Source organism: Pueribacillus sp. YX66 (genome assembly GCF_041725775.1).
In the GTDB taxonomy this organism is placed as follows: Bacteria; Bacillota; Bacilli; order Bacillales; family UBA6769; genus Pueribacillus.
In genome coordinates, this window is record NZ_JBEUEL010000014.1 from 1 (window position 1) to 57312 (window position 57312).

Consider the following 57312-nt stretch of genomic DNA (forward strand, 5'->3'; position numbering starts at 1 on the left):
ATGGAATCCGACAATTCCGAGGATACCCTACCTATTTTTTATTGAAAAGACCTTTACACAAAATATTTTACGTCATCTCGTAGAACGGAATCATTAGTTTCTCGCTCTTATTTACACGCTATTCAATATTTACCTTCTTTATATAGTTGGGTATACAAAAAAAATGTTTTTGATAACAAGGAAAAAGATCGTTTTCTATTTTATGAAATGTTGTTTGAACGTGCGATGATCAAATTAATTGACGAAAAGAATCCGAATTGGCTCATTTGTACACAAGCACTTCCATCGTATATTATTAATCGTTTAAAGCAGAAACAGAAAATTGATCTACCCGTTGTAAACGTTTATACTGATTATTTTATTAACTGTCTTTGGGGAACAGAAATGATCGACTACCATTTAGTTCCAGATCAAATGTTTAAAGATCAACTCATTCAAAAAGGTGTACAAGGTGAGAAAATTTACGTCACAGGTATACCGATTCATCCTTCAATTCAACGTATTGAATCTGTTTATAAACCTTCCAACTCTAAGTATAATATACTTATTACAGGGGGAAGTCTTGGTGTTGGAAATATGATTACGATCGTACGACAGTTAAGGCCTTCTTCGTCAATCGATTACTACGTATTGTGTGGTAAAAATAAGCGATTGTATGATACACTAAAAGAAAAAAATTCCTACGTAACGCCTCTACCATATATTGAATCTCCGGATGAAATGAATAAGTTGTATAATGATATGGATGGAATCGTTACGAAGCCCGGAGGTGTTACGATTACTGAGTCTTTAAATAAACGTTTACCAATTTTTATTTACCACACGTTACCCGGACAAGAAGAAATGAATTTAAACTATTTGTTAACGAATGAACTAGTCTTTGACTTAAGAGATATTATTGGAAACGGAAACGTAAGCGACGTTATTTATTCAGTTTTATTATCAGAAGAAGGAATGTATCGTTATCGAAAAAAAGTTGATTTTTTCCATAAAAGGGTTTCAACAACAAAGTTAAAAAAATTTATTCAACATATTGGTTAGGGAGAATCATGATGATTTTAAAGGGGTTATTGTATTATTTTTGGGGTCTTATTGATACCTTTTATTACTATTTTACTCGACTTACTGCATTAGAAAAACAGTATGCCAACAAGCAAAATATTCTTAGGGTAAGAACTACGACATACAAAGGATACGAAGTAGAACTTTCAGATGGAACAAAGATTAAATATAATGATAAACTAATTAAAATTCATTTGCACAATGTTCGCATAATGAAAGAAACGCGAAAATTTAAAAGTGAACTAAAGAAAGGCAAGTGGATCTATCGAGCTGTTGAACGTTCTTTACCCGAAGTTGTGTTATTTATAAATGAACATAAAAAAAGCGACGAAATCAAGGGAATTATCGGAATAACAATGCTCGATCGCGTTTCACAGCGTCTCGGATTTGAAACGAAAGAAATTTCCAACACATATTACAGATGGTTTAAGTGGGCATTACAGTTCCCAATTTTGTTTTTATCTACTTCTGATCGTTCAATTAAAACGATCACGAATGTAAAACCGAATTATTTGTTTATGTCGAAAGAAATGCTATTTGAAAAGTACAATAAATTAATTAGGTAAAAAATACCACTACCCATACTTATTCTTTCTTCCTATACTTATTTATAGGGAGAGGAAAGGATTAGTATGGTTTTTTTAATTTTTGTATATATCATTACAGTTTTGCTTATTATTCTTGCAAAAGCATATAAAAATACGAAAGAAGTTATTATTAATCAAGTTGAAATTCCTATAAAAGCCGAAGAAGTTGAAGAACGAGCAACGACTTTTCAAATTTTGCACATTTCAGATTTACATTTAGAAAATTTGTCAATTAGTCCAGATGAGATGTATGATCATTTAAAAGGGCGGTCCGTTGATCTAATTGCACTAACGGGCGATTTTCTTGATCGGAAACGCTCGATCCCAAAACTTGTTCCATATTTGGAAGTATTTCGTTCTTTACAACCTACACACGGGATGTATGGTGTTTTTGGCAATCATGATTATGTACTGAAAGGTCATCATTTCCAAATGTTAGAAGATACGTTGCGAAAACACGACTGTCACATTTTAAAAAATGAGCATGCGTCGATTCGTGTGAACGGTCAAATTGTCAACATCGTTGGAGTCGATGATTATAGCACGAATCGCAGCGATATTGACGCGTCATTTTCAGGTGTCGAAAACAATGGGGTAAATGTTGTTCTCACTCATGATCCGAACGTCGTACTTGAAATGCAGCATGTTGAATATGCGTATTTGCTTTCTGGTCATTTTCATGGAGGACAAATTCATTGGCCAAAACCGTATCATCTTGTAAAGATGGGGAAGCTTGCACAAATGAATATGATAAAGGGATTGCACAAACATGAGGGCAAACCATTTTACATTAGTGAAGGACTTGGTCAGACAGGTGTAAATATTAGACTTGGTAGCCGACCAGAAATTACGTTTCATCAACTTTTCATTTAATTCGATTAGTTTTGTGGTTTATTGACAAACTAAAGTGTAAAGAACGCTAACGATGAATTTTAATGAAAGGACTTGTTAGAATGCATACGGTTTGGAAAGGCTCTATAAGCTTTGGACTTGTCAATATACCCGTGAAAATGTTTACTGCAACTGAAAATAAAGATATTCGCTTTCGTCAAATTCATCAAGAATGTGGAACACCAATTCGTTATAAGAAGGTTTGTCCGAATTGTGACCGTGAAGTTGTTGAAGATGAGATCGTAAAAGGATATGAATATGAGTCAGGGAAGTACGTTATCGTTAGTAAGGAAGATTTGGCATCCATTGCATCTGAAACTCGAAAAACGATAGAAATTATCGATTTTGTTAACTTAGAACAGATAGACCCGATTTATTTCAACAAAACATACTTTTTGTCCCCTCATGAAACAGGGGATAAACCATATCAATTGTTGCGTAATGCGATGAGAAAGACTGGAAAAATTGCAATTGCAAAAGTAATGATACGCTCTAAGGAAAGTCTCGCAGCCGTTCGTATTTATGAGAACTGTATTGTGATGGAAACGATTTTTAGCCCTGATGAAGTTCGCTCTGTAGAGCTTGTGCCAGGCATTCAAAATGAATTAAGTGTAAGTGATTCGGAAATGAGTATGGCAGTACAATTAATCGAAAACTTAGCGACTGATTTTGAACCAGAAAAATATACAGACGAGTATCGAATCCGTTTACAAGAATTAATTCAAGCAAAAGTTAAAGGCGAGGACGTTGTAACAGCGCCAGATTTACCAGAGATGGCAAATGTTGTTGATTTAATGGAAGCCCTTCAAGCCAGTGTTGAAGCAACGAAAAAATCGAAATCGGCTTCTAAAAGAACACGGACAAGAAAAGAGAAATCAGCAAATGAGTAACGGGTGCTTCTAGCACCCGTTTTAGTTTGTTTCAAACCTGCATTCGGATGGGGGAACTTGTACAAATGCTTGAACCGTAGGGTGACGTAATCGTTTTGTCGGTAACCATTCTAAAAATGTAACTTTTACAGTTAGTATTGGTTTCAGCCAAATGCTATCTTTCATTCGTTCAGGTTTGTTTATAAACGGGCTGCGATTGACGATGAGCGGCTGGATAAGTGTCGTCAGTTGTATCCGCTCTTTCTGCTTTAGTTTTCCAGTTCCGCCGTGACCGATGTAGATAAGATTGTCTTGTTCGTCATATAGCCCAAGCAATAAAGAATTTACGATTCCTGAACGTAACGTCACACCCGCGACGACCGCATGAATATGTTGAATGTTTTTTTTCTTTTGCCATCTATCATTTTTTCCATTTATAAAGTAAGGACTGTTTAAATTTTTAATAACAATCCCTTCCATTCCTTGTGCTTTTATTACTTCAAATAATTCGTTACTATTAGTAAAACTAGGAACGACTTGAATGAAAGGAGAGGGAACAATAATTTCTTTAAGTCGTCGCATTCTGTCAGTAAGTTTTTGTTCATTCATCCAAATTCCGTTGTAGTAAATAACATCGAAAACCATGTAAGTTATCGGTACGTGTTTTCGAACATCATTTACTTTTTCGAAGCGTCGAATTCCATCACGTCGCATGACAGTTGGAAAGGAGGGTTTTCCATCGTCTCCTAAGGCAATTACTTCACCATCAAGAATGACTGAATTGGCAGTGCAGTAAGTGGTGATGTTAAGTAGTTCTGGATAATGGTACGTTCGTTCGTTTAATTTGCGATTAAATAATCTCACTGTGTCGCCATCATAATACGTTAACAATCTTACTCCATCCCACTTTACTTGTGAAATCCATTCATCGCCAACTGGGATGATGTCTGTTTTTACTGGTTCAAAAGGAATGATTGGCTTCAGTTTCATATTAACCTCTTAATAAAACAGGTTTCCAAATGGAATCTTAATGGATTTGCTCATTGAACTGTTCAATACATTGTTGAACGAGTGTAACCCCTTGACTCATCGCAACGCCTCCGCCTATGGCAGTAGAAACTCCAATTACTTCAAATATTTCTTCCTTCGAACAGCCTTGTTCGAGGCACCCTTTTGTGTGATAAATGATACAATACTCATCTTGAGCATACGTACTAATTCCAAGTGCAATGAGTTGTTTTTGTTTTTGGCTTAATTGTCCTTTTGCAAAACAGCTTTCTGTAAATTTGTTATAGTGTTCAACAAGTTCTGGCATGGACTTCTCAAGTTTTCCTAGTCCTTCTTTATAGTGAAACAAATCATGCTGTCGGTCCATTTATTTCCCTCATTTCTATTCGTTTGTCCATCTTTTTCACTAGCTTACGTAAAATATTCAATGTTTGCTTGTGGAAAAAACGTCTGAATATAGTTTCCTAACGTATCTTTAATTTCTTCTTGCTCAGGATCCGTATATACATATTTGTAGATCCCATACCGTCCCCATTTTTGTTTTCGTTTTGATTCATCAAGCTCAAGCTTTGTCATCGGATAATTTTTTTGAATGACTCGTTTTGCGGGTTTTGTAAATCGGTGCTGAATCATTTCAAAGGTTAGGTTTTCATGGGTTTTTTTCGGAAGGTGTTCCACTAATTTTTCTAACATCTTTTTATAGCCGTCTTTCCAACCTTCGTGTAAATAAATGGGCGCTATAATGAAACCAAGCGGATAGCCTGCATTTGCCACTTTGACAGCAGCTTGAATTCGTTCATGAAGTCGTGACGTACCTGGTTCAAAATACTTAATAACATATTCATCATTTATACTGAAACGAAATCGAGTTTTATTGTTATGTTTTGCATCGAGCAAATGATCGACATGAGAAAATTTTGTCACAAATCGTAGCTGACCGTATTCCGATTCCCCAAAAAACTCGATTGCTTTTTTCAACGTATGTGTTAAATGATCGATCCCTACGATATCTGATGTACATGATGCTTCAAATCTTGTCGTCTCTGGAGCACGTTCTTTCATATATTGTTCTGCTACTTCAAAAATGTCATCGAGATTGACATATGTCCGAATATACGGTTTGCTGCCCATTGTTGTTTGCAAATAACAATAATGACAATGCCCCATACAGCCAGTTGCAAATGGAATGGCATATTCTGCTGATGGCTTGGACGTATCAAATTTTAACGTTTTACGGAGACCGACTACAAGTGTTGATTTCGCAATACGATATTTTTGAAAATCATTTTCTCCCGGGAGGTTACGGATATGGTTATGAGATGTTGTTTGCCTAATTTCAATTCCCATGTTTTCAAATTTAGCAATGAGTTCTTTTCCTAACGGATAGTCGAGAGCCTTTGGTTCGACATAGACAAGTTGCGGAACAAATGGTCTAACCATAATATTGATCGCCCATTTCTACTACTCCGAAAGCTTCTTGGTAGGCTTGCTCAGCTTCTTGTTCAGTCTTATAAACCGCGATTTCATCGGTTAATGGATAGTATGTGTCGTATAAAAAGAGAGCAAGTTCACCTGGGGATTCGGGATGAGACACAACAGCAGCTTCCTGTACATTTGCAACATCTTGCGCGTGCGGATTTCGTATGATGACATACACTACTTCGCCAAGATTAAAATTCGCTGACATCGTAATCACCAACTTTTGTTTTATTACCGTTAATGTTGCCAGCCGTATACATTCTATTCATCAAAGCGAAACTAAGAAAGAGAGGAGGTGTCTAATGTCACAGTGGTTTGATGTTAAGATTAATAATCACATTCTTCGAATTACGAATCCAAATAAACTCATTTGGTCGGAACTTAATGTGACGAAACTCGATTACATTCAATACTTGATAGATATGTCACCTTATCTTTTGCCTTATGTAAAAAATCGAATATTAACTACGATTCGGTATCCAGATGGCCTTGATGGAAAGTCGTTTTATCAAAAAAACATTCCAAACTATGCACCAGCCTGGATCGCAACACACGAGTGGAATGGGACAACGTATATCTTACTCAATAATTTACCTACACTTGTTTGGTTAGGGAATCAAGCTTGCCTAGAATTCCATGTCCCTTTTAACTACTATTATGAAAGTAATACTCCTTCTGAAATTGTTTTTGATTTAGATCCTTCTGATCCGAATGATTTTAGTCTTGTGTTAGAAGTTGCACTATTAATGAAAGAAGTGCTTGACTCACTTGGACTCGTAAGTTATCCAAAAACATCAGGAGCTACAGGCTTACAAATTTATATTCCGATTGAGCGGCGCTATACGTATGAACAAACATACGAATTTAATAAATTTATTGCATACTATATTGTCGAAAAATATCCGCAGCTTGTAACATTAGAACGACTTGTAAAAAATCGTGGAAAAAAGCTTTACTTTGATTATATTCAGCATGGGGAAGGGAAGACATTGTCCGCTCCTTATTTTACCCGTGCGAGAAAAGAAGGCACTGTTTCTGCGCCTGTTTCTTGGAAGGAGGTGCAGTCTGGCTTCCATCCACATGATTTTACAATGCTAAATATGAGAAAGCGAGTGAAAGATAGAGGAGACTTATTTTCGAATGTAAATTTGGAAAAAGAGCAACAATCTCTAGACGACTTATTAAACACGATTCAGTCTTTTAATAAAGAATAGGGGCGTAGGTGTATTTATCAATGCCGCTTAACAAATTTCTTCATAATTATATAAATAGAAAGGTCGTGACAAAATGAAGAAATTTGTATTTTCATGTCAATCATCGATAAGTTTGGAAAGAATTCGGGGGACTTCAGTATGCGGAAAAATATTATATTTTACGTTCGTATGTCGTGTAAATAAAAAGATAGAAAGAAGGTGTTAGCGATAAGCAAATTTAAACATATCCCACATAATCGGCTTTCCTTAGGAAGTGAAGAAAAGTGTGCTGCTGAAAGAGTGTTAACGTCGGGGTGGATCGCCCAAGGCGTTGAGGTGGAAAATTTTGAAGATGAATTTTGTGATTTCTTAGGAATTCCAAGAGGGTTAGCGGTAGCGGTTTCGAGTGGGACAGCTGCGTTGTATTTAGCGTTGTTGTCACTGGAAGCAAATGATAAAACTGTTGCTATGCCTGCGTATACATGTACCGCTTTACGAAATGCGACTGCTATGGCCGGAGGATATGAGCAGTTCATCGATAGTAGTTTTGATACACCAAATATGAGGTTATCTCAGATTCATTCATCATCCTCAGAGATTACGATTATCCCTCATATGTATGGAATTCCACAAGCGATATTAGCAACATCTTCATTCGTTATTGAAGATTGTGCTCAATCACTCGGGGCGACCGTTAATGATGAACCCGTTGGCTTACAAGGTGACATCGGGATATTTTCTTTCTATGCAACAAAGCTAATTACCTCTGGGGGTCAAGGTGGAATGATCGTAACGACTAGTCCTTCAATTATTGAATTTTTAAAAGATTATCGTACTTTTGATCAAAAGTACGATGGAAAACGACGGTTTAATTTTCAAATGACAGACATTCAAGCCGCGATTGGAAGGGTTCAACTTCGAAAGTTACCCGCCTTTTTAAAACGGCGTGCTGAGATTTATGACCGATATAAAGAAGCTCAGCTTCCTTTGCTTGATTCAAAAGCAGAAGGCATTGTCCCGGTTCGTTATCGTGCGATGTTACGGACAACTAAACAAAAGGAAATTTTATTAGCTTTGGATAAAGTGAATGTTAAAGCAACGATCCCGCTTCAAAGCCATGAATTGCTCGGAGCAATTGAGCAATTTCCAGTTGCTTTTCAATGGACACAAAACATAGTCTCTTTGCCGATTTATCCAACGTTATCTGATGAAGATGTAGAACGTATAACTGCAGCTGTTTTAAGTTGTTTGTGACCATCGTTGTTTTATTGTTTCAAGTGCTGTTCACCATTCGATTCACTTATAATGTCCACCAATTTTTGCTGCCCGCTCAAATGCTTGACCTGCATTTGTAAGAGAAGAAGCACGTACAATTGAGGTCGGACCATATTTGTTAAACAGATGATCGAGTGTTTGATTTAAGCGTTCTTGTTTTAAGGCGGTTTCCAGATCAAATAAGCTTAGTTGCAAAGAAAAATCTGATTGAAGTTGTGAAAGTGTTACACCGATGCTTCGAATCGGAAACTTATTCCAATGAGCTTGAAACAGCTTACATGCGGCCTTAAAAATTGTTAATCCATCATTCGTTGGCGAGGACAGTTTCATTTGTCGGTTGAAACCGGCTGGAAACTCAAAGCTTGCTCCCCGTACAGCAACTGAGACTGTCGAGCCTCTGTAATGTTTCGTTCGTGCTCTTCGTGCTACTTCTTCACTCAGTTCAAGCAAAACGACTTTAATGTCATTTAATCGTTTATAATCACGAGGCAATGTCATATGATGCCCGACCGCTTTTTGCTCATCATGCGTATGCAGTGTTACCGGAGAATGGTCAATTCCGTTTGCTGTAAGCCAGAGTAAATGTCCGTTAATTCCCCACCGTTTTTTTAATTTTTCTAAAGGAAAAGTCGCTAAATGACCAATTTGGCGAATACCCATGTTTAATAAATGTTTTTCCATGCGATGACCGACTCCGAACATTTTCCCGATAGGAAGTGGCCATAGTTCTTTTTTTAAGTTCGTGTGTGCTAAATGAAAAATGCCATTCGGACTTTTTTTCGCGAAGTGATCACATGCCATTTTTGCAAGTACTTTGTTTGGACCGATGCCAACCCGTGCAACTACACCAGTTTTATTTAAAATTTCGGATTTAATGCTTTGTGATATGGTGAAGGAATTACCAAATAATTTTTGGGTTACGGTAACGTCAAGAAATTGTTCATCAACTGAATAAGGTTCTACGAGATCGGTAAAGGTCTCCAATATTTCTGTAATTTGGCAAGAAACTTCAAGATATCGTTGCATTCTTGGTCGGATAATTACAGCTTCGGGGCATTTTTGTTGAGCTTCCCATAGTCTTTCTGCATTTTTAACTCCGTATTGCTTTGCAAGTGGGCAAGCGGCAAGGACAACGCCACTTCGCTTTTTAGGATCTCCAGATACGATTACCGGTTTTTCTCGTAAGTGTGGATTATCTGCTTTTTCAATCGAAGCGTAAAACGATTGCATATCAACGAGAAGGATTTGCTTATTCATAGTTAGAAAACACTCCCCTGAAAAGGAACATATGTTCACAATCTCATTATACACAAACGCTAGTTCGATTATCAATGGTAATTTTTGAAAAAATAAACCCGCAAACATTAGGCTGCGGGTAAAAGTTACGCTTCAAAATGGTTAAAAAAGTTGCGAACATCGTCAGGTGTTTTTGCATAGGCACTATGTAAGTGTGCTTTCTTTTCGCCGTTTTGAAAAATTAACAAGCTTGGAATTCCTAATACTTCATATTTTTCACCGATCTGAGGAAATTCATCACGGTCAATGACATACCACTTATACTCATAGTCTTTCACAATATCATCGATAAACATGTCGAGACGTTTGCAATCAGGACACCATGTCGTTTCGAATTTCAAGACGACAGGCTTTGGACTATTTATCGTTTTATGAAACGCTTCTTCAGTCGTAATTTTTTCCATCAGTATCACAATTCCTTTCAGTGAAGTAAATGATTCATTACTAAGGATACCAAACGAAGCTCTGCATGGAAATAAAAACACTGTTTGTTAAAATGTTCCAGTAGAAATGAAACGTACGTTCGTATATAATGAATGCGAAATGTAAGGAGGAGCGTTTTATGAGTATTTTTTATGAGTACGGGACGATTGTTGAACTCATTTATATCGATCGCCATGAAAGACTGAGTCAGCGAAAAGTGTTTATTTTATCTGAGCGAAATGACAGTCTACTCGCTTACTGCTATACAAAAAGAAGGATTCGTTCCTTTTTACTGAACAATATTTTAGGGGTGAGAAAGGTGAATACTTTATGACATTCAAACCATCAAAGATTACACCAGGATTTAATTTAACATGGGAAAGCAGCCGCATGATGCTGCCGGAGCACGTTGCCATGTTACAACAGCGAAAACAACTTCAGCGCAAAAGAAGCAAGCCGGAGCTAGATATGCAGGCGATTGAAGAACTTGAATGTAAAATACAAAGCTTAGTTGAGCAGAAGAAAGAGGCTGTTATTACAGTATTTGAGGAATTCGGTAACTGCGTATATTTAGGCAAAATTGCGAAAATAGATCCAGTAATGCGGAGAATAAAACTTGTCAGAGATGGCGAAGACATCTGGATAAAATTTGATGAGATTATTGAGATTGAAGAAAAGTAAAAGCTAGTCCAAACTAGCTTTATTTAAACAATCGTCTCAACGCTTTTCCAGTTGTTTTTCCAGTAACTCTCCTAGCTACTCTTTTTCCGACTGTTCCCTTTTTTATAGCATTGACATCACCAAGTATTTTCGAAAGTGTATAAAGAAAGCCGCGAGTTTTTTGAATGGACATGGCGTCACCTTCCTAATAACATAAGAATAATCTCTCAAACATTCATTTACTCCCAAAACTTCGGAAAAAGCCTTTCTCAAAGTTTCAGGCAAAGACATCGGTAAGCAAGCTAGCCGGTCTGCAATTTACATAAGTAACATGACCATTAAAACAAGACCGACAATTAGCAAAACGAGAATTCCAATACCAATTGCCATTAAACCGCGAGGATTGGGAGAATCATTTGATGTCTTTTTCTTTTCTTGATTTTCACTCATGCTAACCCTCCGTATTTAAAACGATATTTTCATTTTACCGTATCTAACTATTAAAATCATCCTTCTTTTTTAAAATTTGGAAACTGAACATTTTTTGTAGATTGCAACATTGTGAAACGGAAGATAAGAGGTTAGGGTAGAACGTTCGGCTTGTGAGCTCATCCTTATAAACACGAGCATTATATTATGTAGACGGTATTACTATAAATCTAATGGTGCAAATCGAAAAAAACGTTCTAGGTCTAAAAAATTCCTGTATGTATATATATGTAAATAAATATTAAGCGCAAGGGTGGGGTCATGACGTGGATGATAAGTCATCAAAAAACGAAAAGCGTTTAGTCAATGATGCTAAACAAGAGCAATTAGATCGGTATCGGGTACAAAACAAAGGAAAACCGATGACTACGAAAGAAGGATTAAAAGTCTCAAATGACGAGGAAATTTTAAAAGCTGGTGTACGTGGTCCAGGTTTAATTGAAGACTTCTATTTTTTGGAAAAATTTGGTCACTTTAATCGAGAAGAAATCCCAGAAAGGGTCGTTCATGCAAGAGGTTACAGTGCCCATGGGGAATTTGAATGTTATCAATCGATGAAGCATGTGACAAAAGCTGGTTTTTTACAGGAAGCTGGTAAAAAGACGCCATTGACTGTTCGTTTTTCTACCGTACAAGGCCCTAAAGGTTCCTATGACACAGCGAGAGATTTACGGTGTAAAGGTGTTAAATTTTATACAGAAGAAGGAAATTACGATTTGACTACGATTGCCATGCCTGTTCTCATTGTTCAAGATCCTTTGAAGTTTCCGGATATGATTCACGCATATCAATCGAAGCAAGATGATGATATCCCAACGGCTACTGGGGCCCATGACCGTTTTTGGGATTATGTCGCGAATAATCCAGAATCGCTACATATGGTGACATGGATTATGTCTGATCGCGGTCTCGTAAGAAGTTACCGTATGATGGAGTCCTGGTCAATTAATACGTATTTATTTATTAATGAACAAGGGGTTGCAACCTTTGTTCGATTCGTTTGGAAGCCGGTACTTGGTGTTCATTCCCTACTGCAAGATGAGGCGATTAAAATCGGTGGCCTCGATCCCGACTTTCATAGAAAAGATTTAAGAGAAGCGATTGCAAAGGGGGCTTATCCAGAATATGAATTAGGCGTGCAGCTTATTCCAATGGAGGATGAATTTAAATACGACTTTGATATTCTCGATCCAGCAAAATTTTGGCCTGAAGAGCTTATTCCAGTACAAATCATTGGAAAAATGACGTTAAATCGAAACATTGATAATTACTTTACAGAGTCAGAACAAGTCGCATTTAACCCAGCCAATGTCGTTCCAGGAATCGGTTTTTCTAACGACCCTGTTTTACAAGGAAGGTTATTTGCTTATCGAGATACGCAACACCATCGTCTAGGCAGTGCAAATTATGATGAATTACCAATTAATCGTCCCCTCTGTCCGTTTCATAACAATACACGAAGAGGTGTGATGAGGCAGCGAATTGATGTCGATCAAGTCAACTATCATCGAAATTCATTAGCGAATAATACACCGTATACGACACCTCCAGAAGAAGGGGGATATGCTCATTATCCGAAAAGAGTGGAAGGGCATGTTATCCGAGGTCGAAGTAAGTCGTTTAACGATTTCTTTTCGCAGACGAGAATCTTTTGGAATAGTTTAACACCAGTTGAAAAACAACACACGATAGAAGCATTTAGCTATCAGCTCGGAAAAGTAAGAAGTGAATCTGTACGGCAGCAAAACGTTAACTTATTAGTTAATGTAGACAAAAATTTAGCAAATATTGTTGCTGATAATATTGGTGTTAATCGGCCGACTGGAACACACGTACCCGTATCGACAAAATATCCATCCCTTAGCCAGACTAGCACACCAAAATACGCTTACACACAAAAAGTTGGTGTATTAATAGATGATGGTTTTAACGGTAGAGAAGTTACAAATGTGCTTAACTTTTTACGACAAAGTGGAGTTTTTGTTGTCATCATTAGTTCTACGCTAGGTTCGGTCACAGGTAATGATGGGACAAAATTGAAAGTGGATGAAACGTTCATAACAACAAGTCCTTATCTCGTTGACTCCCTTTATGTCGTCGGAGGACGTTCCAAAAATCAAAACAAATTTAATTCTGATGTTACGTATTATGTACATGTAGCATATAAACATTATAAGCCTATTGGAGTGGCTTCAAGCGGAAAAACTTTTGTTCGCGCATCGGAAAAGAACAATTTAGCTGGCGTTGTTTTCGCGGAAAATAATCAAAACTTCGGAAAAGACTTTATCTCTGCTATTCAACAGCAACGTTTTTGGAATAGGAAATAATGCTGATAAAGAAGGAGCGTCAAAGAAAAGTAAACACTCTTTCAAGTTTATTTTTGTATTGAGTTCTTCATTCCGCACCAATTTAAATTCAGCTCTTTATTGTTCATGTGATTCTCAAAATTTCAATGTCACTTCATATTTTCAAAAAAGATAGCTAAGCGCAACATGTGCGTCAATTAACTTCACTATCATTTACTAAACTGAAGTAAGCTTAAAGTATCTATGTCCCTTCGAGAGCTGGAGGAAAGTTAAAGATAGATTTCTACATTTCTCAAATTTTTTTAAAAGATAAATAAAATAACCACTTCATTTTTATGAAGTGGTTGATTTATGACCCGTACTGGGCTCGAACCAGTGACCTCTACCCTGTCAAGGTAGCGCTCTCCCAACTGAGCTAACGGGTCATTTTGCTGACAGATATAAATATATTAAATTAATGAGGACTTGTCAATGGATTATTTTTACATTTTAACAATTTTGTATGTTATTATTAAAAAGCTTTCGCGATACCGAATCACTATCATGTTTTCATTAAGAGTTTAAAAATTACGCTCATAGGAAATAGTGAAGACGATACGAAAAAGGTAACGTCAAAAGATTTATGAAAACTCTCCGAAAATTGAAGGCTTGACATTGAGCCTCCACGAGCATGACTCTTTACGTAAAGACGCAGCAATCCTGTTGCGTAAGGCTTTATAGCCTATCATTCTCGTCACTCAATGTAAAGCCTCAGCGGGAAAATGATGTTAAGCTCCTCTCATAAAGGAGGGAGAACACTTTTTGCCCTTAAGTTCATTAATACCAAGGGCTTTACAGTTTTTCATTAAAAAACTTTTGACAATACAACGAAAAAAGAGGGAGTGTAAGAATGAATAAATTTTTCAGTATCGTTTTCATGCTTGGATTTGCCCTTGTCGCATGTGCACAGGACAATACAGCGCCAGACAACCCGACGATTAATGAAGAGCCTAGGATAGACAACACGAATGATTCAAATGAAGAGAACAATGAGATAACCGAAAAAATCGATGAGCTTCCTTTTAACAAGTTTGAGCTTGATGTTGACTATGATGACAAATTTGATGTTGAAGTGGAACTTGAACGAAATCCTAGCGGAAACATTGATGTTGAATACCGTGATGAACGTAAAGGTGTTGATGAAAGAGGAGGAGAAGCGTTTCATTTACTATATGAGAAGTTAAAAAATCTAGACATCGATCAAAACTTAACTGATGACGAAGTGATTGCTAACGTCCTACAAACGTTTGAGTTAAATAGAGATTATACAGAACTTGACTTAGTCATCGTTTTTAATGATGGAACAAGAAGAGAGTATATTGACGAAAAAAAATAAACAATGACGTAAATTTCACATTTATAAAGACCTTTTGTGCGGAAAATATAGTAAAATGCCATATAAAGAAAACAATATAATAAAGAGTGAGGAGTTCATATGGCAAAACGTATATTTCTTGCACTATTACTAATGTTTATTTTTCCGATACAACAAATCGAAGCGAAATATGAATTAAAAGTAGCTGAAAACGAATCCATAAATGTTAACACGACTATGGTGGTAGTTGCAGATGATATTGAAGGGAAAGTTCCTGCAAAAGAAGCCCACGAAAATTCAGAGAAGTGGGTAAACATCTTTTTAATCGTTATTTTTATACTTGCTGCAGTTGGCTTAACAGCAATCGGAATTGTTATCTTTAAAAGCAAAAAATAAAACCTGATTCTTAGCGAAGAATCAGGTTTTATTATACTTATGAGCCTGTTTTAGTATATTTAGCACGTCTAGCGTACTTTTCATCAAGTCTTTTTTCAATCGCTTCCATTTCTTTATCATTTCTCATTAGTTCTTTTTTATTTTCGTTTACAAGATCTTTAAATGTTAACATTTTTACTCTTCTCATGTTAACTCTCACACTCCTAAGCTTATTTTGTAGAGCGACTTATTATCTATCTTTATTATATCCCGAATCGTGGATATTTAATCACATAATTATTAAAATTGTTTGAACTTTATAATGTTTTCGATATTGGTTGCATGTTTTTTCATATGAACATATACTCATATAGAGGAGATGAATTTTACATGAAAGATGAGATTGATAATCGACAAAATGAGCTAGATGAAGAAACGTTATATTTAGTTTCGCAAACATTTAAGGCACTATCTGATCCGACAAGAATACGTATTCTTGTTTTACTTTCACAAAAAGAATGCTCGGTTAATGAAATTGCACATACACTTTCACTTTCTCAATCATCAGTTTCACATCAACTTCGTCTATTAAAAAACTTACGTCTTGTTAAATTTAGAAGAGAGGGGACATCCTTATACTATTCCCCTGATGATGAACACGTAATGTCTATTTTGAAACAGACGATTCATCACGTTTTACATGATTAAAGGGAGAGGGAATGACATGAAGGAATATAAAGTAAAAGGCCTATCGTGTCCAAACTGTACGCTAGAAATGGAATCAAAAATAAAAGAGCTCGATCATGCCGGTAATTCTCAATTGAGTTATACGAAAGGAAAGCTTATTATTCATGAGAATGTAAATTTAACAAAAGTCCAAGACATTTTGTCAACTGAAAATGCAGTAATTATTGCTGATGATGAGGAGCATACACATATAGGTATGAATCGTGAAAAATGGCTTTTAATAGGTTCAGCAACTCTGTTTTTTGTAGCGCTAACACTGGATTTCACGCTTTACAATTCTTTTTTTGTAATTCCAATCTATTTAACAGCAATGGTGATAAGTGGCTATAAAACATTTATTAAAGGTCTACGTAATCTTGTTAAGTTTACATTTACGATCGATACATTAATGACGGTTGCGTTAATCGGAGCGGTTGCGATCGGTGAGTGGAAAGAAGGAACACTTGTCGCTATTTTGTTTGGCTTAAATGAATATTTAGAAGGTTTAGGTATGGAAAAGGCACGTAACTCAGTAGAAAAGCTTCTCGATCTAGCTCCCAAAACAGCAACGATGATTAAAAATGGAATGGAGAAGCTTGTACCCGTTGAATCGTTGCAAGTTGGGGACGTCGTCTTAATTAAAGCTGGTGAAACAATCCCATCTGATGGTGTCGTCATTGAAGGGAAAAGTTCAGTTAATGAAGCGGCGATTACAGGTGAGTCTTTACCTGTAGAAAAAGAATCTGGTGAAAGCCTGTTTGGAGGAAGTATTAATAACGAAGGTATATTGAAAGTAAAAGTTACGAAAGCATTTGAAGATTCATCACTTGCGAAAATTTTGCATTTAGTCGAAAATGCACAAGAAACAAAAACGCCTACAGAACTTTTTATCAATCGATTTGCTAAATATTACACGCCATTTATTATGATTTTTGCGGCTTTAGTTACGATTGTCCCTCCACTTCTTTTTGAGTTATCATGGGAGAAATCACTTTATCAAGGATTGGCGGTCCTCATCGTTGGCTGTCCATGTGCGTTAATACTTTCGTCACCAATTGCTAACATTTCAGGAATAACGAGGAATGCAAGAAATGGTATTCTAGTTAAAGGATCGGTATTTTTAGAATTACTTGGTAAACTAAATATGCTCGTTTTTGATAAAACAGGTACACTAACGAAAGGTGAGCCTCACGTTGAAAAAACAATTGTTTATGACGATTCATTATTTTACCCCGTCGTGGCTGCCATTGAAAAAAAGTCGACACACCCTTTAGCGAAAGCGATTATGCAAAAAGTAGAACCACTTGTTCCACATTTAGAAGATGCGACCAATGTCAGAGCAATTGCCGGACAAGGTTTAAAAGCAGTTGTAAATGGCGAGTCTTATTGGGTTGGTAATGAAAAAAACTTGCAACATTTGGAGATGTTAGAGGAAGTTAAGAGCGACATTCAAAAGCTTAAAAAAGAAGGATTAACACTCGTTATTGTAGCGAGCGAAAGACACATTTTAGGAATATTTGGAATTTCAGATGAAGTTCGTCCAGAAAGTAGATGGGTAATTCAAGCGCTTGATAAAGTTGGTATTCATAAAACGGTTATGTTAACAGGAGACCACGAACAAACGGCAAATAAAGTTGCAAAGCAAGTCGGAATGGCATCCGTCTATAGTAACTTATTACCTGAACAAAAAGCGGAAAAAATTAAAAAAATGATCAATGACGGTAACATAGTCGGGATGGTCGGAGACGGGATAAATGATGCTCCTGCATTGGCGACTGCCAACGTCGGCATTGCGATGGGAAAAGGAACAGATAGTGCGATCGACACAGCAGACGTCGTTCTTATGCAGGACCACTTAGGTAAATTGCCGAGTGCGATTCGTATCGCTAGAAGGGTGAACCGTTTAATAAAAATTAATATCTCTATTGCATTAAGTCTTAAAGCAATCGCCCTTTTGTTAACAATTCCGGGTTTGCTAACACTTTGGATAGCAATATTATCGGATATGGGAGCAACAATCATCGTAACGATTTTAAGTTTAACCGTGATGATTGAACGAAAACATAAAACATAAGCATGAGTAAAGGTAGGGACATCATTCAATGAATAAAAAAAGACAAAATATAACGATATTAATTGTATTACTCGTACTGTCCTCAATTGGTGGTTTAGCCTACTGGCTATGGGTTAAATCAATCGCTTTACCAATGCTTGGCGAGATTGATAAATATGAGGCAGAAACTGTTTCAGATGAATCGTATACAATTGAGGATGGAAAAATAAAACTGATTACGATAGCTGAAAGTGGTTGTCCATCTGATTGTCAAGACATGTTTGCGAGACTAGACCCTTTACAACAAGATTTAATTGATGAAAAAGCATTTGTCGCTAGAGCCGTTATGTTAACAATCGTTGAAGATGAAGCAGATAAACCAATGTTTAAAAGTTATTTAGAGAAATATAATGTCGATGAAAATGGATGGAAAATCTTAATTTTGCCTGAACAACAGCGTACGGAGATCATCAATAGTATTAAAAAATCGAAAGAAGACGAAAGAAAATTAACGTTAGTCGATGCAAATGGCAAAATTCGTCAGCATTATAACATTGAAGTAGAAGAAGAAAAAGAACAACTTTTAAAAGACGTGTCTCAACTCATTCGTATTCAACAACAGTCCATTGAAGAACGCAGATAATAGAAAAAGAAAGAATCGCCGTTAAAATAACGCGCGATTCTTTTTTTTACTTTTTCGTCCTTCGATAACCGTAAAATTATGCTTCTCATTTTTTTTCGTTAATGAAGGTTTTTGTTTTTTTAATTTATGGGGGTTTGACCCAACTACCCGCAAGTGAGGAGCTTTAATACGAGATTTATGCTTTTGTTTTAGACGTTTTTTCGACTGTTTTACAGCTTGTTCATATTTTCGATCTGAGCCGTTCGTTTTATTTCTGAAGAATATTCGATATACCGCAAAAAATATGCCAAAGATTAACCCGTATATGAGTAACATTTGCAACAGTCGTGTCGGCTCTTTAAATAGATAAGCAGTAAAGCCGATGACAGCGAGGACGATTAAACTTGGGACGACGATTCGCGATACACGGATAGGCAACGATCACACCTCCTTAGACGTACAAGCGATTAAACGATAGACTCTTGTTTACGTAATTCATATTGTTCGTCTCTTTTTAGCATTTCCTGAAAAGATGAAATTGAAACCTCAACCTGTTTATTTGTCGGCTCCTTTGTTGTTAGAAGCTGTAACCATAGTCCAGGATATCCGAGCGCTTTAAGAACTGGAATGTTACGAAGTTTATTTGTAAATTGCAACACTTCAAACGAAATGCCGAGCACGACTGGAATTAATAAAATCCGATATACAAGTCTTTGCCATAACGGATCATAGGGAACAAACATATAAACGAGAATACCGACAAAAACGGTAAATAATATGAAACTGCTTCCACACCTGTAATGAAGTCGAGATTGCTTCTGAACATTTTCAACCGTTAGAGGTAAACCATTTTCGTACGCATTAATTACTTTATGCTCGGCCCCGTGGTATTGAAACACTTTCTTAATAAGAGGTGTCATCGATATAAAATAAATGTATCCGAGCAACAAAATTAATTTTATAAGACCTTCAATTAAATTTTGTTCAATCCGACCAGGAAAAATCGGCAACATAAAATTTGCGGTTATGGCTGGAATGAGGGTGAATATAAATTTACCAAACAAAAAGGAAAGAACACCGATTACAGCTGCTCCTAAAATTAAACTTAACTTCGATGTTTCTTTTTCTCGATTAACTAGTTCAATCTCATCGTCTTTCGGATCGACATCATATCGATCAGATGAAAAATTTAAATGTTTCGTCCCATTTGCACTCGCTTCAACAAGCGCGACACAACCACGAACAAATGGGATTTTCTTCAATTTGTTTATAAACGGACGTTCCTTTTTCTGTACTTCAAAATATTCAATTGAATCGTCTTTTCGTCTAATTGCTGTTACGTATGTATTTTTACCACCGAACATGACACCTTCGATGACCGCTTGCCCACCGTAAGCAGGCTTTCTATTATTCGCCACTCTCCATCACCAACCTTACTAGAGACTCGTTACTTCACTTCTATATTACAGGATAATGATAAAAACCTCTACATTCAATATATTCGTGTTCAATCTCCTCTATAATTATTTCATTTTGTGACCATATTACAAAAGAGGTGATTAAAGCGATGCCAAAGAATGATCAAAAACAACAAAACACTGGACAAATTGAAACAACAGATTTTACAGCACTTGTCGCATTAATTGGATTTTTTGGTGGCTTAATTTGGGGAGTCGTTTATTTTATTGCTTATTATTTAAATTTAACAGATGTCGGTCCAGCTTTAATATTAAATCCGTGGGCATTAGGTGAGTGGAAAAATAAAATACTTGGTCAACTGATCGGTATCATTGCAATAAGTATGATTTCAATCGGAATTGCTTTTTTATACCGAGCGTTATTTGCGAAGTTTAAAAGCATTACGTTAAGTTTATTATTTGGTGTCAGTTTATGGGGATTCGTCTTTTATTTATTAAAGCCTATGTTCCCCGATTTAAAGCCCCTTTCAGAAATTGGTTGGAATACAATTGTTACAACCGTTTGTATTTTTTTATTGTATGGATTATTTATCGGATATTCGATTTCTTTTCATTATGAAGAAAGACAAACTGCCTATTCAAAAAAATAATGCTGTGCTAAAATGGTTTTGATATCAACCAATTTATAGTAAGTAATAATGAGAAGAAGGCGATCATTTGAAAAAGATTTATGTCATTAATGGACCTAATTTAAATCGATTAGGCAAACGAGAACCAGAAGTGTACGGTAAACACACTATAGAGGATCTTGAAAAAATGTTATTTCCATTAGGTGATGATTTTGGGTGTACGTTTATTTTTAAACAATCGAATCATGAAGGAAATATTATCGATTGGATTCATGAAGCAGAAGATGAACAAGCGATTGGGGTTGTTTTAAACCCTGGAGCTTTTACGCATTACAGTTACGCGATTCGCGATGCAGTAGCGAGCATTCGTGTTCCTGTTATTGAAGTACATATTTCGAATGTCCATTCGCGCGAAGCATTTCGGCACACTTCTGTTATTTCACCTGTAACAGAAGGACAGATCGTCGGTTTCGGCTTTTACGGTTACAAGATGGCGGCATTAGCATTTCTTGAACGATAATATAGCTGGTGGTGAAAGGTTATGAACCGTCTCGAAAAATTAAGAATTCATATGCGTTCGGAAAACATTGACGGCTTACTCATTACGAGTTCAAGCAATTTGAGGTATATGACGCATTTTACTGGTACGGCAGGAATGGCTCTAGTTACTAATACAGACGCTGTTTTTATTACTGATTTCCGCTATACTGAACAAGCGCGCGAGCAAGCGAAACATTACGAAGTAGTCGAACATAAAGGGAGTATTTTAGACGAATTAGCGAAACAAGTCGAACGATTACGTGTGGAGCGATTAGGATTTGAACAAGAACATGTGACGTTTTATACATACGAACAGTATCGGAAAAAATTAACGAGTGAATTAGTTCCAACGTCAAATTTGATTGAAAAACTAAGACTCGTTAAAGATGAGTCAGAAATTAAACGATTAAAAGATGCTGCCAAAATTGCGGATGATGCTTTTGAGTATATTCTATCTATGATTAAACCAGGCATTAGTGAACGAGCTGTTGCAAATGAGCTTGAATTTTTTATGCGAAAACATGGTGCAACATCGTCTTCTTTTGATATTATTGTCGCTTCGGGAACGAGATCCGCTCTTCCACATGGGGTTGCCAGTGATAAAGTAATCGAACGCGGAGAGTTAGTTACCCTTGATTTCGGGGCTTATTATAAGGGGTACTGCTCTGATCTTACGAGAACTATTGCTGTTGGTGAACCAGATCATAAGTTAAAAGAAATTTACGACATCGTGCTTAAAGCGCAAAAATTAGCTGTTGCGCAAATAAAACCAGGTATGTCTGGTAAAGAAGCTGACGCAATTGCGCGTAATTATATAAGCGACAATGGATATGGCGATTATTTCGGCCATTCGACAGGACACGGAATTGGACTTGATATCCATGAAGGACCTACACTTTCAATGAAAAGTACACATTTGCTTGAAAAAGGGATGGTAGTTACAATAGAACCTGGTATTTATTTATCAGGAGTTGGCGGTGTAAGAATTGAAGATGATATTGTGTTAACGGAACATGGAAATGAACGTATAACTTACTCACCAAAAGATCTGATTATTTTATGACCGAATTGAGGAGGAACGATACGAATGATTTCAGTAAATGATTTTAAAACAGGGATGACGATAAAAGTAGATGGCGGTATTTGGCAAGTGATGGAATTTCAACATGTGAAACCTGGAAAAGGTGCAGCCTTTGTTCGTTCGAAGCTACGTAATTTACGGAATGGTTCAATTCAAGAAAAAACGTTTCGTGCGGGGGAAAAAGTAGAAAGAGCTCATATAGAAAATCGGAGAATGCAATATTTATATGCGAGTGGTGATACGCATGCGTTTATGGATACTGAAACATACGAGCAAACAGAATTACCAGCTTCTCAACTTGAATACGAATTAAACTTTCTTAAAGAAAATATGGAAGTCCATATTCGTACATATGAAGGAGAAACACTTGGAGTGGAACTTCCAAATACAGTTGAGTTGGAAGTAGTTAAAACAGAACCCGGTATTAAAGGTGATACAGCGAGTGGAGGCTCAAAACCTGCTGAACTAGAAACAGGTTACGTTGTACAAGTTCCACTTTTCGTTAATGAAGGCGATCGCCTTATTATTGATACAACAAAAGGGGAGTATATTTCAAGGGCATAATATTATAAGAATGATGATTGAGGAGACTTTCTGCAAATGCAGGAAGTCTTTTTTTATGTGTCTTTTCATAGGCTCTAATACAAGCTTGCCAAATGGAATGAAGATGAAAGGAAGAAGATGATGAAGGTCTTTCGTAACTTTCAAACTCAACTTGAACCTGGTTTATTTGGAATGGTTCTCCTCCGAGTCATTTCATCAATGATAGAACTTACTGCAGCGATTGCTATGTTTTATTTCAATGATATAAGAAAAGCATTAGTGATTAATTCCTTTTTAGCCGTTGTCGGACCATTAGTATTTATATCAGCGACATCAATCGGGCTTATTAGCGTAGCTAATACCGTTTCCTTTGGGAAACTATCCCTCATCATTATTGGAGTGATCTTTATCCTTATCGGAATTTTAAAATAATGGAAAGGTATAATTTGTCCACTTAATCATAAAGTTTACTATACAGAATGCCGAATGAATACGAGCAGATTGAGGGATAAAGATGGACGAAATATTGCAAATTTTACCTAAAGCTATCCATTCTTTACTCATAAAAACATCGCCAACATTTTTTAGAAAAATTGAAGAGATTCGCGTTCGTGTCGATCGTCCGTTGGAAATTATAGTTGAAGGAAAACCATACTATCCTAAACTACATAACGAGCAGTATATCGTAACAATGGAAGATAGTGTTCATCTCATAAATAAGCTTAGTAATTTTTCATTATACGCTTTTGAAGAAGAATTAAAGAGGGGTTATATTACGATTAAAGGCGGACATCGGATCGGATTGGCTGGCAAAGTAACGATTGAACAAGGAAAAGTGAAAGCAATTAAAGAGATTAGCTCGTACAACATTCGTATCGCAAGGGAAAAAGTCGGAATCGCAGAAACGTATATACCGTATTTATATGAACGTAGATGGTTAAACACGTTAATTATCGGAGCACCCCAAACAGGAAAAACAACGTTGCTTAGAGATATTGCGAGAGTGATTAGCTGTGGTCATCAGCGGTATAACGTCCCATCAAAAAAGGTAGGAATCGTTGATGAACGAAGTGAAATTGCGGGTTCAATTAAGGGGGTTCCGCAACACCAGTTAGGCCATCGTGTTGACATTCTTGATGCATGCCCAAAAGCTGAAGGAATTATGATGATGATCCGTTCGATGAGTCCGGACGTCATTATCGTTGACGAGATTGGGAGAAAAGAAGATTGCGATGCGATTATCGAGGCATTGAATGCAGGAGTGCAAATGATTATGACGATTCATGCGAATCGTTTAGAAGATATTCATTTACGTCCGATGCTGAAACCAATAATGGAAAGTCATATATTTGACCGGTTCGTTGAATTAGCTCGAAGTGAAACACCAGGTATTGTGAAAGCGATTCGTGATCAAAACGGAAAACATTTATTTCCACAAAAAAAGGAACGATCAAGATGAAATGGATCGGAGCGATATTCATCATTATGGCAACATCATGGGCTGGAGTTACCGCAGCGAAACAATATCGTGAGCGAACGAGACAAGTCCGTCAATTAAAAGTGGCATTACAGACACTTGAAGCAGAGATTGTTTACGGTTTAACACCGTTAAATGAAGCATCAAAAAAAATTGCAACGATGATCACCTATCCGTTATCAGAGTTTTTCTTACGGTTTGCTGAAAAGCTTTCCGAAGGAAATCGAATCGTTCCAGAAGCATGGAGCGACGCATTAAATGAAACGATTCCGATGATGAGTTTAGGTAAAAGTGAACTTGAAATTTTAAAACAATTCGGTTCAACACTCGGTCAGCATGATCGTGAGCATCAACAAAAGCAAATTCGTCTTACGCTCCTTCATTTAGAGAAAGAGGAAGCAGAAGCGAAAGATGAGCAAGTTCGCTATGAAAAAATGATGAAAAGTTTAGGTTTACTAGGAGGTTTACTTATTGTCATTTTATTAATTTGAATAAGTAGTAGCGATGGAGGGGAAAGAATGCCAAGTGACGTCAATATCATTTTTCAAATCGCTGGAATAGGGATTGTTGTCGCCATGTTGCATACCGTCCTAAAACAGATGGGGAAAGAGGAATACGCTCATTGGGTGACATTAATTGGTTTTATCGTCGTTTTATTTATCGTCATTACAATTTTGGATGATTTGTTTCATAAAATTAGGGGCGTTTTTCTTTTTCGAAGTTAGGAGGTGGAAGCGATTGAAGTCATGCAAATTACAGGAATCGGCTTAATCGCGACATTCCTCATTTTAATTTTAAAAGAACAAAAACCTGTTTTTGCCTTTGCGGTTACTGTCATTGTCGGTGCGATTATTTTTGTTTTTCTTATCGATCAAATTCAAGAAATCTTTCAGTTACTCAATAAGTTAGCCGTTGACGCAAACATTAACATCGTGTATGTCGAAACGATTTTAAAAATTATAGGAATTGCTTATATCGCCGAATTCGGTGCTCAAATTACGAAAGATGCTGGACAAGGTGCAATTGCTTCTAAAATCGAATTGGCGGGAAAAGTTATTATTATCGGCCTAGCGATTCCAATTTTAAAAGTCATCATCGAAACAGTCCTTAGCTTATTACCTACTTAACGCACGGGGGTTTCACGATGGAAATTGAACAAAAATCGATAAGAAAAATGCTCATATTTATTTATCTTTTTTTACTGTTATTTCCTTTTATCAGCCAAGTTAATGCGAATGAATTGACTAATAATGAAGACGAAGCAGAAGCAGAAGACATTGATTCTATCGTACACGAGCAAATTGATTCACTTGAATTAGAAGATATAAAAAATTTTTGGGATAGCATCGTCACTGATTATGGGGGCTTTTTACCTGAAAGCCAAAAAGGGTCATTTATGGATTTTGTAAAAGGGGACAAGTCATTTTCTTTTCAACAATGGATAATCGGAGGAATAAAATTTTTATTTTATGAACTGATTGCAAATGGTAAATTACTCGGTTCATTAATTTTATTAGCGGTGTTTGCTGCTGTTTTACAAACGATACAAAATGCTTTTGAATTCCGCACAGTGAGCAAGGTTGCATATTCGATCACTTATATGGTGCTCGTTATAATCGCTTTAAATAGCTTTCATATTGCAGTTAATTATGCTGAAGACGCAATTCAAAATATGATGAGTTTTATGGTTGCACTTATTCCGTTGCTTCTCGCTCTACTCGCATCACTCGGGAACTTAATATCCGTCGGTTTTTTTCATCCGCTCATCGTTTTTCTTATTAATACGAGTAGTTTAATAGTGATGAAAATTGTACTTCCGTTACTTTTTTTATCGGCACTACTTCTCGTTGTTAGCTCGTTAACAGAACATTATAAAGTGACAAAACTTGCAAATTTATTGCGAAATATCGGTTTAGGTGTTTTAGGTGTTTTCTTTGCATTATTTTTAGGTGTTATTTCGATTCAAGGGGCATCAAGTGCAGTTGCTGACGGTATTACTATTCGGACGGCAAAATTTTTTGCAGGAAATTTTATTCCCGTCGTTGGAAGAATGTTTACGGATGCAACCGATACGATTATGAGTGCATCGCTCCTATTAAAAAATATGATTGGACTAGCTGGTGTCGTCATTTTATTACTTCTAGCATTTTTTCCGGCAATAAAAGTGTTAGCAATCTCGTTAATTTTTCACGTAGCTGGCGCAATTTTACAACCTTTAGGTGGTGGACCGATAGTTGAAAGTTTAGACGTCATTGGTAAAAGTATTTTGTATATTTTCGTTGCTCTAGCGGTCGTTTCCTTAATGTTTTTTCTAACAATTACCATTATGATTGGAATCGGAAATGCTGCATATATGATGCGATAGTGGAGGAGAGACGTAGTATGCAATTGTTAAATGAATGGATTGGAAACATTGTCATATTCATATTAGTTGCAGTTATTATGGAATTGCTTGTACCAAACACACAGCTACAGAAGTATGTAAAAATGGTCGTCGGTTTATTACTCATTCTTTTGTTGCTCTCTCCGCTATTAAATGTATTTTCGACCGATCCCGATAAAATATTTGATTCGATAAAAATAGAGGAAACCATTTCTGAAGATTTTTTTGAAAAAAACATGAATAAACAGAAAAAAGAAATACAAGCTACTCAATCTGCATATATTGAAGAACAGATGGCTGTCCAAATGAAACGACAAGTAGAAGAGGAGTTGATGGAACGCTATGAGTTGAGTATTGAACAGTTAACAATTCAATTGAATACAGACCTCCAACAAAATTATGAAAATATTAAAATGGTTCATGCAGTGATGAAAAAACTAGATGATAACAACGTAAAAAAAGTGGCGCGTGTAGAAAAAGTGTACATTGGAAGTAAACCTTCGGTAAAAACAAATGAAAATCGAATCGAACAAGAAATAAAGGACTTTTTAGCAAACGAATGGGACATTGAACAAGAGAAACTCATAATTGACATAGATGGAAGGGAACGTTCGTGAAAAAGGAAGAAGTAAAAAACAAATTTAAAAAGTTATTTAATCACCCAGATAACAAACAAAGCAATAAAAAATTGAACTCTTATTTCTACTTACTTATTGGCTCAGGTATTATCATCATGATTTTGAGTAATGTCACTTCAGTTTTTCAACCAAATGACAACGAACGTGCTGTTGATTTAGGTTCTAGAGCAGCAGAGGATGAAGAGGTTTCTGCAAATCAGTCTTCCAGTCCTTCCTCTATCATGGAATATGAGAAATATTACGAATCACAATTAAAAGAAATTTTGTCTGATGTTATCGGGGTTTCAAATGTATCAGTAAAAGTGAATGTCGCATCAACAGAAAAGAAAGTACATGAGAAAAATAGACGAAACGAAAAACAAGTAACGGAAGAAAACGATCAAGAAGGTGGAACAAGAACGATAGAAAACCACTCAATTGATGAGGAAGTTGTTATCGTGCAAGACGGAGATAATGACAAGCCCATAACAGTTGCAAGTGAAAAACCAAAAGTAACCGGGGTTATCGTCGTTGCACAAGGGGCTGAACGTCTACAAGTGAAACAACAAATTATTGAAGCTGTTACGAGATTTCTTCACGTCCCAAGTCATCAAGTTTCGGTTTTGCCGAAAAAAATAAAGGAGGAATGACAATGGTTTTAAAAAAACAAACGGCGTGGTTATTAACGATGTTAAGTTTAATCATCGTTTTGTCAGTGTATTATATTTTTTCCCCAGGTGAGTCGCCTACAAATGTTGCATATATGGAGAAAGAAGAAGTGAATCAGTCTGATGATGATGCAGTAGAAACGGCAGAAGAAAATCTGGACGGTTTAGAAGAAGTAAACAGTGAAACGAACGTCGCAAGTGATGAAACATTTGCGGCACTACGAATAAAAATAAACGAAGCTCGTGATAAACAACTGGCGCAATATCAAGAAGTTGTCGCTTCTGGGGAAGTTTCAGCAGAGATGAAAAGTGAAGCCTATGCAAAAATGGAACAATTGAATGATCAGTCAACACAAATTAACGTATTAGAAAGCTTACTAACAAACCAATTCGGTTTTGAAGATGTCATTGTAAATCCGATTGATTCTCGAAACTTTAATGTTATCGTAAAAGCCGATACCCTTTCGAATAAAGAGGCGAATGAAATCATGCGTAAAACAGTTGAACATTTAGGTGATGGAATTGTTACAGTTGAATATACGCCTTAAGCCAAGGAAATGACCTTGGCTTTCATTTATTTTACAAGTGAACTATAAAATGTAAAGCGCTTATGCTATAATGATCCAAGAATTTTACTCAAACATCTGGCAATAAATTTGTATTTTAGAACGAAATAATTGAAGGGGTGATAGATATGTTTAAAATACAAGAAATTCGAGAAATCATTCGTTTAATTGATCAATCATCAATTAATGAATTTACTTATGAGAATGAAGGAACAACAATTACACTAAAAAAGAATAATGGTGTAGTTGCACCAGAATCTATTCAACAAGTTGCAGAGAATGAGTCTGTTCAATCACAATCATTACAATCCGTTGTTAAGACCGTTGAAACACAAGAGAAAAAAGAAAATATTGAAACAGTAAAAACGGAAGACCGTTTACAGGAAACGAATTTATTAAAGATTGAATCTCCGATGGTTGGAACGTTTTACGCAGCACCATCGCCAGAAGAACCGCCTTACGTTCAAATTGGTGATAAAGTTAAAGAAGATTCAATCGTCTGTATCGTCGAAGCGATGAAGCTCTTTAACGAAATCGAAGCCGAAATGAAAGGTGAGATTGTTGAAATTCTTGTGGAGAATGGTCAACTTGTTGAATATGGACAGCCGTTATTTCTCGTTAAACCGGAATGAGGGGATACGAAAGTATGAAAATAAAAAAAGTATTAATTGCAAATCGTGGTGAAATAGCTGTTCGAATTATTCGTGCGTGCAAAGAGCTAGATATTGAAACGGTCGCTGTTTATTCGCAAGCGGATAAAGATGCATTACACGTTCGGTTAGCTGATGAAGCATACTGTATTGGTCCGACAGCATCAAAAGATAGTTACTTAAATTATACGAACATTATGAGCATCGCAACGTTAACTGGTGTCGATGCCATTCATCCAGGATATGGCTTTTTAGCAGAGAATGCAGATTTTGCAGAGATTTGCAGAGAATGTAATGTGACATTCATCGGTCCTAGTCCTGAGGCCATTACAAAAATGGGTACGAAAGATGTCGCGCGCTCTACGATGAAAGAAGCGGGAGTTCCAATTGTACCAGGCTCCGAAGGAGTCATTGAAAATCTGGATGAAGCGATAGCGATAGCGAAAGACATTGGATATCCTGTTATTATTAAAGCAACAGCTGGTGGCGGAGGTAAAGGTATTCGGGTTGCAAAAAACGAAAAAGAACTTATAAAAGGAATAACAATTACGCAACAAGAAGCCGAGACAGCATTCGGGAATCCTGGTGTTTATCTAGAAAAATACATAGAGGATTTTCGTCACGTGGAAATCCAAGTACTTGCTGATCATTACGGAAATACAATTCACCTCGGAGAACGGGATTGTTCCATCCAACGTCGTTTACAAAAGCTTGTTGAAGAAACACCTTCTCCAGCTTTAAACGAAGAAAAACGTAAAGAAATGGGAGAGGCTGCAGTTAGAGCTGCTAAAGCGGTTCACTATTCAGGCGCAGGAACGATCGAGTTTATTTATGATAAAGATGGGAATTTTTATTTTATGGAGATGAATACGCGCATTCAAGTTGAACATCCTGTAACTGAGATGGTCACTGGAGTTGACCTCATTAAACAACAAATCCTCATCGCTGCAGGTGAAGAACTTACAATAAAACAGGAAGACGTCACATTAAATGGTTGGTCAATCGAATGCCGTATTAATGCGGAAGATCCAAATAAAAAGTTTATGCCTTCACCTGGAAAAGTAGAGATGTACTTACCGCCAGGAGGATTTGGTGTTCGAGTTGATTCTGCCGTATATCCCAGCTATGAAATATCACCTTTTTATGATTCAATGGTTGCAAAATTAATTACACACGGTGCAACACGTGAAGAAGCGATGGCAAGAATGAAACGAGCACTTGAAGAATTTGTCATTGATGGTGTTAAGACGACAATTCCTTTTCATATTAGATTGTTTAACCACGAAAAGTTTATTGAAGGTGATTTCAATACAAAATTTCTGGATATGTATGATTTAACAGATAAAGCGGATGAAGAGGTGGCAAAACGAGATGGTTCATGAAAATTATGAAACGGATGCGCTTGGAAAAGTAGAAATTTCCCCAGAAGTAATTGAAGTGATTGCAGCGATTGCAGCTTCAGACGTTGAAGGCGTTGCAGCCATGCGTGGAAACTTTGCAACAGGCGTTGCCGAAAGGTTTGGACGTAAATCACACCGAAAAGGGGTTAAAGTAGATCTTACAGAACACGGAATCATCCTTGACGTGTATGTTGTCGTAGAGTATGGATATTCAATCCCAACTGTCGGTCAAGAAATTCAATCAAACATTAGACAAGAATTACAAAATATGACTGCACTCGATGTAAATGAGATAAACATTCATGTTGTTGGTATTCAATTTGAACAAAAAGATAATTTTATGAGTGAAGATTATTAAAAAAATCAAAGGACATTCTTCCTTTGATTTTTTATAATTAAAATAGATGTTTTCAAGTCACTCAATTACGTTCAACTAACGCATCTGATGTTAACTTTAAAGACGCGTTAAACGATGAAAAGGAGAAAGAACATTGAATAGAAGAACTGCACGTGAGAAAACGATCCAAGTCTTATTTCAATATGATGTAAGTAATATTGATGTTCAAGAAGCGAAAGAATACGTCTTGGATGACGGGCGAACTGATCCTTTTTTTGAACGCTTAGTGAGTGGTACGATGACGCAGCTTAATAAAATCGACGAACTCATTAAAAAACATTTAGAAAAATGGAGTTTTGAGCGGATCGCGAATGTCGATCGAGCGATTTTGCGTTTAGCTGTTTACGAGTTACTATACGAAGAGGAAATACCGGTAAGTGTGACCGTTAATGAAGCAGTTGAACTTGCAAAAACATTTGGCGGTGAAGATTCGAACCGTTTCATCAACGGAGTATTGTCGAAAATTATGGAGGAAGAAAAATGACAGCACAAATAATTAATGGAAAAGAACTTTCACAGAAAAAACGCGAAGAAATGAAAATCGAAGTTGAAACATTAAGGAAACAAGGAATCACACCTGGGTTAGCTGTAATTATCGTTGGAACCGATCCAGCTTCACAAACGTATGTAAGAGGGAAACAACGAGCTTGTGAAGAAATTGGGATACAATCACTTTTAATTGAGATGAAAGAAAGTACGACAGAAGCGCAACTAATAGCAAAAATAGATGAATTAAATAAAGAAGACTCAATTGACGGTATTTTAGTCCAGCTACCACTACCATCACAAATAAACGAACAAGCAATTATCGAAAAAATCTCACCGAATAAGGACGTTGATGGATTTCACCCGATTAACATCGGAAGAATGATGACGGGACAAGATTGTTTTTTACCATGCACTCCTCATGGGATTATTGAAATGGTAAAATCAAAACAAATTGACATCGAAGGTAAACATGTCGTTGTTGTAGGTCGTAGTAACATTGTCGGAAAGCCTGTTGGACAACTATTCCTAAACGAACATGCAACAGTTACTTACTGTCATTCGAGAACAAATGACTTGAAAGCTTATACTTCTCAGGCGGATATTTTAATTGCAGCAGCAGGAAAACAACATTTGATTCAAGGTGAGTATGTCAAACGAGGAGCAACAGTCATTGACGTTGGGATTCATCGTCTAGAAAATGGGAAATTAACTGGAGATGTAAACTTTGATGAAGTGAAAGAAAAAGCGGCGTATATTACGCCAGTCCCGGGCGGAGTCGGTCCAATGACGATTACAATGCTTTTACACAATACAATTCAATCTGCAAAGCGATTCCGAGCATAATAATAATAGTGAGTATTCAAAAGACGTACAACGAGACACAAGTGTCACCTTATACAAGAACGACCTACCCCATCCATCCGAAAGTATTGCTCGCTGAACGAATTGTGTTATATAAAGGAGCTAATTTTGCTAAGGTAGCAATACAAAAGCAAATTAGCAAAGTGATGAACTGTGTCTTTGAATAACCTTTTTAAGGATAGTGATCCGAGATGGAGCAAGAACAATATTTAACAATTACAGCGTTAACACGATACATTAAACGACAATTTGATCGGGATACACTTTTAAATAACGTATGGGTTCGCGGTGAAATTTCGAATTTCAAACTACATTCACGAGGACATATGTACTTTACTCTTAAAGATGAAAATGCACGTATCCAAAGCGTCATGTTTGCAGGTAATAACCGTTCATTGCAATTTAGACCTGAGGACGGAATGAAAGTACTTGTTCGAGGGGACGTAACAGTTTATGAGCCGTACGGTCAATATCAACTTTATGCTAGAGAAATGCAACCTGATGGCATCGGTGCCCTTTTTTTAGCCTTTGAAAAATTGAAGCAAAAACTTGAAGAGGAAGGGTTATTTGCAACAGAAGTAAAGAAACCATTACCGCGGTACCCTAGAGAAATAGGTGTTATCACATCTCGAACAGGAGCAGCAGTACGCGATATTTTTACCACTATCAAACGGCGTTATCCGATTGCCAAAATCACATTATTTCCAGTCGATGTTCAAGGTGAATTTGCTGCACCATCGATTGCCAAAGCGATCCAAATGGCGAACATGCTGAACAAACATGACGTATTAATCGTTGGACGCGGTGGTGGATCTATCGAAGATTTATGGCCATTTAACGAAGAAGCTGTTGCCCGTAGTATTTTTTCTTCAACGATCCCGATTATATCTGCAGTCGGTCATGAAACTGATTTTACAATTGCTGATTTTGTAGCAGATGTCCGAGCGGCAACACCGACAGCAGCTGCGGAACTTGCGGTTCCACAACTCACTGAGATTCACGAAAAAGTTTTTGAACGGCAAGGTAGGCTAATACGTGCAGTAATGAACAGGTTACAATTTGAAAAAAAGCGGTTAACCCATTTACAACATTCGTATGCTTTTCGATATCCACTACAACTAATCAGACAAAAAAATCAAGATTTGGATCGGTTACTTGAACGGTTAAGACGTGAGATGAACGTTCAAGTTGAAAGAAAGGTTGAAAAGTGGAAAAATATTGATCAACAAATTCGTCATAAACATCCGAAACGTTTACTTATCGAAGCAAAAGAACAAAGAATGCAGATTACGAAACGATTAATCCGCGAAATGAAACAGCGTCATAAAGAAAGTATGATGGATTTTCAACAAAACATCTCAAAACTTTCAGCTCTGAGTCCATTGAACGTTATGGAGAGGGGCTATAGTTTCATAACAAAAGAAGGACAAGTCGTAAATTCAATAAAAAATGTACAATTAAGTGATATGATTAAAGTTAATTTAAAAGACGGCCAATTGGATTGTCATGTATGGGGAATGGAGGAGTCAAAAAATGAGTGATAACCGAAACTCACCTAAAACATTTGAACAAGAAATGGAAGAATTAGAAACGATTGTTGAACGTCTAGAGGATGGCGAAGTAGCGCTTGAAGAAGCCATTTCACTCTTTAAAACAGGAATGGAATTATCAAAAAGTTGTCATGATAAGTTACAATCAATTGAAAAACAATTAGATCAAATGATCGATGAAGATGGAGAAATTATTCCCTTTCAAATTCAGGAGGAAGAATGACTTTACAGCATAAAGAAAACGACATCACCCTTTATTTAAATAATGTTAGAAAGCAAATTAATCAACATCTTGCAAAATTAATTTCTAAATTAGAAGGTCCAAAAACGTTAATAGATGCGATGACATATTCGCTTTCAGCTGGTGGCAAGCGAATTCGACCTATTTTACTACTTGCAACGATTGACGCGTTTGGAGAGCGAACTGAGAAAGGACTAACCGTCGCATGCGCAATTGAAATGTTGCATACATACTCATTAATTCACGATGATTTACCAGCAATGGATGATGATGATTTAAGAAGAGGTAAGCCGACGAATCACAAAGTTTTCGGTGAGGCGTTTGCTATACTAGCTGGAGATGCACTATTAACACATAGCTTTGAACTCATTTCTTCATTAAATGAAGCAGATATTTCGAGTGACATGCAAGTGGAGTTAGTCAGACGTTTAGCACTAGCAACAGGTCCAGAAGGCATGGTAGGTGGACAAGCAGAAGATTTAATTGCTGAAAATAACCCTCATTTAACTGTAGAAGAATTAGAAAATATCCATTTCAATAAAACAGGCCAACTCATAATATATTCTGTCATAGCTGGTGCAATTTTATCAGGAGCGAGTATGGCGCAAATGCAGGAATTAGAACAGTTTGCCTATCATTTAGGTATTGCTTTCCAAATACAAGATGACATTTTAGATGTTGAAGGCGACATCCAAAAAACTGGCAAGCCGATCGGCAGTGATTACCAAAATGAAAAAGGGACATATCCAAAATTATTAACGATAGATGGTGCGAAAAGAAGGTTAACAGAGCATATAGAAAGTGGTTTGCAATTTTTGCGTAATACAAATATAAATCATGATAAACTAGAGCAAATCGCAATGTATATAATAAATAGGGATAATTGAGTTCCACCTTATCGCATGATATAATAAAAGTATAAATCGGAGTGGTGCAGTATTCTAGTCAACCCTCCATTTCTGAAGGCGGGGCTAAAAATCCGCTAAAGGGCACATCGATGAAGTTCCTTGTGACGGCTTGAGGCGCCCAGCCTTGGGTCGATGCTGGGAGTTAAGGTTGTAGGGCGATCCACAAGGGCATGTGGGCGTTGACCCTGCTTCCGCGGAGGCCCATACTTGTGATGACCCGTACTCGAGACGGTCATGATGGGATGGGGTATGAACCTGTTTTGCAGGGAAACCTGCTAACAGCGTAGCCTGCCTTGCGTGGCGTAGTGGGGATAGTGAGTTACCGTTTATTCGAAATTTGACCGGTCATTCCGAATCGACGCTGTCACTTGAAACCTATGCTGCAAAAGAGGCTAGGAAATGGTAAAAGGTTGTTGAGGAAAACTCCTAGACTGTTCGACGTGACATTTAAAAGGGATTATAGTACGGACTAAGTGGTAATCCAGTCCGGCGTATGGCGACAACGTCGATATCGCTTTAAAGGGAAACCGCCAAGGTGGTAACGCCTCGGTAGTGATATGGGAAAACCTACTGGACCTAAGCCGTAGTTTTTACCTTTTAAATGACCACTCCATACATAAATTGATCGTTTACGTTGTAAATGTTCTTTAAAAACAGAAGATATTAAGAGGAATATCGTCGGATTGGATGTAGAACGATAATGAGTAGCATATACTTAGCAATCATACCTCTTTAAGGAGAATATATGAAACTGCCTTTTGATAAATCAATCAACTGGAGTATAGGAATAGCCGTTATCACATTCGTGTTAGCGGCTCTTTTTTCAATCATATCTACTGCAATGTTAAGCGGGGTAACGTGGGCTGCAGGTATGGTTGTTGTTTTTTGTATTGTACTTATAGGCATATTTTTTGATATTATTGGTGTAGCTGCAACGGCTGCCCAAGAAAAGCCTTTTCACGCAATGGCTGCAGAAAAAGTTCCTGGTGCAAAGCAAGCGATAGTGATCTGTAGAAATGCTGATCGTGTTGCAAGCTTTTGTAATGATGTGATTGGTGACATATCAGGTATTGTCAGTGGAACAGCTTCTGCTATCGTTGTTATTCAATTGTCTTTTCAATTTGGACATGGAGATGGATCACTTTTTCAAACAATCGTCTCTATATTGTTCACAAGTGTCGTTGCTGCCACTACCGTCGGGGGAAAAGCATTTGGAAAAACGTACGCGATTCGCTATTCGAAAAATGTTATCTTTCAAGTAGGTCGATTGTTCTATATACTAGAAGACAAGCTAAAAATTAAAATAACCCCACGGCTTTTCAATACAAAAAGGCAGAAAACGAAATGAAAGTGAGGACAAACTGATGGATTTAAGAATGATTAAAGATCCCTCATTTTTGAAACATTACACGAATAAAGAATTAACGGCACTTGCCGACAAGATACGTTCATTTTTAATTGAAAAATTATCGGTCACTGGAGGTCATTTAGGACCGAACTTAGGAGTAGTTGAGCTTACGATTGCACTCCATAAAATGTTTGACAGCCCGAAAGACAAATTGATTTGGGATGTTGGTCATCAATCTTACGTTCATAAAATATTAACAGGTCGAGCAGATAAATTTGAGACGTTAAGAAAATATAAAGGCCTGTCAGGATTTCCTAAACGAAATGAAAGTGAACATGATTGTTGGGAAACAGGACATAGTTCAACTTCATTATCAGCATCGATGGGAATGGTCGTTGCAAGAGATTTACGTGGAACGAATGAACATGTTGTAGCCATTATAGGAGATGGAGCGCTCACAGGTGGAATGGCATTAGAAGCACTGAATCATATCGGCGATGAAAAGAAAAATTTAATCGTTGTGCTGAATGACAATGAAATGTCGATCGCACCTAACGTTGGAGCTTTACACAATATGCTTAGCCGCATGCGAACAGCAGGAAAGTATAATAAAGCAAAAGATGACATTGAATATTTAATGAAGAAAATTCCTGCCTTTGGAGGCAAAATTGCATCAGCAGCAGAAAGAGTAAAAGACAGTTTTAAATATTTACTCGTTCCCGGAATGTTTTTTGAAGAGCTTGGTTTTAAATATTTAGGGCCTGTCGATGGGCATAATTTTGATGATCTCATCGAAAATATGAGCTATGCAAAAAAAACTGCTGGCCCCGTTCTCATTCATGCAATTACGAAGAAAGGGAAAGGTTACTCACCAGCCGAAAATGACAAAATTGGAACATGGCATGGATTAGGTCCATACAAAATTGAAAGTGGAGAAGTCATTAAACAAGCGAGTAAAGGTCCTAGCTATAGTAACGTAGTTAGTGAAACATTACGCAAAATTGCAAGAAAAGATGAGAAAATTGTTGTTATTACTCCTGCAATGACAATTGGATCAAAGTTGGAAGGATTTGAAGAAGAATTTCCAGATCGACTTTTTGATGTCGGAATCGCTGAACAACATGCTGTCACCATGGCTGCAGGTTTAGCAATAGAAAATATGAAACCTGTTTTATCAATCTATTCGACTTTTTTACAGCGTGGATATGACCAGCTCGTTCATGATGTCTGCAGACAAAATCTGAATGTCGTTTTTGCAGTAGATCGGGCAGGCTTTGTTGGAGCTGACGGTGAAACACATCACGGTGTCTTTGACATTAACTTCATGAGACATATTCCTAATTTAACGATTTTGATGGCAAAGGACGAAAATGAACTTCAACATATGGTTTATACAGCTGTACAGCATGACGGGCCAATCGCTGTACGTTTTCCGCGCGGAAATGGATTAGGGATTAAAATGGATGAACAACTGAAAACGATACCGATAGGGAAGTGGGAAATATTACGTAATGGTTCAGACGTTGCATTGCTCTCCTTTGGTCCGATGTTACAAGAAGTTTTAAGTGCTGCTGAAGAATTGAAGAAGTACGGAATTTACGCTCGTGTCATTAATGCAAGAAGTATTAAACCATTAGATGAAGATATGCTAATTGAACTTGGCAATGAAGGTATTCCTATTGTTTCAATTGAAGAAGCCGTGTTACACGGTGGATTTGGCAGTGCAGTACTTGAATTTATGAGTAATCAAAAGTTCTCCTCAAATATCGAAAGGATTGGAATACCTGATGAATATATCGAACATGGCAGTGTTTCGGACTTATTAGCTGAAGTTGGCTTAACGAAACAACAGATCGTTGAGCGGGTAAAAACGATGGTTCAAAAACATTTGAGGGCTTTAAAAAATGGCTAAAAAAGAAAGAGTTGACATCCTACTCGTGAAAAAAGGCTTGTTTGAGTCTCGAGAACAAGCAAAGAGAGCTGTTATGGCAGGTACAGTTTTTATTGATGATCATCGGGTGGACAAACCCGGATTTAAAGCGAATCCTAAAGATGTCATTGTTGTCAAAGGTGAAAAACAAAAATACGTTGGTCGTGGTGGATTTAAGCTAGAAAAAGCAATTCAAAAGTTTAATTTAAATTTACATCATGTCGTAGCAATTGATATTGGAGCATCTACTGGTGGATTTACTGACTGCATGTTACAAAACGGTGTACGAAAAGTTTATGCTGTTGATGTTGGATACAATCAACTTGCATGGAAATTAAGACAAGATGATCGAGTCATCGTAAAAGAGCGTTATAATTTCCGCTATGCACAACAAGAAGATTTTCAACCTGATAAACCGACATTTGCTACGATTGATGTTTCGTTTATTTCGTTAAAGCTCATATTACCTCCACTGACTAAAATCATTAGTAATAACAGTTATGTTGTAGCATTAGTGAAACCACAATTTGAAGCTGGAAGGGAAGAAGTGGGAAAAAAAGGGATCGTGCGCGATATAAAAACGCACGTTCGTGTTTTACAAGAGTTAATTGAATTTTCACACGATCTTGGTTTTATCGTTTCTAATTTAACTCATTCGCCAATAACTGGAGGCGATGGAAACATTGAATTTTTAATGTTATTGGAATGGACGAACAATAAAAACAAAAATGAAACTTTTCCTTCTCCAGAAATGGTTGTACAACAAGCGCATGCGCAATTATTATAGGATAAGCAGTAGAGGTGAACCAACGTGACAAAAGGGCAACGCCATATAAAAATTAGAGAAATTATTACAAAGAAAGAAATTGAAACCCAAGATGAACTCGTAGATACGTTAAAAAGGGCTGGCTACAACGTTACACAAGCTACAGTATCAAGGGATATTAAAGAATTGCATTTAGTAAAAGTTCCTCTTCCCGACGGTAGATACAAGTACAGTCTACCAGCAGATAATCGTTTTAACCCATTACAAAAATTAAAAAGAACGCTCGTCGAAAGTTTCGTTAATATTGATTTCGCTGATCATTTAGTCGTATTAAAGACATTACCGGGAAATGCAAATGCTGTGGCTGCATTAATTGATAATTTAGATTGGGATGAAATTATGGGAACCATTAGTGGCGATGATACGATTTTAATCGTTTGTCGCAATAAAAAGCAAAGTGAAAAGGTGACGAATCGATTTTTACAAATGCTGTAATCATAAGGTGTGAGCACAGTGCTAGCTGAACTTTCTATAAAAAATTTTGCGATTATTGAACAAATGTCTTTATCGTTTGAGACGGGATTAACCGTTTTTACTGGTGAAACAGGGGCGGGTAAATCAATTATTATCGATGCCATTCAATTATTAGCGGGGGGAAGAGGCTCAGCGGAATTTGTACGATATGGTGAAAAAAAAGCTGAAATTGAAGGGTTATTTTTTGTTGATGACGAACACCGTGTTATTTCTATGTTAGCGGAACATGGGATTGAAACAACAGAAGGAACGATCGTTTTACAACGAGATATTTCTCACACAGGCAAAAGTATTTGCAGAATTAATCATAAACTCGTTACACTCAGTATTTTACGTTCTGTAGGTGCAATGCTTATTGATATTCACGGTCAGCACGAACATCAAAGTTTGATGCAAAAAGAAAACCATAGCGTTTTACTCGATAATTTTGGAAAAGATTCAATTCAGCCAGCTTTAACGAAATATGAAGCGTTGTATGATACATATACCAAACTAAAGTTGAAACAAAAAAGATTTTTAGAAAATGAGCAAAAGATGGCCCATCGTTTAGATTTAATTCGGTATCAATTAAAAGAAATTTATGATGCAGATTTGACGGTAGATGAAGACGTTCATTTAGAAGATGAAAAGTTAAAATTATCTAATTACGAAAAATTATATGATGCTCTCGGCTCAGCATATGAAGAACTATCTCAAGAAAATGGTGGACTATACTGGGTTGCAAATGCGATGAAGCACTTAGAAGATGTAAGTGGAATTGATAAAGAGCTTCACTCGATCTATGAAGCGGTAGCGAACAGCTTTTACGTATTGGAAGATGTTGTATTTCAACTCAAAAATAAATGGGATTCACTTGAATTTGATCCAGAACGACTTAATACGATCGAAAATCGCTTAAATCTAATTACGAATTTAAAACGTAAATATGGAGGAACAATTCAAGAAATTATTAACTACGCTAAGAAAATCGAAACTGAGCTCGATTCAATTACAAACCGTGAACAACATCTTGCTAAAATTGAAGAAAATTTGCAAAAAATAACGGACCAATTACAAACGACAGGAGAAAAATTGCGTAGAATTCGTAAACAAGTTGCAAAAACGTTATCAACATATATCCAAAAAGAATTAAAATCATTACATATGGATAAAACAAAAGTAAATATTCAGTTTTCTCCTTTAGATAATTATACAAAAAATGGCTTGGATGAGATTGAATTTTATATTTCAACGAATCCTGGAGAACCACTAAAACCACTTGCAAAAATTGCATCGGGTGGGGAACTCTCCCGGATTATGCTTGCATTAAAAACAATTTTTTCTAACAATGAAGGAACAACTTCAATTATTTTTGACGAGGTTGACACGGGAGTGGGAGGGCGAGTGGCGCAAGCGATGGCTGAAAAGATTCAAAAGCTCTCTTTAACGTCACAAGTATTTTGCATCACTCATTTACCTCAAGTTGCTGCGACTGCTGATCATCACCTGTTTATTTCAAAACAAACAACAGATGAAAACCGTACAATAACAAATGTTATTCGCTTAAACGCTGATGAAAAAGTGAAGGAAGTCGCGAGAATGATTTCAGGTGTAAAAATGACTAATTTGACAAAACAACATGCAGAAGAATTAATCGAGCTGGCATCAAAAATAAAACACAATTCAAGAAAAGCTATCCAATAAAGGGATAGCTTTTCTTATTCTTATAGTTATAATAAAGCGCTTGTAGGTTAAATATAAGAATGCAGCCATGATGGAGGTGTGGATAAGAAGCGAGGAGAGTGAATGAAAATGAAAAAGATGAGAAAAATGATTGGGATAGTTCTCCTTAGTTTCTTAATTGTTATAGCTTTTATAAAGCCATTTCAATCCTTTTTGAAGATGCCCAATGATATTCGCTTATTTCAAAATGGAGAAATGACGTTTTCAAATTTACCAGTCAATACAAAAATTTCAAGTGCCGAAAATAAAACCACATTATCTTCAGAAAGGTTTTCAAATAAAGCACATACGACAGTAAAGGCGATTGAACCCGGTCAAGATTCAATAACCGTTCATGCGGGAAATTTTCCGGTAAAAAAAATGGCTGTCAATGTATTACCTGATTTACGTGTAAAGCTCGGAGGACAATCTGTAGGCGTAAAATTAAATACACACGGTGTACTTGTCGTAGGTCACCATCTAATTGATACAAAAAATGGCGAATCATCACCGGGAGAAAAAGCTGGTATCGAAATTGGAGATGTTATTACAAAAATTAACGGAAAAGAAATAAAACAAATGACAGATCTTGCTCCATATATTGAAAAAGCAGGAAATACAGGGGGAAAATTGCATCTTACCGTTTTACGTGACAACAAACAATTTGAAAAAACGATAAAACCAGTGAAAGATCTAAATGAAAATTCATATCGAATTGGGTTATATATTCGTGATTCCGCTGCAGGTGTAGGAACGTTAACGTTTTATCATCCCGAATCGAAAAAATACGGTGCACTTGGACATGTCATTTCAGATATGGATACGAAAAAACCAATCATCGTTAATAATGGTCAAATATTAAGCTCCTCGGTATCTTCAATCGAAAAAAGCAGTAATGGCAATCCAGGTGAAAAAGTAGCACAATTTACGAATGAAAAGCCGTTAGGAACGATAACAAAAAATAGTCCATTTGGAATTTTTGGTAAATTAGACAAAACAATAACAAATGGTGTTCACGATAATTTAGTACCTGTTGCATTACCGTACGAAGTAAAAGAAGGTCCTGCTAAAATTTTAACCGTCTTGGAAGGCGATAAGGTAGAAGAGTTTGACATTGAAATAGTCAGTTCTGTAAATCAAAAATTTCCAGCTACAAAAGGTATGGTTATAAAAATAAAAGATCCAAAACTCCTTGAGAAAACAGGTGGAATTGTTCAAGGAATGAGCGGAAGTCCAATTATTCAAAATGGAAAATTAGTCGGTGCTGTAACACATGTATTTGTAAATGATTCAACTAGCGGATATGGTGTTCATATTGAATGGATGCTAAAAGAAGCCGGAATCGATATTAATGAACGAGAAGCCACTGAAAAACGTATGGCGAGCTAATGTAGCTTGCCTTACGTTTTTTTATAAAAAAATAAGGATAAAGACGACAAGCTCAATACCTATAGACAATGTAATAATTCGACAAAATAAAAAATAATTCCAAATAAACTGACAAGAAAGAGTCGAAAAAGCAAGACAAAAAAATAAAAATTTTGATTTTATAGAATTTTATACATGTTATAATAAAGCAGTGAAGGAAAAAATATCCTTATAGGATTTTTTGAAAGATTTGATAAAATGAGGAGGAATTTCATGTTTGAAAAAATTAAAGTAGGAATGGCAGATGATAACCGAGAAGTTGTACATCTCATTGAAGAGTATTTATCATCTCAACAAGATTTAGAAGTGGTTGGTGTTGCTTACAATGGATTAGAGTGCATGCAAATGGTTGAAGAAAAGAGACCTGACGTCTTGTTACTTGATATTATTATGCCTCATATGGACGGTTTAGGAGTTCTTGAAGAAATTCGTAATAAAGGGATGCATTTTCCAAATGTCATCATGCTTACAGCGTTTGGTCAAGAAGATGTAACGAAAAAAGCGGTAGAACTAGGGGCGGACTATTTTGTATTAAAACCTTTTGATATGGAAAATTTGATCAATCATATTAGGGAAATTAGCGGAAAACCATCAGAGTTTATTAAAAAGTCTTCCAATCCAACACAAACTCAACCAGAAGTGAAAGTGCATAATCTTGATGCAAGCATAACAAATATTATCCATGAAATTGGAGTTCCTGCTCATATAAAAGGATACATGTATTTAAGAGAAGCAATTGCAATGGTTTATCATGACATTGATCTACTAGGCTCGATAACAAAAGTTCTTTATCCGGATATTGCGAAAAAATATAATACGACGTCAAGTCGTGTAGAAAGAGCAATTCGGCACGCAATTGAAGTCGCTTGGAGTCGAGGTAACATCGATTCAATATCATCTTTATTCGGTTATACCGTGTCGATGTCAAAAGCGAAGCCGACAAATTCAGAGTTTATTGCAATGGTCGCTGACAAACTTCGAATTGAACATAATGTTCCAGCCGTTTTGACAAACAATCGTTAAATTACAAAATAGATTTCAAATGAATTTTATGCTATATTGTTTATGGTTATATAGCCACTAGTGAACAAAATGCTCCTGACTGCTTTGCCTGTCAAGAGCTTTTTATTTATTATTTTCTTTTAAAAAATTCGTTTGAACTTTGTTTCTTTTTCGATCACGGTAAAAAATAAAGCTTCCGATAAAAAACAAACCAATTAAAAAAGCAAGAGCTCCAACTACAAATTGCAACCATAAAACAGGATAAGGTGAATTTAAAATACCAAAAAACGTGTCTCTCATTTGTTTTATACCATACATCCCAAGAATAACTGGTGAAATTACAATTAATACAGCAATGAATCGTTGCATAAGTATCCTTCCTTTTTATTAGAGGTTGTTCAAGTAGGCCAGGGAACGAACGATAAGTTGTCTTTCTTTTTTAACACGCAACATTATGTTAATTATGATATCGAAAAAAGAATAGGCTGTCTAATGAATAAACTCTAATGAATAAAAAGGTTAAACATAAGATGTAATAAAAGTTTTTATGAACTAAAGGGGTCAATAAATATGAACATTTTTAACTCTATGAAGATTGATGACTTTGAACAAGTTCTTTTTTGTCAAGACAAACACTCTGGTCTAAAAGCAATTATAGCGATACATGATACGACCCTTGGACCAGCACTCGGTGGTACACGTATGTGGATGTACGAAAATGAAGAACAAGCGTTAGAGGATGCGTTGAGACTTGCGAAAGGAATGACCTATAAAAACGCAGCTGCTGGCTTAAACCTTGGAGGGGGAAAATCAGTTATTATTGGGGATCCAAAAAAGGATAAAAGTGAAGAATTATTACGTGCATTTGGTCGATACATCCAAACATTAAATGGACGATATATTACTGCTGAAGATGTAGGGACAACTGTAGAAGATATGGATCTCATCTATGAAGAAACTGACTATGTAACCGGGATCTCACCTGCATTCGGATCCTCCGGTAATCCGTCTCCAGTTACGGCATACGGTTTGTATAAAGGAATGAAAGCAGCTGTACTTGAAGCATTTGGAACAGAGTCATTACAAGGAAAAACGATAGCTGTTCAAGGTGTAGGTAACGTCGCCTATCATTTATGCAAATATTTGCATGAGGAAGGTGCCCATCTCATCGTTACGGATATAAACAAAGATGCTGTTAAAAAAGTGGTTGACGCCTTTCAAGCAGAAGCTGTTAAACCAGAGGACATCTATTCGGTCGAGTGTGATATATTTTCACCATGCGCTCTCGGAGGCATTATTAATGATGAGACGATTGAGAAATTAAAAGCAAAAGTCATAGCTGGTTCAGCTAACAACCAGTTGAAAGAAGAAAAACATGGAATGTTATTGTTTGAAAGAGGAATTGTCTATGCACCCGATTATGTTATTAATGCTGGTGGAGTTATTAATGTCGCTGACGAATTATATGGATATAATCGAGAGCGTGCAATGAAAAAAGTTGAATCGATTTATGATAAGATTAGTAAAATTATTGAAATTTCAAAACGAGAACAAATTCCAACGAGTAAAGCAGCAGATCGAATGGCAGAAGAACGAATAGAGAAAATGCATCGGTCGCGATCTCAATTTTTAATCGAAGAGAAACATGTATTGCGTAAAAAGTGACTTACTTGGCAAATATGAAAGGAAGAAATGAATGGCAAATAATTATGATGTTGTCATTTTAGGTGGGGGAATGGGAGGCTATGTAGCTGCGTTACGCGCTTCCCAGTTAGGATTAAAAACAGCCCTAGTCGAAAAAGAAAAAATTGGAGGGACATGCCTCCACCGAGGATGCATTCCTAGTAAAGCACTGTTAAAAAGTGCGGAAGTTTTTCAACTTGCAAAATCAGCTAATAACTTTGGAATTGACATCCCGAGTGCAAAATTAAATTTTTCAAAAGTACAAAATGAAAAAGATAAAATCGTAAAGCAATTGTATGAAGGGTTATTACATTTAACAAAAAAAGGGGAAATTGATATCTTTGAAGGAAAAGGTCGATTGTTAGGTCCCTCTATTTTCTCACCACTTTCCGGTGCTGTTTCGGTGGAATTAAATGAAAACAAAGCTCATGAAACACTTGTACCGAAACATTTAGTCATCGCAACCGGAGCGAAACCTCGGTCACTTCCTTCGATCCCTTACGACGGTCAATATGTCCTTTCCTCCGACGATGCACTTCAACTTCAGGAACTTCCAAAGTCAATGATTATCGTCGGTGGAGGGGCGATCGGTATTGAATGGGCATCAATGATGAGCGATTTTGGAGTCGAAGTAACGATTTTAGAGGCGGCGCATCAAATTTTACCTGAAGAAGATGAGGAGATTTCTAATGCGATGACGTCTCATTTAAAAAAGAAAGGAATTCGCATCGTTACAAACGTTAACGTTGTGTCCCACCAAATTGAAAATGAAAATGTGACTGTACAATATGAATCGGATCTTATTCAAGCTGAAATTACGGCAGATAAACTATTAATTTCAATTGGCAGAGAAGCAATCATTGAAGATATCGGGCTTGAGAATACTGAAATCAACTTTGAAAATAAGTACATAGAAACAAATGAATATTATCAAACAGCAGAATCACATATTTACGCGATTGGAGACTGTATTGGTGGAGTTCAATTAGCTCACGTTGCCGCACGAGAAGGGATTATTGCAATTGAGCATATCGCAGGGTTAAATCCAGAGCCTTTACAAGAAAATCAAATTGTAAAATGTGTTTATTCAAATCCTGAAATTGCAAGTGTAGGTTTAACAGAGCGTGATGCTAAAACAGACAATTATCATATCAAGGTTGGTAAAATTCCTTTTCGAACAAATGGTAAAGCACTTATCAATAGAGAAAGTGATGGTTTTGTAAAAATAATTGCTGACGCGAAGACGGATGATATCATTGGCGTACATTTATTCGGATATAATGTAACCGAAATGATTTCGGAAGCGGCACTTGCAAAAGTGCTTGATGCGACACCGTGGGAAATATCTCAAACGATTCACCCACATCCATCGATGTCGGAAATATTGGGCGAAGCCGCGTTAGCTGTTGATGGATTACAACTGCACTTTTAATGTAAAGGAAGCGATATGTCATGACATATAAACGCCATGAAGAACTCGGATTAACGGATAATCAATTATTAGAGATGTATGAAACTATGCTGTTAGCACGACGATTTGATGAAAGGCTATGGATTTTAAATCGTGCGGGACGTATACCATTCGTCGTTTCTTGTCAAGGGCAAGAAGCTGCGCAAGTCGGTGCTGCTTTTGCACTCGATCGAAACAACGATTATATTTTACCTTATTATCGTGACATCGGTGTCGTTCTTACTTTTGGCATGACTGTAAAAGAGCTAATGTTGCAAGCATTTGCTAAAGGAGAGGATCCAAACTCTGGCGGAAGACAAATGCCGGGGCATTTTGGTCAGAAAAAAAATCGAATTGTGACTGGCTCATCACCTGTTACAACACAAGTACCGCATGCGGTCGGGATCGCACTTGCTGCAAAAATGAAAAAGAAATCTTTTGTTACTTTTGTTTCCTTTGGTGAAGGTTCATCAAATCAAGGAGATTTCCATGAAGGAGCGAATTTTGCAGGTGTCCATAAACTTCCTGTCATCTTTTTTTGTGAAAATAATGGCTATGCGATTTCTGTACCAACCTCATTACAGCTTGCTTGTGAAAAAGTTTCTGACCGTGCAATTGGTTACGGAATGCCGGGTATGACGATTGATGGAAATGATCCACTCGCTGTTTTTGCAGCAGTAAAACAAGCTGTTCAAAGAGCGAAACGAGGAGATGGTCCTACATTAATTGAAGTCATGACACAACGTTTAACACCTCACTCAAGTGACGATGATGATCGTCAATATCGCAGTGAATCAGAATTAAAGGACATGCGAAAGATTGACGGGATTAAAACATTTTCTAATTATTTGAAACAAGTAAACATCTTAACAGAAGATCTAGAACAGAAATTAGAGAAAAAGATTACAACAATGATAGATGAAGCGACTGAATATGCTGAAAATGCCCCATTTGCAGAACCGGAGTCAGCTCTCAACTATGTGTATGGGGAATAGGGGGAATTACATGCCTGTCATAACCTATATCGAGGCGGTTACACAAGCATTAGATGAAGAAATGGAAAGAGATGGTAACGTATTTGTATTAGGTGAAGACGTCGGAGTAAAAGGTGGCGTTTTTAAAGCAACAGATGGTCTTTACGAAAAATATGGAAAAGAAAGAGTGATTGATACACCGTTAGCTGAATCAGGGATTGTTGGTGTTGGTGTCGGAGCAGCAATGTATGGTCTCAAACCTGTAGCAGAAATCCAATTTGCTGATTTTATTATGCCAGCAGTGAATCAAATTGTATCTGAAGCAGCAAAAATACGTTATCGTTCGAATAACGATTGGAATTGTCCGATTACGATTCGCGCTCCTTACGGTGGCGGTGTGAATGGCGGATTATACCATTCACAATCGGTCGAAGCCCTATTTGCTAACGTCCCTGGTCTTAAAATTGTTATGCCATCAACACCATACGATGTAAAAGGACTATTAAAGTCCGCTATTAGAGACGAAGATCCTGTTTTATTTTTCGAACATAAGCGTGCGTATCGTTTACTAAAAGGTGAGGTCCCTAATGAAGACTATACCATTCCAATCGGCAAAGCTGATGTAAAACGTGAAGGCGATGACGTCACCGTTATTACATATGGATTGGGTGTCCATTTTACTCTTCAAGTCGCGGAAAAGCTTCAAGAAGAGGGTATTTCCGTTCACGTCTTAGATTTACGTACAGTTTATCCATTAGATCAAGAAGCAGTCATTGAGGCCGCTTCTAAAACAGGTAAAGTACTATTAATAACGGAAGCAAATAAAGAAGGAAGTATAATGAGTGAAGTTTCTGCGATTATTGCGGAGCATTGTTTGTTTGACTTAGATTCACCAATTCATAGATTAGCCGGACCAGATATTCCTGCAATGCCATACGCGGCACCACTCGAAAAATATTTTATGATTAATCCATCAAAAATTGAAACTGCTATAAGAGAATTAGCACATTTCTAAACATCGTATGCAAGAGGAAAGAGAATAAAAATTAGATGATATGGATGGGAAGCTAGTCTTGCAACTATCAGTAGAGGCTTAAGAGCCGTCTATTGATGGATAAGGAGGAATTTAAAAGGTGATAACGAAGGAAATAGTAATGCCTCAGCTTGGGGAAAGTGTAACTGAGGGAACAATCAACCATTGGTTCGTAAAAGAAGGGGAAACAGTGAACAAATACGATCCAATTGCTGAAGTGTTAACAGATAAAGTAACAGCTGAAATTCCTTCATTATTTTCGGGGAAAATCACTAAAATTATTGCAACTGTTGGTGAAGCAATTCCAGTCGGAGAATTAATTTGTTACATAGAAGTAGAAAATAATGATACAGAAGACATTAAAAACGAAACTACACTAGCCGATAAAAATAAACGGACAGGAGAACTTCAACCTGCTCCATTAAATAAAAACAATAAACGTCGTTTTTCACCAGCTGTGTTAAAATTAGCTCAAGACCACGACATCGATCTTGCTCATATTCAAGGTACAGGGAAAGGCGGAAGAATAACTCGTAAAGATGTCCAAGCTTACATACATCAACAACAGAAATCGCACGATGCCGATATTACTAATTCTGTTGTCTCTAATGCCGTTATTCCTCAGGTAGAGAGAAGGATAGAAAAACATGCAACTGACATCGAAATTCCACTAAGTGGCATCCGAAAAGCGATTGCTTCAAACACTGTTAGAAGTGTGCAGGAGATCCCACACGGTTGGATGATGGTTGAAGCTGATGTCACTGATTTAGTAGCTTACCGTGATAAAATTAAAACAGATTTTAAACGAAATGAAGGCTTTAATTTAACGTACTTTTCATTTTTCATTAAAGCCGTTGTCGAAGCATTAAAAGAGTTTCCGGAACTTAATTCAATGTGGGCTGAAGATAAAATCATTCAAAAGAAAGACATTAACATATCCATTGCGGTTGCATCTGGTGATGTATTGTTCACTCCAGTAATAAAAAACGCTGACGAAAAAAGTATTAAAGGAATTGCAAAAGAAGTATACGAACTTGCACAAAAAGCTCGTTCAGGAACGCTAACGAGAGAAGATGTTGAAGGTGGTACATTTACAGTAAATAACACGGGAGTTTTCGGATCTGTCCAATCAATGGGAATTATCAATTATCCACAAGCAGCAATTTTACAAGTTGAATCGATCGTAAAACGTCCTGTCGTTACTGAAAGTGGAATGATGGGACCACGGGATATAGTGAATCTTTGTCTCTCTCTCGATCACCGAGTACTAGACGGACTAGTGTGTGGGCTTTTCCTTAAAGCTGTCAAAGAGAAAGTTGAAAATATGAATGAAAATAACTTAAGTGTGTACTAATCCACTACTTCATTGTAGTGGATTTTTGTTCTTGACAGCTCAAAACACTCATGCGAGAATCAAAATGTAAACTAAATTATTAATATGGTTAACATTAGGAGGACGGCATGGAGACTACACAAATGCAAACATCGAATTGGGATCAATTTGCCCGCAAAGCTTTAAAAAATGAAAGGATAACGAAAGAAGAAGGTTTACAAATTTTAAATGCAAGAAACGAAGAAATTTTATCGCTTATGCAATCCGCTTATAAAGTTCGATATCATTATTTCGGTAATAAAGTAAAGCTTAATATGATCATCAACGCTAAAAGTGGATTGTGCCCCGAAGATTGTGGATATTGTTCTCAATCGATTACAGCAAACACACGAATAGAAAAATATACGTTACTTGAAAAAGATGTTCTTCTAAAAGGTGCAGAAGAAGCAATGAAAAGACAAGCGAGTACATATTGTATCGTTATGAGTGGACGTGGGGCAACGAATCGCGAAATCGATCAAATTGTTGATGCGGTAAAAGAAATTAAAAACGAAATGCCTTTAAAGATTTGTGCATGTCTTGGTATTCTTTCTCAAGAAAAAGTTGACCGATTAAAAGATGCTGGCGTTGACCGCTATAATCATAATATTAATACGAGTAAAACGCATCATGACCAGATTACGACAACTCATACATACGATGACCGCGTTAACACGGTTGAAAATGTAAAAATAGCGGGTATATCACCATGTTCTGGCGTTATCGTAGGTATGGGTGAAACAGACAGCGAAGTTTATGAAATGGCAAAAGAGCTACGCCAGTTAAGCGTTGATTCGATTCCAGTTAATTTTTTGCATTCGATTCCGGGTACAAAATTGGAAAACATGGATGAACTTACACCACTATATTGTTTAAAAGTATTAGCTTTATTCCGATTTATGAATCCTGACAAAGAAATTCGAATCTCAGGGGGAAGAGAAATGAATTTACGTTCGTTACAAGGGATGGGGTTGTACGCAGCCAATTCAATTTTTGTCGGAGATTATCTAACGACCGAAGGGCAGGAATTTTCTTCTGATTATCAAATGATCGAAGATCTTGGCTTTGAAATTGAGTAAGCCCTTTAAGTTGAATTCAAACCATTTCCATTGATAAAATATAGTCAATTATAAAGGAAAGGATTGAGTAGTTTGAGCTTTAATTTGTTTATGCAAGATATTGTAGATCAAGCACGTAAAGAAATGCGTGATTCAGGTTATAAGGAATTAAAAACACCTGAAGAAGTAGATGATGCATTGAAACAGAAAGGAACGACACTTGTCATGGTTAATTCAACGTGCGGATGTGCTGGTGGCGTGGCTCGCCCTGCAGCATACTACTCATTACAAAATGACAAAAAACCTGACCATCTCGTAACTGTATTTGCTGGTCAAGATCGAGAAGCAACAGAGCAAGCACGTTCGTATTTTACTGGTTATCCTCCATCATCTCCTTCATTTGCATTAATGAAAGATGGACAAATTGTTGATATGGTTGAACGAGCCGATATCGAATCTTCCGATACTCAAGAAGTTGCACAAAAATTGCAAGAACTCTTTAATCAACATTGTTAAGAAGCGCCATGTTAAACAAAAGCTCAAGCTGTTTATGAATAGCTTGAGCTTTTTGTTTCTATTTTTTGATTAAAAGCGGGCACGATAAAAGTAATAACGGAGGTGTAATAAGATGAAAACCATTGTTATGACATTCGTTTCTTTTTTTATTATAGCGTCACCTTTTTGGCCGCTTCAACCAAATCCAATCAAAGGGGATCCTTTTATTATTGTTAACAAAAAAACGAATAAACTCGCTTTAATAGACGAAGGGAGCATTCAATATGTAAAACGTGTAGCAACTGGTAAGCATCCATCGTTAACGCCCGAAGGAATGTTTACTGTAACCGTCAAAGCTAAAAACCCGTATTATCGCAAATTAAATATTCCTGGTGAATCACCAAACAATCCGCTTGGGACTCGTTGGATCGGATTTGATGCCATGGAAACAGACGGAAGAACGTATGGGATCCATGGTACGAACAACCCAACATCGATCGGAACATATATAAGCAAAGGCTGTATACGTATGTTCAACAAAGATGTAGAACAATTATATGAACAAGTTCCGATCGGAACAAAAATTTTAATTACATCAAGCGATGAAAGTTTTCAACAAATAGCAAGTCGACTTCGTGTAATTTAATTAAAAAAAGGAAACTCCGGCGATCAATGACGATAAAAGTAATGCAGCAATCATGATGTAAACAACTGTTTTAATAAATTTCCGAGACATACTATACCCTCCCCATTAATCATACCGATATTGTACTAAATAAGTTGATTGAGTGGCAACACTTTACAACATCTTGTTATGTAGCTTTTGCTAATTTATCGCTAGTCATTTAAAATTAATATACATATTTTACTAAGGTACGTGTTCAAAAGAAAAATAATGTGAGGCTAGATTATTTTTTATATTTATCCAATGGAAGGGAAAACCATTATTCGACTTAAATGTGAATGAACGAGACCCATCAGGAATATGGCTTCCTAATATTACGTAAAGTGGATCTGTTATTCGTAACTTACAAATAAGCTACGAGCCTCTATTTTGAACAAAACTTTCTAAAGGGGGAGAAAAGATGGGCAATGAAAGAGCACCGCATAAAATCGAGCATATCGGAATTGCAGTTAAATCATTAGAAAATGTGTTGCCTTTTTATGTAGAACAGTTACATCTGCATCTTGAAGGAATTGAAGAAGTGAATTCTGAACAAGTAAAAGTAGCATTTTTGCGCATTGGAGAAACGCGTATTGAATTGCTAGAACCGACATCAAAACATAGCCCGATTTATAAATTTATAGAAAAACGTGGAGAAGGTATCCACCACATTGCTCTCGGCGTTAACGATATTCAAGATCGCCTAAAAGAATTAAAAGCGAGCGGAATTCAACTTATAAATAAAACACCAAAATTAGGTGCGGGAAATACAAAAATCGCTTTTATACATCCAAAATCAGCTTCAGGAGTATTATATGAGTTATGCGAGAAACGGGAGGGGAATTAAATGGATATGTACGAAAGAATCTACGAGCTATACGATAAAAAACGTGAGATTGAACGAGGTGGCGGAGATGAACGAATTGAAAAACAACATGAAAGAGGGAAATTAACCGCACGAGAAAGGATCGATCTTTTATTAGATAAAGGTACATTTGTTGAATTGAACCCATTTATTGAACATCGTTGTCAAGATTTTGGCATGAATGAAATGGACGCACCAGGTGAAGGGGTCGTAACTGGATACGGAAAAATTGACGGTCGCCCTGTATATGTGTTTGCACAAGACTTTACTGTTTTCGGTGGAGCACTTGGTGAAATGCATGCTAGAAAAATTGCAAATGTGATGGATCTTGCTGCTCAAAATGGCGCACCTTTTATCGGGTTAAATGACTCAGGTGGCGCTCGAATCCAAGAAGGTGTCGTATCACTAGATGGATATGGGCATATTTTTTACAGAAATGCAATTTATTCTGGTGTCATCCCGCAAATTTCTGTCATTATGGGACCGTGTGCTGGCGGTGCGGTATATTCCCCAGCGATTACTGATTTTGTTTTTATGGTTGAAGAAACGAGCCAAATGTTCATTACGGGTCCAAAAGTGATCGAAACAGTAACAGGAGAAAAAATAACATCTGAAGATTTAGGTGGCGCACACGTACATAGTTCAAAAAGTGGAAACGCCCATTTTACTTCAAAATCTGAAGAAGAAGCGTTAGCGGCTGTCCGTAAGTTACTTACATATTTACCACAAAATAATAAGGAAAAGCCAGCAATACTCGATGTAAAAGCAGAAGATCACTATCGCCCTGATTTAGCTGATGTCGTCCCATACGATTCAACACGACCTTATGATGTGCGCACTGTTATCGACCAAGTCGTTGATGAACATTCATTTTTTGAAGTGCATAAAAACTTCGCGAAAAACATCGTCGTCGGTTTTGCAAGAATCAACGGCAAATCAGTCGGACTCGTTTGTAATCAACCAAAAGTAATGGCAGGTGGTTTAGACATTGACTCGTCAGATAAAGCATCTCGATTTATTCGTTTTTGCGATTCTTTTCAAATTCCAATCATTACATTTGAAGATGTTACTGGCTTTTTCCCAGGAATAAAACAAGAACACGGTGGAATTATTCGTCACGGGGCAAAAATTTTATACGCGTATTCTGAAGCGACTGTGCCTAAAATTACAGTTATATTAAGAAAAGCATATGGTGGTGCTTACGTTGCATTAAACAGTAAAGCCATCGGTGCTGATCTTGTCTTTGCTTGGCCAAACGCTGAAATTGCAGTTATGGGTCCCGAAGGTGCAGCAAATATTATTTTCGCAAGAGAAATTAAAAATAGTAAAAATCCTGAAGAAACGAGACTAAATAAAATTGCAGAATACCGTGAGAAATTTGCTAATCCGTATGTCGCTGCATCAAGAGGAATGGTTGATGATGTTATCGATCCACGCGAAACGAGAATTAAGCTCGTCCAAGCTCTTGACATGTTAAACAATAAAGAAGAAACACGACCAAATAAAAAACACGGAAACATTCCATTGTAAAAGAGGTGAGATTAAATGATTCACGAGGACAGATTAGTTAGCGAGTTTATTGAACTCGTACAAATTGATTCTGAAACGAAAAATGAAGCACAAATTGCACGCGTTTTAAAAGAAAAGTTTACCTCACTCGGTTTAGATGTAATCGAAGATGATAGTTCGAAAAAAACGGGACACGGTGCAGGCAATCTTATTTGTACATTGAAAAGCTCAAAACGAGAAATTGATCCGATCTATTTCACTTCACATATGGATACAGTCGTGCCAGGTAACGGAATTAAACCAATAATTGACAATGGCTATATCAAATCAGATGGAACAACAATACTTGGAGCTGACGACAAAGCTGGTTTAGCTGCAATGCTCGAAGCGATTAAAGTGATAAACGAACAAAACATTCCGCACGGTCATATTCAATTCATTGTCACAGTTGGAGAAGAAGCTGGTTTAGTCGGGGCAAAAGAACTTGATCGCTCATTAATAAATGCTAAATACGGGTATGCATTAGATAGCGATGGTTTAGTTGGTGATATCATTACTGCTGCACCAACACAAGCAAAAATCAATGTGACAGTTCATGGAAAAACGGCCCATGCTGGTGTTGCACCTGAAAAAGGAATATCAGCGATTACGATTGCCGCTAAAGCAATTGCGAAGATGCCACTCGGAAGAATTGATGAAGAAACAACTGCTAATATTGGGAAATTCGAAGGGGGTACACAAACAAACATTGTTTCTGATTTAGTTAAGATTGAAGCGGAAGCTCGTTCACTCGTTCCAAATAAAATGGAAGCCCAAGTTGAGAAAATGAAAACAGCTTTTGAAGAGAGCGCTCAATTGATGGGAGGGTCAGTTAATTTTGAATCAGAAGTGATGTACCCTGGTTTTAAATTCGATGAACACGATCGCGTTGTACAAATAGCGAAACAAGCGGTTACAGAAATCGGGCGCTCACCGAGGCTACTAAAAAGTGGCGGTGGTAGTGATGCAAATATCATTGCAGGGCTCGGAATTCCAACAGTGAATTTAGCTATAGGGTACGAAGAAATTCATACGATTAATGAAAAGATGCCGATTAAAGAACTTGTAAAAACTGCTGAATTAGTCGTTGCGATTATTCAGACTGTAGCAAATCAATAGAAGGTTAACGCTGTAAAGGAGAAGTTAAAGTGGAACTCCATTTTTTAGGCACTGGTGCAGGCGTTCCATCAAAACAGAGAAATACGAGTGCGATCGCGTTAAAATTTTTAAATCATTACAAAGGCTCACTCTGGTTATTTGATTGTGGTGAAGCGACGCAGCACCAAATATTACATACTACATTAAAATTATCTAAACTGGATCATATCTTTATTACTCATTTACACGGTGATCATTTGTTTGGACTGCCTGGTATACTAGGCAGTCGTTCCTTTCAGGGAGGAACATCACCGTTAACCATTTACGGTCCAGTTGGAATTAAACATTTTGTAAAAACTGTATTATCTACGAGTAAAACCGTCCTTCGTTACCCATTATCGATCATTGAAATTCATGACGACATGTCTCTCGATCTCGGTGAACATCACGTTTATATTAAAAAGCTAGATCACGCAATAGAATCATTCGGATTTCGAATCGAAGAAAAGTCTAAACACGGAACATTATTAGTTGAGCAACTAAAAAAACTTGGGATTCAGCCTGGCCCTATTTACAAAGCAATTAAAAATGGAGAGCAAGTCAAGCTTGATGACGGTCGAATTATTAGCGGTAAAGACTTTTTAGGACCAGAAAAAAAAGGAAAAGTGATTACTGTTCTAGGGGATACGAGACGTTGTGATACAGCTATTTCACTCGCTAAAAAAGCAAATGTTTTAATTCATGAGGCGACATTTATGAAAAAAGATAGCCACTTGGCATTCGATTATTTTCATTCGACGAGTGAAGATGCTGCATACATCGCTAAACGAGCAAAAGTGTCAAAACTAATATTGACACACATTAGTTCTAGATATCAAAAAGACAACATTAACATGTTAGTGAGAGAAGCAAGAAAAATCTTTCCGAAAACATACATTGCTGAAGATTTGCGTATGTTTACGATTTAAGATTATTGCGTAACCAAATGGCGATGTCAGGTCGATCCGTAATGATAGCATCAACGTTCCATTGAAATAGCTTTACTATTTTTTTCTTGTCATTCACTGTATAAGGACGGATTCGTAATTGTTGACAGTGCGCAGTATCAATATAATTTTTTGTAACATTTTTGTAGTTTGGATGGATAGCTTCAACGTGTAAACTTTTTGCAAATGAAATCGAGTCTTTCAATGGTTTTTCAATAAGAAGTGCAGTTTGTAAGTTTGTATTATACTCTTTAATTTTTTCCAATGAAGATTTCCAAAACGACGAGATAA

67 protein-coding genes, 1 tRNA gene and 1 pseudogene (1 of these 69 only partly in view) are annotated in these 57312 nt (G+C 36.8%); 54 read left to right on the forward strand and 15 right to left on the reverse strand.

Going from position 1 to position 57312, the window contains the following annotated elements:
- Positions 1 to 99: 99 nt before the first annotated feature.
- The 4 genes and pseudogenes from ABU914_RS07855 to ku form a co-directional block, all read left to right on the forward strand.
- A pseudogene (locus tag ABU914_RS07855) lies at positions 100 to 1041 on the forward strand (MGDG synthase family glycosyltransferase); the annotation flags it as partial.
- Between the two features lie 11 nt (positions 1042 to 1052).
- Positions 1053 to 1628, forward strand: a complete 576-nt coding sequence (locus ABU914_RS07860) for a YkoP family protein (protein WP_379669187.1) — start codon at positions 1053 to 1055, stop codon at positions 1626 to 1628.
- 66 nt (positions 1629 to 1694) lie between these two features.
- A complete protein-coding gene (locus ABU914_RS07865; RefSeq protein WP_379669188.1) occupies positions 1695 to 2522 on the forward strand; it encodes a metallophosphoesterase in 828 nt (275 codons plus the stop codon).
- Between the two features lie 80 nt (positions 2523 to 2602).
- Entirely contained in the window at positions 2603 to 3430 is an 828-nt protein-coding gene (gene ku, locus ABU914_RS07870) for a non-homologous end joining protein Ku (protein WP_379669189.1), read from the forward strand.
- Positions 3431 to 3451: 21 nt separating this feature from the next.
- On the opposite strand, the gene ABU914_RS07875 is transcribed toward ku, so the two are convergent.
- The 4 genes from ABU914_RS07875 to ABU914_RS07890 are packed head-to-tail and all read right to left on the reverse strand — an operon-like array spanning position 3452 to position 6104.
- Entirely contained in the window at positions 3452 to 4399 is a 948-nt protein-coding gene (locus ABU914_RS07875) for an ATP-dependent DNA ligase (RefSeq protein WP_379669190.1), read from the reverse strand.
- Between the two features lie 37 nt (positions 4400 to 4436).
- Positions 4437 to 4784, reverse strand: a complete 348-nt coding sequence (locus ABU914_RS07880; RefSeq protein WP_379669191.1) for a carboxymuconolactone decarboxylase family protein — start codon at positions 4782 to 4784, stop codon at positions 4437 to 4439.
- Between the two features lie 44 nt (positions 4785 to 4828).
- Positions 4829 to 5857 (reverse strand): spore photoproduct lyase, encoded by a 1029-nt coding sequence (splB, locus tag ABU914_RS07885; RefSeq protein WP_379669192.1) that lies wholly within the window; start codon positions 5855 to 5857, stop codon positions 4829 to 4831.
- On the reverse strand, positions 5850 to 6104 hold the full coding sequence (locus ABU914_RS07890; protein WP_379669193.1) for a transcriptional regulator SplA domain-containing protein: 255 nt from the start codon (positions 6102 to 6104) through the stop codon (positions 5850 to 5852). The genes splB and ABU914_RS07890 overlap by 8 nt, the downstream gene beginning before the upstream one ends.
- A 94-nt stretch (positions 6105 to 6198) precedes the next feature.
- Between ABU914_RS07890 and ligD the strand changes: the two genes are divergently transcribed.
- Together ligD and ABU914_RS07900 are read left to right on the forward strand one after the other, a co-directional pair.
- Positions 6199 to 7110 (forward strand): non-homologous end-joining DNA ligase, encoded by a 912-nt coding sequence (gene ligD, locus ABU914_RS07895; protein WP_379669194.1) that lies wholly within the window; start codon positions 6199 to 6201, stop codon positions 7108 to 7110.
- A gap of 198 nt (positions 7111 to 7308) precedes the next feature.
- Positions 7309 to 8343 carry a DegT/DnrJ/EryC1/StrS family aminotransferase gene (locus ABU914_RS07900; RefSeq protein WP_379669195.1) on the forward strand — a complete coding sequence of 345 codons (1035 nt, stop codon included), beginning with the start codon at positions 7309 to 7311 and terminating at the stop codon, positions 8341 to 8343.
- Positions 8344 to 8385: 42 nt separating this feature from the next.
- On the opposite strand, the gene dinB is transcribed toward ABU914_RS07900, so the two are convergent.
- Positions 8386 to 9621 (reverse strand): DNA polymerase IV, encoded by a 1236-nt coding sequence (gene dinB / locus ABU914_RS07905; protein ID WP_379669196.1) that lies wholly within the window; start codon positions 9619 to 9621, stop codon positions 8386 to 8388.
- A 125-nt stretch (positions 9622 to 9746) separates the two neighbouring features.
- Positions 9747 to 10064: a thioredoxin family protein gene (locus ABU914_RS07910; RefSeq protein ID WP_379669197.1), complete on the reverse strand. Its 318-nt coding sequence runs from the start codon at positions 10062 to 10064 to the stop codon at positions 9747 to 9749.
- 158 nt (positions 10065 to 10222) lie between these two features.
- Between ABU914_RS07910 and ABU914_RS07915 the strand changes: the two genes are divergently transcribed.
- On the forward strand, positions 10223 to 10417 hold the full coding sequence (locus ABU914_RS07915) for a hypothetical protein (RefSeq protein ID WP_379669198.1): 195 nt from the start codon (positions 10223 to 10225) through the stop codon (positions 10415 to 10417).
- Positions 10414 to 10764 carry a YolD-like family protein gene (locus tag ABU914_RS07920; RefSeq protein ID WP_379669199.1) on the forward strand — a complete coding sequence of 117 codons (351 nt, stop codon included), beginning with the start codon at positions 10414 to 10416 and terminating at the stop codon, positions 10762 to 10764. The genes ABU914_RS07915 and ABU914_RS07920 overlap by 4 nt, the downstream gene beginning before the upstream one ends.
- A 19-nt stretch (positions 10765 to 10783) precedes the next feature.
- Here the strand turns inward: ABU914_RS07920 and ABU914_RS07925 are convergent, their stop codons facing one another.
- Together ABU914_RS07925 and ABU914_RS07930 are read right to left on the reverse strand one after the other, a co-directional pair.
- Complete coding sequence (locus ABU914_RS07925; protein WP_379669200.1) at positions 10784 to 10936, reverse strand: hypothetical protein; 153 nt, start codon at positions 10934 to 10936, stop codon at positions 10784 to 10786.
- Positions 10937 to 11061: 125 nt separating this feature from the next.
- Complete coding sequence (locus ABU914_RS07930) at positions 11062 to 11193, reverse strand: hypothetical protein (RefSeq protein WP_379669201.1); 132 nt, start codon at positions 11191 to 11193, stop codon at positions 11062 to 11064.
- A gap of 305 nt (positions 11194 to 11498) precedes the next feature.
- On the opposite strand from ABU914_RS07930, the gene ABU914_RS07935 reads away from it, so the two are divergent.
- Positions 11499 to 13559 (forward strand): catalase, encoded by a 2061-nt coding sequence (locus tag ABU914_RS07935; RefSeq protein ID WP_379669202.1) that lies wholly within the window; start codon positions 11499 to 11501, stop codon positions 13557 to 13559.
- Between the two features lie 331 nt (positions 13560 to 13890).
- Here ABU914_RS07935 and ABU914_RS07940 read toward each other — a convergent pair.
- Positions 13891 to 13963: transfer RNA gene (locus ABU914_RS07940), tRNA-Val, on the reverse strand.
- A gap of 464 nt (positions 13964 to 14427) precedes the next feature.
- Here ABU914_RS07940 and ABU914_RS07945 point away from each other — a divergent pair.
- Both ABU914_RS07945 and ABU914_RS07950 read left to right on the forward strand, forming a co-directional pair.
- Entirely contained in the window at positions 14428 to 14913 is a 486-nt protein-coding gene (locus tag ABU914_RS07945) for a YusW family protein (RefSeq protein ID WP_379669203.1), read from the forward strand.
- A 99-nt stretch (positions 14914 to 15012) separates the two neighbouring features.
- Complete coding sequence (locus tag ABU914_RS07950; protein ID WP_379669204.1) at positions 15013 to 15288, forward strand: hypothetical protein; 276 nt, start codon at positions 15013 to 15015, stop codon at positions 15286 to 15288.
- 37 nt (positions 15289 to 15325) lie between these two features.
- Here ABU914_RS07950 and ABU914_RS07955 read toward each other — a convergent pair whose 3' ends face one another.
- Complete coding sequence (locus ABU914_RS07955) at positions 15326 to 15475, reverse strand: FbpB family small basic protein (protein ID WP_379669205.1); 150 nt, start codon at positions 15473 to 15475, stop codon at positions 15326 to 15328.
- Between the two features lie 182 nt (positions 15476 to 15657).
- On the opposite strand from ABU914_RS07955, the gene ABU914_RS07960 reads away from it, so the two are divergent.
- Genes ABU914_RS07960 through ABU914_RS07970 form a run of 3 tightly spaced genes read left to right on the forward strand, consistent with a single transcriptional unit; the run spans position 15658 to position 18689 of the window.
- A complete protein-coding gene (locus ABU914_RS07960) occupies positions 15658 to 15975 on the forward strand; it encodes an ArsR/SmtB family transcription factor (protein ID WP_379669206.1) in 318 nt (105 codons plus the stop codon).
- A 16-nt stretch (positions 15976 to 15991) separates the two neighbouring features.
- A complete protein-coding gene (locus tag ABU914_RS07965) occupies positions 15992 to 18067 on the forward strand; it encodes a heavy metal translocating P-type ATPase (RefSeq protein ID WP_379669207.1) in 2076 nt (691 codons plus the stop codon).
- A 28-nt stretch (positions 18068 to 18095) separates the two neighbouring features.
- A complete protein-coding gene (locus tag ABU914_RS07970) occupies positions 18096 to 18689 on the forward strand; it encodes a hypothetical protein (RefSeq protein ID WP_379669208.1) in 594 nt (197 codons plus the stop codon).
- Positions 18690 to 18710: 21 nt separating this feature from the next.
- Here ABU914_RS07970 and ABU914_RS07975 read toward each other — a convergent pair whose 3' ends face one another.
- Positions 18711 to 19106 (reverse strand): SA1362 family protein, encoded by a 396-nt coding sequence (locus tag ABU914_RS07975; protein ID WP_379669209.1) that lies wholly within the window; start codon positions 19104 to 19106, stop codon positions 18711 to 18713.
- A 29-nt stretch (positions 19107 to 19135) separates the two neighbouring features.
- Positions 19136 to 20086, reverse strand: coding sequence for a DUF1385 domain-containing protein (locus tag ABU914_RS07980; protein ID WP_379669210.1), 951 nt, complete (start codon positions 20084 to 20086; stop codon positions 19136 to 19138).
- A 149-nt stretch (positions 20087 to 20235) separates the two neighbouring features.
- On the opposite strand from ABU914_RS07980, the gene ABU914_RS07985 reads away from it, so the two are divergent.
- The 28 genes from ABU914_RS07985 to spo0A all read left to right on the forward strand — a co-directional run bounded on the left by ABU914_RS07985 (position 20236) and on the right by spo0A (position 43816).
- Positions 20236 to 20736, forward strand: a complete 501-nt coding sequence (locus tag ABU914_RS07985) for a YqhR family membrane protein (protein WP_379669211.1) — start codon at positions 20236 to 20238, stop codon at positions 20734 to 20736.
- Positions 20737 to 20803: 67 nt separating this feature from the next.
- Complete coding sequence (gene aroQ, locus ABU914_RS07990; RefSeq protein WP_379669212.1) at positions 20804 to 21235, forward strand: type II 3-dehydroquinate dehydratase; 432 nt, start codon at positions 20804 to 20806, stop codon at positions 21233 to 21235.
- A 21-nt stretch (positions 21236 to 21256) separates the two neighbouring features.
- Positions 21257 to 22318, forward strand: coding sequence for a M24 family metallopeptidase (locus ABU914_RS07995; RefSeq protein ID WP_379669213.1), 1062 nt, complete (start codon positions 21257 to 21259; stop codon positions 22316 to 22318).
- Positions 22319 to 22342: 24 nt separating this feature from the next.
- A complete protein-coding gene (gene efp, locus ABU914_RS08000) occupies positions 22343 to 22900 on the forward strand; it encodes an elongation factor P (protein ID WP_379669214.1) in 558 nt (185 codons plus the stop codon).
- A 117-nt stretch (positions 22901 to 23017) separates the two neighbouring features.
- Positions 23018 to 23311, forward strand: coding sequence for a YqhV family protein (locus tag ABU914_RS08005; protein WP_379669215.1), 294 nt, complete (start codon positions 23018 to 23020; stop codon positions 23309 to 23311).
- Between the two features lie 82 nt (positions 23312 to 23393).
- Positions 23394 to 24338 carry a stage III sporulation protein AA gene (gene spoIIIAA, locus ABU914_RS08010; protein ID WP_379669216.1) on the forward strand — a complete coding sequence of 315 codons (945 nt, stop codon included), beginning with the start codon at positions 23394 to 23396 and terminating at the stop codon, positions 24336 to 24338.
- Positions 24335 to 24847 (forward strand): stage III sporulation protein SpoIIIAB, encoded by a 513-nt coding sequence (gene spoIIIAB, locus ABU914_RS08015; protein WP_379669217.1) that lies wholly within the window; start codon positions 24335 to 24337, stop codon positions 24845 to 24847. The genes spoIIIAA and spoIIIAB overlap by 4 nt, the downstream gene beginning before the upstream one ends.
- 27 nt (positions 24848 to 24874) lie before the next feature.
- Positions 24875 to 25081, forward strand: a complete 207-nt coding sequence (gene spoIIIAC, locus ABU914_RS08020; protein ID WP_379669218.1) for a stage III sporulation protein AC — start codon at positions 24875 to 24877, stop codon at positions 25079 to 25081.
- 21 nt (positions 25082 to 25102) lie between these two features.
- A complete protein-coding gene (gene spoIIIAD / locus ABU914_RS08025) occupies positions 25103 to 25483 on the forward strand; it encodes a stage III sporulation protein AD (RefSeq protein WP_379669266.1) in 381 nt (126 codons plus the stop codon).
- 17 nt (positions 25484 to 25500) lie between these two features.
- Positions 25501 to 26721, forward strand: coding sequence for a stage III sporulation protein AE (spoIIIAE, locus tag ABU914_RS08030; protein ID WP_379669219.1), 1221 nt, complete (start codon positions 25501 to 25503; stop codon positions 26719 to 26721).
- 17 nt (positions 26722 to 26738) lie between these two features.
- Positions 26739 to 27356 (forward strand): stage III sporulation protein AF, encoded by a 618-nt coding sequence (spoIIIAF, locus tag ABU914_RS08035; RefSeq protein WP_379669220.1) that lies wholly within the window; start codon positions 26739 to 26741, stop codon positions 27354 to 27356.
- A complete protein-coding gene (gene spoIIIAG, locus ABU914_RS08040) occupies positions 27353 to 28006 on the forward strand; it encodes a stage III sporulation protein AG (RefSeq protein ID WP_379669221.1) in 654 nt (217 codons plus the stop codon). The genes spoIIIAF and spoIIIAG overlap by 4 nt, the downstream gene beginning before the upstream one ends.
- Before the next feature lie 2 nt (positions 28007 to 28008).
- Positions 28009 to 28572 carry a SpoIIIAH-like family protein gene (locus ABU914_RS08045; RefSeq protein WP_379669222.1) on the forward strand — a complete coding sequence of 188 codons (564 nt, stop codon included), beginning with the start codon at positions 28009 to 28011 and terminating at the stop codon, positions 28570 to 28572.
- A gap of 146 nt (positions 28573 to 28718) precedes the next feature.
- On the forward strand, positions 28719 to 29222 hold the full coding sequence (accB, locus tag ABU914_RS08050; protein WP_379669223.1) for an acetyl-CoA carboxylase biotin carboxyl carrier protein: 504 nt from the start codon (positions 28719 to 28721) through the stop codon (positions 29220 to 29222).
- A gap of 14 nt (positions 29223 to 29236) precedes the next feature.
- Complete coding sequence (accC, locus tag ABU914_RS08055) at positions 29237 to 30622, forward strand: acetyl-CoA carboxylase biotin carboxylase subunit (RefSeq protein WP_379669224.1); 1386 nt, start codon at positions 29237 to 29239, stop codon at positions 30620 to 30622.
- Positions 30612 to 30998 (forward strand): Asp23/Gls24 family envelope stress response protein, encoded by a 387-nt coding sequence (locus tag ABU914_RS08060; RefSeq protein ID WP_379669225.1) that lies wholly within the window; start codon positions 30612 to 30614, stop codon positions 30996 to 30998. Before accC ends, ABU914_RS08060 begins: the two co-directional genes overlap by 11 nt.
- A gap of 133 nt (positions 30999 to 31131) precedes the next feature.
- On the forward strand, positions 31132 to 31521 hold the full coding sequence (gene nusB / locus ABU914_RS08065) for a transcription antitermination factor NusB (RefSeq protein ID WP_379669226.1): 390 nt from the start codon (positions 31132 to 31134) through the stop codon (positions 31519 to 31521).
- Positions 31518 to 32369 (forward strand): bifunctional methylenetetrahydrofolate dehydrogenase/methenyltetrahydrofolate cyclohydrolase FolD, encoded by an 852-nt coding sequence (gene folD, locus ABU914_RS08070; RefSeq protein WP_379669227.1) that lies wholly within the window; start codon positions 31518 to 31520, stop codon positions 32367 to 32369. Before nusB ends, folD begins: the two co-directional genes overlap by 4 nt.
- Positions 32370 to 32578: 209 nt before the next feature.
- Complete coding sequence (gene xseA / locus ABU914_RS08075; protein WP_379669228.1) at positions 32579 to 33928, forward strand: exodeoxyribonuclease VII large subunit; 1350 nt, start codon at positions 32579 to 32581, stop codon at positions 33926 to 33928.
- On the forward strand, positions 33921 to 34160 hold the full coding sequence (locus tag ABU914_RS08080; RefSeq protein WP_379669229.1) for an exodeoxyribonuclease VII small subunit: 240 nt from the start codon (positions 33921 to 33923) through the stop codon (positions 34158 to 34160). The genes xseA and ABU914_RS08080 overlap by 8 nt, the downstream gene beginning before the upstream one ends.
- Positions 34157 to 35065: a polyprenyl synthetase family protein gene (locus tag ABU914_RS08085; RefSeq protein ID WP_379669230.1), complete on the forward strand. Its 909-nt coding sequence runs from the start codon at positions 34157 to 34159 to the stop codon at positions 35063 to 35065. Before ABU914_RS08080 ends, ABU914_RS08085 begins: the two co-directional genes overlap by 4 nt.
- Before the next feature lie 766 nt (positions 35066 to 35831).
- Positions 35832 to 36434, forward strand: coding sequence for a hypothetical protein (locus tag ABU914_RS08090; RefSeq protein WP_379669231.1), 603 nt, complete (start codon positions 35832 to 35834; stop codon positions 36432 to 36434).
- 16 nt (positions 36435 to 36450) lie between these two features.
- A complete protein-coding gene (dxs, locus tag ABU914_RS08095; RefSeq protein WP_379669232.1) occupies positions 36451 to 38346 on the forward strand; it encodes a 1-deoxy-D-xylulose-5-phosphate synthase in 1896 nt (631 codons plus the stop codon).
- Positions 38339 to 39151 carry a TlyA family RNA methyltransferase gene (locus ABU914_RS08100; protein WP_379669233.1) on the forward strand — a complete coding sequence of 271 codons (813 nt, stop codon included), beginning with the start codon at positions 38339 to 38341 and terminating at the stop codon, positions 39149 to 39151. Before dxs ends, ABU914_RS08100 begins: the two co-directional genes overlap by 8 nt.
- A 24-nt stretch (positions 39152 to 39175) precedes the next feature.
- Positions 39176 to 39625, forward strand: coding sequence for a transcriptional regulator AhrC/ArgR (gene ahrC, locus ABU914_RS08105; RefSeq protein ID WP_379669234.1), 450 nt, complete (start codon positions 39176 to 39178; stop codon positions 39623 to 39625).
- A gap of 18 nt (positions 39626 to 39643) precedes the next feature.
- Positions 39644 to 41347: a DNA repair protein RecN gene (gene recN / locus ABU914_RS08110; protein WP_379669235.1), complete on the forward strand. Its 1704-nt coding sequence runs from the start codon at positions 39644 to 39646 to the stop codon at positions 41345 to 41347.
- A 102-nt stretch (positions 41348 to 41449) separates the two neighbouring features.
- Positions 41450 to 42754, forward strand: coding sequence for a SpoIVB peptidase (gene spoIVB / locus ABU914_RS08115; RefSeq protein ID WP_379669236.1), 1305 nt, complete (start codon positions 41450 to 41452; stop codon positions 42752 to 42754).
- Between the two features lie 252 nt (positions 42755 to 43006).
- Positions 43007 to 43816: a sporulation transcription factor Spo0A gene (spo0A, locus tag ABU914_RS08120; protein ID WP_379669237.1), complete on the forward strand. Its 810-nt coding sequence runs from the start codon at positions 43007 to 43009 to the stop codon at positions 43814 to 43816.
- A gap of 102 nt (positions 43817 to 43918) precedes the next feature.
- Here the strand turns inward: spo0A and ABU914_RS08125 are convergent, their stop codons facing one another.
- A complete protein-coding gene (locus ABU914_RS08125; RefSeq protein ID WP_379669238.1) occupies positions 43919 to 44164 on the reverse strand; it encodes a DUF2627 domain-containing protein in 246 nt (81 codons plus the stop codon).
- A 201-nt stretch (positions 44165 to 44365) separates the two neighbouring features.
- On the opposite strand from ABU914_RS08125, the gene ABU914_RS08130 reads away from it, so the two are divergent.
- The 8 genes from ABU914_RS08130 (at position 44366) to ABU914_RS08165 (ending at position 52506) form a co-directional block, all read left to right on the forward strand.
- Positions 44366 to 45460, forward strand: a complete 1095-nt coding sequence (locus ABU914_RS08130) for a Glu/Leu/Phe/Val family dehydrogenase (protein ID WP_379669239.1) — start codon at positions 44366 to 44368, stop codon at positions 45458 to 45460.
- Between the two features lie 31 nt (positions 45461 to 45491).
- On the forward strand, positions 45492 to 46910 hold the full coding sequence (gene lpdA, locus ABU914_RS08135; RefSeq protein ID WP_379669240.1) for a dihydrolipoyl dehydrogenase: 1419 nt from the start codon (positions 45492 to 45494) through the stop codon (positions 46908 to 46910).
- 20 nt (positions 46911 to 46930) lie between these two features.
- Positions 46931 to 47923: a thiamine pyrophosphate-dependent dehydrogenase E1 component subunit alpha gene (locus ABU914_RS08140; RefSeq protein WP_379669241.1), complete on the forward strand. Its 993-nt coding sequence runs from the start codon at positions 46931 to 46933 to the stop codon at positions 47921 to 47923.
- 10 nt (positions 47924 to 47933) lie between these two features.
- Positions 47934 to 48917: an alpha-ketoacid dehydrogenase subunit beta gene (locus ABU914_RS08145; protein ID WP_379669242.1), complete on the forward strand. Its 984-nt coding sequence runs from the start codon at positions 47934 to 47936 to the stop codon at positions 48915 to 48917.
- A 118-nt stretch (positions 48918 to 49035) separates the two neighbouring features.
- Positions 49036 to 50289, forward strand: a complete 1254-nt coding sequence (locus ABU914_RS08150; protein WP_379669243.1) for a dihydrolipoamide acetyltransferase family protein — start codon at positions 49036 to 49038, stop codon at positions 50287 to 50289.
- 107 nt (positions 50290 to 50396) lie between these two features.
- Positions 50397 to 51386, forward strand: coding sequence for a biotin synthase BioB (gene bioB / locus ABU914_RS08155; protein ID WP_379669244.1), 990 nt, complete (start codon positions 50397 to 50399; stop codon positions 51384 to 51386).
- Positions 51387 to 51458: 72 nt separating this feature from the next.
- Positions 51459 to 51881 (forward strand): BrxA/BrxB family bacilliredoxin, encoded by a 423-nt coding sequence (locus ABU914_RS08160; protein ID WP_379669245.1) that lies wholly within the window; start codon positions 51459 to 51461, stop codon positions 51879 to 51881.
- A 112-nt stretch (positions 51882 to 51993) separates the two neighbouring features.
- Positions 51994 to 52506 carry a L,D-transpeptidase gene (locus ABU914_RS08165; RefSeq protein WP_379669246.1) on the forward strand — a complete coding sequence of 171 codons (513 nt, stop codon included), beginning with the start codon at positions 51994 to 51996 and terminating at the stop codon, positions 52504 to 52506.
- Here the strand turns inward: ABU914_RS08165 and prli42 are convergent, their stop codons facing one another.
- Positions 52507 to 52596 carry a stressosome-associated protein Prli42 gene (gene prli42 / locus ABU914_RS08170; protein WP_379669247.1) on the reverse strand — a complete coding sequence of 30 codons (90 nt, stop codon included), beginning with the start codon at positions 52594 to 52596 and terminating at the stop codon, positions 52507 to 52509.
- 349 nt (positions 52597 to 52945) lie between these two features.
- Here prli42 and mce point away from each other — a divergent pair, with 349 nt between their 5' ends.
- From mce to rnz, 4 genes are read left to right on the forward strand one after another with little or no spacing between them, the layout of a single operon-like run.
- Complete coding sequence (gene mce / locus ABU914_RS08175) at positions 52946 to 53371, forward strand: methylmalonyl-CoA epimerase (protein WP_379669248.1); 426 nt, start codon at positions 52946 to 52948, stop codon at positions 53369 to 53371.
- Complete coding sequence (locus ABU914_RS08180; RefSeq protein WP_379669249.1) at positions 53372 to 54919, forward strand: acyl-CoA carboxylase subunit beta; 1548 nt, start codon at positions 53372 to 53374, stop codon at positions 54917 to 54919.
- Positions 54920 to 54934: 15 nt separating this feature from the next.
- Positions 54935 to 56056: a M20/M25/M40 family metallo-hydrolase gene (locus tag ABU914_RS08185; protein WP_379669250.1), complete on the forward strand. Its 1122-nt coding sequence runs from the start codon at positions 54935 to 54937 to the stop codon at positions 56054 to 56056.
- 29 nt (positions 56057 to 56085) lie between these two features.
- Positions 56086 to 57003 carry a ribonuclease Z gene (gene rnz / locus ABU914_RS08190; protein ID WP_379669251.1) on the forward strand — a complete coding sequence of 306 codons (918 nt, stop codon included), beginning with the start codon at positions 56086 to 56088 and terminating at the stop codon, positions 57001 to 57003.
- Here rnz and ABU914_RS08195 read toward each other — a convergent pair.
- Positions 56993 to 57312 carry the end of a glycerophosphodiester phosphodiesterase gene (locus ABU914_RS08195; protein ID WP_379669252.1) on the reverse strand. The gene runs 409 nt beyond the window's last position, so 320 of the gene's 729 nt are visible here — the last part of the coding sequence; the start codon falls outside the window, past its right edge; it ends in the stop codon at positions 56993 to 56995. The genes rnz and ABU914_RS08195 overlap by 11 nt on opposite strands.

Excerpts from the sequence above, each read along its gene's own strand:
- ABU914_RS07860 (WP_379669187.1), top strand. The coding sequence starts at position 1,053 with ATGATTTTAAAGGGGTTATTGTATTATTTTTGGGGTCTTATTGATACC.
- ABU914_RS07865 (WP_379669188.1), top strand. The coding sequence starts at position 1,695 with ATGGTTTTTTTAATTTTTGTATATATCATTACAGTTTTGCTTATTATT.
- ku (WP_379669189.1), top strand. The coding sequence starts at position 2,603 with ATGCATACGGTTTGGAAAGGCTCTATAAGCTTTGGACTTGTCAATATA.
- ABU914_RS07875 (WP_379669190.1), bottom strand. The coding sequence starts at position 4,399 with ATGAAACTGAAGCCAATCATTCCTTTTGAACCAGTAAAAACAGACATC.
- ABU914_RS07880 (WP_379669191.1), bottom strand. The coding sequence starts at position 4,784 with ATGGACCGACAGCATGATTTGTTTCACTATAAAGAAGGACTAGGAAAA.
- splB (WP_379669192.1), bottom strand. The coding sequence starts at position 5,857 with ATGGTTAGACCATTTGTTCCGCAACTTGTCTATGTCGAACCAAAGGCT.
- ABU914_RS07890 (WP_379669193.1), bottom strand. The coding sequence starts at position 6,104 with ATGTCAGCGAATTTTAATCTTGGCGAAGTAGTGTATGTCATCATACGA.
- ligD (WP_379669194.1), top strand. The coding sequence starts at position 6,199 with ATGTCACAGTGGTTTGATGTTAAGATTAATAATCACATTCTTCGAATT.
- dinB (WP_379669196.1), bottom strand. The coding sequence starts at position 9,621 with ATGAATAAGCAAATCCTTCTCGTTGATATGCAATCGTTTTACGCTTCG.
- ABU914_RS07910 (WP_379669197.1), bottom strand. The coding sequence starts at position 10,064 with ATGGAAAAAATTACGACTGAAGAAGCGTTTCATAAAACGATAAATAGT.
- ABU914_RS07915 (WP_379669198.1), top strand. The coding sequence starts at position 10,223 with ATGAGTATTTTTTATGAGTACGGGACGATTGTTGAACTCATTTATATC.
- ABU914_RS07920 (WP_379669199.1), top strand. The coding sequence starts at position 10,414 with ATGACATTCAAACCATCAAAGATTACACCAGGATTTAATTTAACATGG.
- ABU914_RS07925 (WP_379669200.1), bottom strand. The coding sequence starts at position 10,936 with ATGTCCATTCAAAAAACTCGCGGCTTTCTTTATACACTTTCGAAAATA.
- ABU914_RS07930 (WP_379669201.1), bottom strand. The coding sequence starts at position 11,193 with ATGAGTGAAAATCAAGAAAAGAAAAAGACATCAAATGATTCTCCCAAT.
- ABU914_RS07945 (WP_379669203.1), top strand. The coding sequence starts at position 14,428 with ATGAATAAATTTTTCAGTATCGTTTTCATGCTTGGATTTGCCCTTGTC.
- ABU914_RS07950 (WP_379669204.1), top strand. The coding sequence starts at position 15,013 with ATGGCAAAACGTATATTTCTTGCACTATTACTAATGTTTATTTTTCCG.
- ABU914_RS07955 (WP_379669205.1), bottom strand. The coding sequence starts at position 15,475 with ATGAGAAGAGTAAAAATGTTAACATTTAAAGATCTTGTAAACGAAAAT.
- ABU914_RS07960 (WP_379669206.1), top strand. The coding sequence starts at position 15,658 with ATGAAAGATGAGATTGATAATCGACAAAATGAGCTAGATGAAGAAACG.
- ABU914_RS07965 (WP_379669207.1), top strand. The coding sequence starts at position 15,992 with ATGAAGGAATATAAAGTAAAAGGCCTATCGTGTCCAAACTGTACGCTA.
- ABU914_RS07970 (WP_379669208.1), top strand. The coding sequence starts at position 18,096 with ATGAATAAAAAAAGACAAAATATAACGATATTAATTGTATTACTCGTA.
- ABU914_RS07985 (WP_379669211.1), top strand. The coding sequence starts at position 20,236 with ATGCCAAAGAATGATCAAAAACAACAAAACACTGGACAAATTGAAACA.
- ABU914_RS07995 (WP_379669213.1), top strand. The coding sequence starts at position 21,257 with ATGAACCGTCTCGAAAAATTAAGAATTCATATGCGTTCGGAAAACATT.
- efp (WP_379669214.1), top strand. The coding sequence starts at position 22,343 with ATGATTTCAGTAAATGATTTTAAAACAGGGATGACGATAAAAGTAGAT.
- ABU914_RS08005 (WP_379669215.1), top strand. The coding sequence starts at position 23,018 with ATGATGAAGGTCTTTCGTAACTTTCAAACTCAACTTGAACCTGGTTTA.
- spoIIIAA (WP_379669216.1), top strand. The coding sequence starts at position 23,394 with ATGGACGAAATATTGCAAATTTTACCTAAAGCTATCCATTCTTTACTC.
- spoIIIAB (WP_379669217.1), top strand. The coding sequence starts at position 24,335 with ATGAAATGGATCGGAGCGATATTCATCATTATGGCAACATCATGGGCT.
- spoIIIAC (WP_379669218.1), top strand. The coding sequence starts at position 24,875 with ATGCCAAGTGACGTCAATATCATTTTTCAAATCGCTGGAATAGGGATT.
- spoIIIAD (WP_379669266.1), top strand. The coding sequence starts at position 25,103 with ATGCAAATTACAGGAATCGGCTTAATCGCGACATTCCTCATTTTAATT.
- spoIIIAE (WP_379669219.1), top strand. The coding sequence starts at position 25,501 with ATGGAAATTGAACAAAAATCGATAAGAAAAATGCTCATATTTATTTAT.
- spoIIIAF (WP_379669220.1), top strand. The coding sequence starts at position 26,739 with ATGCAATTGTTAAATGAATGGATTGGAAACATTGTCATATTCATATTA.
- ABU914_RS08045 (WP_379669222.1), top strand. The coding sequence starts at position 28,009 with ATGGTTTTAAAAAAACAAACGGCGTGGTTATTAACGATGTTAAGTTTA.
- accB (WP_379669223.1), top strand. The coding sequence starts at position 28,719 with ATGTTTAAAATACAAGAAATTCGAGAAATCATTCGTTTAATTGATCAA.
- accC (WP_379669224.1), top strand. The coding sequence starts at position 29,237 with ATGAAAATAAAAAAAGTATTAATTGCAAATCGTGGTGAAATAGCTGTT.
- ABU914_RS08060 (WP_379669225.1), top strand. The coding sequence starts at position 30,612 with ATGGTTCATGAAAATTATGAAACGGATGCGCTTGGAAAAGTAGAAATT.
- folD (WP_379669227.1), top strand. The coding sequence starts at position 31,518 with ATGACAGCACAAATAATTAATGGAAAAGAACTTTCACAGAAAAAACGC.
- xseA (WP_379669228.1), top strand. The coding sequence starts at position 32,579 with ATGGAGCAAGAACAATATTTAACAATTACAGCGTTAACACGATACATT.
- ABU914_RS08080 (WP_379669229.1), top strand. The coding sequence starts at position 33,921 with ATGAGTGATAACCGAAACTCACCTAAAACATTTGAACAAGAAATGGAA.
- ABU914_RS08085 (WP_379669230.1), top strand. The coding sequence starts at position 34,157 with ATGACTTTACAGCATAAAGAAAACGACATCACCCTTTATTTAAATAAT.
- ABU914_RS08090 (WP_379669231.1), top strand. The coding sequence starts at position 35,832 with ATGAAACTGCCTTTTGATAAATCAATCAACTGGAGTATAGGAATAGCC.
- dxs (WP_379669232.1), top strand. The coding sequence starts at position 36,451 with ATGGATTTAAGAATGATTAAAGATCCCTCATTTTTGAAACATTACACG.
- ABU914_RS08100 (WP_379669233.1), top strand. The coding sequence starts at position 38,339 with ATGGCTAAAAAAGAAAGAGTTGACATCCTACTCGTGAAAAAAGGCTTG.
- spoIVB (WP_379669236.1), top strand. The coding sequence starts at position 41,450 with ATGAAAATGAAAAAGATGAGAAAAATGATTGGGATAGTTCTCCTTAGT.
- spo0A (WP_379669237.1), top strand. The coding sequence starts at position 43,007 with ATGTTTGAAAAAATTAAAGTAGGAATGGCAGATGATAACCGAGAAGTT.
- ABU914_RS08125 (WP_379669238.1), bottom strand. The coding sequence starts at position 44,164 with ATGCAACGATTCATTGCTGTATTAATTGTAATTTCACCAGTTATTCTT.
- ABU914_RS08130 (WP_379669239.1), top strand. The coding sequence starts at position 44,366 with ATGAACATTTTTAACTCTATGAAGATTGATGACTTTGAACAAGTTCTT.
- lpdA (WP_379669240.1), top strand. The coding sequence starts at position 45,492 with ATGGCAAATAATTATGATGTTGTCATTTTAGGTGGGGGAATGGGAGGC.
- ABU914_RS08140 (WP_379669241.1), top strand. The coding sequence starts at position 46,931 with ATGACATATAAACGCCATGAAGAACTCGGATTAACGGATAATCAATTA.
- ABU914_RS08145 (WP_379669242.1), top strand. The coding sequence starts at position 47,934 with ATGCCTGTCATAACCTATATCGAGGCGGTTACACAAGCATTAGATGAA.
- bioB (WP_379669244.1), top strand. The coding sequence starts at position 50,397 with ATGGAGACTACACAAATGCAAACATCGAATTGGGATCAATTTGCCCGC.
- ABU914_RS08165 (WP_379669246.1), top strand. The coding sequence starts at position 51,994 with ATGAAAACCATTGTTATGACATTCGTTTCTTTTTTTATTATAGCGTCA.
- prli42 (WP_379669247.1), bottom strand. The coding sequence starts at position 52,596 with ATGTCTCGGAAATTTATTAAAACAGTTGTTTACATCATGATTGCTGCA.
- mce (WP_379669248.1), top strand. The coding sequence starts at position 52,946 with ATGGGCAATGAAAGAGCACCGCATAAAATCGAGCATATCGGAATTGCA.
- ABU914_RS08180 (WP_379669249.1), top strand. The coding sequence starts at position 53,372 with ATGGATATGTACGAAAGAATCTACGAGCTATACGATAAAAAACGTGAG.
- ABU914_RS08185 (WP_379669250.1), top strand. The coding sequence starts at position 54,935 with ATGATTCACGAGGACAGATTAGTTAGCGAGTTTATTGAACTCGTACAA.